The 42,976-nt window shown below is 61.6% G+C and carries 49 protein-coding genes and 1 pseudogene; 37 read left to right on the top strand and 13 right to left on the bottom strand.

What is annotated here, in order from left to right; all coding sequences use genetic code 11:
* Positions 1-169 precede the first annotated feature (169 nt).
* On the bottom strand, positions 170-847 hold the full coding sequence (locus ACK8OU_RS16210; RefSeq protein WP_410304457.1) for a TetR/AcrR family transcriptional regulator: 678 nt from the start codon (positions 845-847) through the stop codon (positions 170-172).
* Positions 848-1,115: 268 nt separating this feature from the next.
* Between ACK8OU_RS16210 and ACK8OU_RS16205 the strand changes: the two genes are divergently transcribed.
* Positions 1,116-2,081, top strand: coding sequence for a Bug family tripartite tricarboxylate transporter substrate binding protein (locus tag ACK8OU_RS16205; RefSeq protein ID WP_410304456.1), 966 nt, complete (start codon positions 1,116-1,118; stop codon positions 2,079-2,081).
* 39 nt (positions 2,082-2,120) lie between these two features.
* Here ACK8OU_RS16205 and ACK8OU_RS16200 read toward each other — a convergent pair whose 3' ends face one another.
* Complete coding sequence (locus tag ACK8OU_RS16200; protein WP_410304455.1) at positions 2,121-2,531, bottom strand: PaaI family thioesterase; 411 nt, start codon at positions 2,529-2,531, stop codon at positions 2,121-2,123.
* Between the two features lie 125 nt (positions 2,532-2,656).
* Between ACK8OU_RS16200 and ACK8OU_RS16195 the strand changes: the two genes are divergently transcribed.
* From ACK8OU_RS16195 to ACK8OU_RS16130, 14 genes are all read left to right on the top strand, one after another.
* Entirely contained in the window at positions 2,657-4,792 is a 2,136-nt protein-coding gene (locus ACK8OU_RS16195; protein ID WP_410304454.1) for an acetate--CoA ligase family protein, read from the top strand.
* Positions 4,785-7,085 carry an acyl-CoA dehydrogenase gene (locus ACK8OU_RS16190; RefSeq protein WP_410304453.1) on the top strand — a complete coding sequence of 767 codons (2,301 nt, stop codon included), beginning with the start codon at positions 4,785-4,787 and terminating at the stop codon, positions 7,083-7,085. Before ACK8OU_RS16195 ends, ACK8OU_RS16190 begins: the two co-directional genes overlap by 8 nt.
* Positions 7,086-7,132: 47 nt before the next feature.
* On the top strand, positions 7,133-7,888 hold the full coding sequence (locus ACK8OU_RS16185) for an enoyl-CoA hydratase/isomerase family protein (RefSeq protein ID WP_410304452.1): 756 nt from the start codon (positions 7,133-7,135) through the stop codon (positions 7,886-7,888).
* A complete protein-coding gene (locus tag ACK8OU_RS16180; protein ID WP_410304451.1) occupies positions 7,885-8,844 on the top strand; it encodes a hydroxymethylglutaryl-CoA lyase in 960 nt (319 codons plus the stop codon). Before ACK8OU_RS16185 ends, ACK8OU_RS16180 begins: the two co-directional genes overlap by 4 nt.
* Complete coding sequence (locus ACK8OU_RS16175) at positions 8,837-9,574, top strand: enoyl-CoA hydratase/isomerase family protein (protein WP_410304450.1); 738 nt, start codon at positions 8,837-8,839, stop codon at positions 9,572-9,574. The genes ACK8OU_RS16180 and ACK8OU_RS16175 overlap by 8 nt, the downstream gene beginning before the upstream one ends.
* Entirely contained in the window at positions 9,571-10,755 is a 1,185-nt protein-coding gene (locus ACK8OU_RS16170) for a CaiB/BaiF CoA transferase family protein (RefSeq protein ID WP_410304449.1), read from the top strand. The genes ACK8OU_RS16175 and ACK8OU_RS16170 overlap by 4 nt, the downstream gene beginning before the upstream one ends.
* On the top strand, positions 10,755-11,519 hold the full coding sequence (locus tag ACK8OU_RS16165) for an enoyl-CoA hydratase/isomerase family protein (RefSeq protein WP_410304448.1): 765 nt from the start codon (positions 10,755-10,757) through the stop codon (positions 11,517-11,519). Before ACK8OU_RS16170 ends, ACK8OU_RS16165 begins: the two co-directional genes overlap by 1 nt.
* 10 nt (positions 11,520-11,529) lie before the next feature.
* A complete protein-coding gene (locus ACK8OU_RS16160; protein WP_410304447.1) occupies positions 11,530-12,705 on the top strand; it encodes a CaiB/BaiF CoA transferase family protein in 1,176 nt (391 codons plus the stop codon).
* Between the two features lie 9 nt (positions 12,706-12,714).
* A complete protein-coding gene (locus tag ACK8OU_RS16155) occupies positions 12,715-13,164 on the top strand; it encodes a tripartite tricarboxylate transporter TctB family protein (protein WP_410304446.1) in 450 nt (149 codons plus the stop codon).
* Positions 13,165-13,176: 12 nt separating this feature from the next.
* Entirely contained in the window at positions 13,177-14,685 is a 1,509-nt protein-coding gene (locus ACK8OU_RS16150; protein WP_410304445.1) for a tripartite tricarboxylate transporter permease, read from the top strand.
* Positions 14,686-14,716: 31 nt separating this feature from the next.
* Positions 14,717-15,994: an MFS transporter gene (locus ACK8OU_RS16145; protein ID WP_410304444.1), complete on the top strand. Its 1,278-nt coding sequence runs from the start codon at positions 14,717-14,719 to the stop codon at positions 15,992-15,994.
* A gap of 424 nt (positions 15,995-16,418) precedes the next feature.
* Positions 16,419-17,255 (top strand): protein NO VEIN domain-containing protein, encoded by an 837-nt coding sequence (locus ACK8OU_RS16140; protein WP_410304443.1) that lies wholly within the window; start codon positions 16,419-16,421, stop codon positions 17,253-17,255.
* 145 nt (positions 17,256-17,400) lie between these two features.
* On the top strand, positions 17,401-18,630 hold the full coding sequence (locus ACK8OU_RS16135) for an HAD hydrolase-like protein (protein ID WP_410304442.1): 1,230 nt from the start codon (positions 17,401-17,403) through the stop codon (positions 18,628-18,630).
* Positions 18,623-19,615, top strand: a complete 993-nt coding sequence (locus tag ACK8OU_RS16130; RefSeq protein WP_410304441.1) for a DNA-processing protein DprA — start codon at positions 18,623-18,625, stop codon at positions 19,613-19,615. Before ACK8OU_RS16135 ends, ACK8OU_RS16130 begins: the two co-directional genes overlap by 8 nt.
* Positions 19,616-19,709: 94 nt before the next feature.
* Here the strand turns inward: ACK8OU_RS16130 and ACK8OU_RS16125 are convergent, their stop codons facing one another.
* The 7 genes from ACK8OU_RS16125 to ACK8OU_RS16095 form a co-directional block, all read right to left on the bottom strand.
* Entirely contained in the window at positions 19,710-20,096 is a 387-nt protein-coding gene (locus ACK8OU_RS16125; protein ID WP_410304440.1) for a hypothetical protein, read from the bottom strand.
* Complete coding sequence (locus tag ACK8OU_RS16120) at positions 20,093-21,421, bottom strand: recombinase family protein (RefSeq protein WP_410304439.1); 1,329 nt, start codon at positions 21,419-21,421, stop codon at positions 20,093-20,095. Before ACK8OU_RS16120 ends, ACK8OU_RS16125 begins: the two co-directional genes overlap by 4 nt.
* A complete protein-coding gene (locus tag ACK8OU_RS16115) occupies positions 21,418-21,918 on the bottom strand; it encodes a DUF2924 domain-containing protein (RefSeq protein WP_410304438.1) in 501 nt (166 codons plus the stop codon). The genes ACK8OU_RS16120 and ACK8OU_RS16115 overlap by 4 nt, the downstream gene beginning before the upstream one ends.
* Positions 21,902-22,150: a hypothetical protein gene (locus ACK8OU_RS16110; protein ID WP_410304437.1), complete on the bottom strand. Its 249-nt coding sequence runs from the start codon at positions 22,148-22,150 to the stop codon at positions 21,902-21,904. Before ACK8OU_RS16110 ends, ACK8OU_RS16115 begins: the two co-directional genes overlap by 17 nt.
* 141 nt (positions 22,151-22,291) lie before the next feature.
* Positions 22,292-24,460, bottom strand: a complete 2,169-nt coding sequence (recD2, locus tag ACK8OU_RS16105) for an SF1B family DNA helicase RecD2 (RefSeq protein WP_410304436.1) — start codon at positions 24,458-24,460, stop codon at positions 22,292-22,294.
* Entirely contained in the window at positions 24,457-24,702 is a 246-nt protein-coding gene (locus ACK8OU_RS16100) for a hypothetical protein (RefSeq protein ID WP_410304435.1), read from the bottom strand. The genes recD2 and ACK8OU_RS16100 overlap by 4 nt, the downstream gene beginning before the upstream one ends.
* A 3-nt stretch (positions 24,703-24,705) precedes the next feature.
* On the bottom strand, positions 24,706-25,383 hold the full coding sequence (locus ACK8OU_RS16095; protein ID WP_410304434.1) for an XRE family transcriptional regulator: 678 nt from the start codon (positions 25,381-25,383) through the stop codon (positions 24,706-24,708).
* Positions 25,384-25,491: 108 nt separating this feature from the next.
* Between ACK8OU_RS16095 and ACK8OU_RS16090 the strand changes: the two genes are divergently transcribed.
* From ACK8OU_RS16090 to ACK8OU_RS16005, 18 genes are all read left to right on the top strand, one after another.
* The gene (locus ACK8OU_RS16090; RefSeq protein ID WP_410304433.1) at positions 25,492-26,172 is read left to right on the top strand and encodes a hypothetical protein; all 681 of its coding nucleotides are present in this window, start codon (positions 25,492-25,494) and stop codon (positions 26,170-26,172) included.
* Between the two features lie 197 nt (positions 26,173-26,369).
* Entirely contained in the window at positions 26,370-26,579 is a 210-nt protein-coding gene (locus tag ACK8OU_RS16085; RefSeq protein ID WP_410304432.1) for a helix-turn-helix transcriptional regulator, read from the top strand.
* Entirely contained in the window at positions 26,579-26,887 is a 309-nt protein-coding gene (locus ACK8OU_RS16080; protein ID WP_410304431.1) for a hypothetical protein, read from the top strand. Before ACK8OU_RS16085 ends, ACK8OU_RS16080 begins: the two co-directional genes overlap by 1 nt.
* A gap of 26 nt (positions 26,888-26,913) precedes the next feature.
* Complete coding sequence (locus tag ACK8OU_RS16075; RefSeq protein WP_410304430.1) at positions 26,914-27,399, top strand: hypothetical protein; 486 nt, start codon at positions 26,914-26,916, stop codon at positions 27,397-27,399.
* Entirely contained in the window at positions 27,399-28,241 is an 843-nt protein-coding gene (locus ACK8OU_RS16070) for a hypothetical protein (protein ID WP_410304429.1), read from the top strand. The genes ACK8OU_RS16075 and ACK8OU_RS16070 overlap by 1 nt, the downstream gene beginning before the upstream one ends.
* Complete coding sequence (locus tag ACK8OU_RS16065; RefSeq protein ID WP_410304428.1) at positions 28,219-28,713, top strand: hypothetical protein; 495 nt, start codon at positions 28,219-28,221, stop codon at positions 28,711-28,713. Before ACK8OU_RS16070 ends, ACK8OU_RS16065 begins: the two co-directional genes overlap by 23 nt.
* A complete protein-coding gene (locus tag ACK8OU_RS16060) occupies positions 28,710-28,913 on the top strand; it encodes a hypothetical protein (protein ID WP_410304427.1) in 204 nt (67 codons plus the stop codon). Before ACK8OU_RS16065 ends, ACK8OU_RS16060 begins: the two co-directional genes overlap by 4 nt.
* The gene (locus tag ACK8OU_RS16055; RefSeq protein WP_410304426.1) at positions 28,913-29,659 is read left to right on the top strand and encodes an ATP-binding protein; all 747 of its coding nucleotides are present in this window, start codon (positions 28,913-28,915) and stop codon (positions 29,657-29,659) included. The genes ACK8OU_RS16060 and ACK8OU_RS16055 overlap by 1 nt, the downstream gene beginning before the upstream one ends.
* Positions 29,660-29,680: 21 nt before the next feature.
* Complete coding sequence (locus ACK8OU_RS16050; RefSeq protein ID WP_410304425.1) at positions 29,681-30,178, top strand: DUF669 domain-containing protein; 498 nt, start codon at positions 29,681-29,683, stop codon at positions 30,176-30,178.
* A 65-nt stretch (positions 30,179-30,243) separates the two neighbouring features.
* Complete coding sequence (locus tag ACK8OU_RS16045; protein WP_410304424.1) at positions 30,244-30,606, top strand: hypothetical protein; 363 nt, start codon at positions 30,244-30,246, stop codon at positions 30,604-30,606.
* Positions 30,606-31,550, top strand: coding sequence for a PDDEXK family nuclease (locus ACK8OU_RS16040; protein WP_410304423.1), 945 nt, complete (start codon positions 30,606-30,608; stop codon positions 31,548-31,550). Before ACK8OU_RS16045 ends, ACK8OU_RS16040 begins: the two co-directional genes overlap by 1 nt.
* Entirely contained in the window at positions 31,544-33,280 is a 1,737-nt protein-coding gene (locus ACK8OU_RS16035) for a DEAD/DEAH box helicase (RefSeq protein ID WP_410304422.1), read from the top strand. The genes ACK8OU_RS16040 and ACK8OU_RS16035 overlap by 7 nt, the downstream gene beginning before the upstream one ends.
* Positions 33,277-33,501 (top strand): DUF6511 domain-containing protein, encoded by a 225-nt coding sequence (locus tag ACK8OU_RS16030; protein ID WP_410304421.1) that lies wholly within the window; start codon positions 33,277-33,279, stop codon positions 33,499-33,501. The genes ACK8OU_RS16035 and ACK8OU_RS16030 overlap by 4 nt, the downstream gene beginning before the upstream one ends.
* Positions 33,501-35,771, top strand: a complete 2,271-nt coding sequence (locus ACK8OU_RS16025; protein ID WP_410304420.1) for a PriCT-2 domain-containing protein — start codon at positions 33,501-33,503, stop codon at positions 35,769-35,771. Before ACK8OU_RS16030 ends, ACK8OU_RS16025 begins: the two co-directional genes overlap by 1 nt.
* Before the next feature lie 393 nt (positions 35,772-36,164).
* A complete protein-coding gene (locus tag ACK8OU_RS16020; RefSeq protein ID WP_410304419.1) occupies positions 36,165-36,653 on the top strand; it encodes a hypothetical protein in 489 nt (162 codons plus the stop codon).
* A complete protein-coding gene (locus tag ACK8OU_RS16015) occupies positions 36,653-36,859 on the top strand; it encodes a hypothetical protein (protein ID WP_410304418.1) in 207 nt (68 codons plus the stop codon). The genes ACK8OU_RS16020 and ACK8OU_RS16015 overlap by 1 nt, the downstream gene beginning before the upstream one ends.
* Positions 36,852-37,232, top strand: a complete 381-nt coding sequence (locus ACK8OU_RS16010) for a DUF6362 family protein (protein ID WP_410304417.1) — start codon at positions 36,852-36,854, stop codon at positions 37,230-37,232. The genes ACK8OU_RS16015 and ACK8OU_RS16010 overlap by 8 nt, the downstream gene beginning before the upstream one ends.
* A gap of 90 nt (positions 37,233-37,322) precedes the next feature.
* Positions 37,323-37,604: an HU family DNA-binding protein gene (locus ACK8OU_RS16005; protein WP_410304416.1), complete on the top strand. Its 282-nt coding sequence runs from the start codon at positions 37,323-37,325 to the stop codon at positions 37,602-37,604.
* Positions 37,605-38,180: 576 nt separating this feature from the next.
* Here ACK8OU_RS16005 and ACK8OU_RS16000 read toward each other — a convergent pair.
* Positions 38,181-38,714 (bottom strand): class I SAM-dependent methyltransferase, encoded by a 534-nt coding sequence (locus ACK8OU_RS16000; RefSeq protein WP_410304459.1) that lies wholly within the window; start codon positions 38,712-38,714, stop codon positions 38,181-38,183.
* A 178-nt stretch (positions 38,715-38,892) separates the two neighbouring features.
* Between ACK8OU_RS16000 and ACK8OU_RS15995 the strand changes: the two genes are divergently transcribed.
* From ACK8OU_RS15995 to ACK8OU_RS15985, 3 genes are read left to right on the top strand one after another with little or no spacing between them, the layout of a single operon-like run.
* A complete protein-coding gene (locus tag ACK8OU_RS15995) occupies positions 38,893-40,227 on the top strand; it encodes a site-specific DNA-methyltransferase (RefSeq protein ID WP_410304458.1) in 1,335 nt (444 codons plus the stop codon).
* A complete protein-coding gene (locus tag ACK8OU_RS15990; protein WP_410304415.1) occupies positions 40,227-41,204 on the top strand; it encodes a DNA cytosine methyltransferase in 978 nt (325 codons plus the stop codon). Before ACK8OU_RS15995 ends, ACK8OU_RS15990 begins: the two co-directional genes overlap by 1 nt.
* On the top strand, positions 41,201-41,416 hold the full coding sequence (locus ACK8OU_RS15985) for a DUF7220 family protein (RefSeq protein ID WP_410304414.1): 216 nt from the start codon (positions 41,201-41,203) through the stop codon (positions 41,414-41,416). Before ACK8OU_RS15990 ends, ACK8OU_RS15985 begins: the two co-directional genes overlap by 4 nt.
* A 31-nt stretch (positions 41,417-41,447) precedes the next feature.
* Here the strand turns inward: ACK8OU_RS15985 and ACK8OU_RS15980 are convergent, their stop codons facing one another.
* The 3 genes from ACK8OU_RS15980 to ACK8OU_RS15970 form a co-directional block, all read right to left on the bottom strand.
* On the bottom strand, positions 41,448-41,879 hold the full coding sequence (locus ACK8OU_RS15980) for a nuclear transport factor 2 family protein (protein ID WP_410304413.1): 432 nt from the start codon (positions 41,877-41,879) through the stop codon (positions 41,448-41,450).
* Between the two features lie 159 nt (positions 41,880-42,038).
* Positions 42,039-42,332, bottom strand: coding sequence for a DUF3489 domain-containing protein (locus ACK8OU_RS15975; protein WP_410304412.1), 294 nt, complete (start codon positions 42,330-42,332; stop codon positions 42,039-42,041).
* A 93-nt stretch (positions 42,333-42,425) separates the two neighbouring features.
* Positions 42,426-42,650, bottom strand: a complete 225-nt coding sequence (locus ACK8OU_RS15970; protein WP_410304411.1) for a hypothetical protein — start codon at positions 42,648-42,650, stop codon at positions 42,426-42,428.
* A 113-nt stretch (positions 42,651-42,763) separates the two neighbouring features.
* Between ACK8OU_RS15970 and ACK8OU_RS15965 the strand changes: the two are divergent.
* Positions 42,764-42,976: pseudogene (locus ACK8OU_RS15965) on the top strand (hypothetical protein); the annotation flags it as partial.

Genomic DNA, 42,976 nt, shown 5'->3' with positions numbered 1-42,976 from the left:
GCTCGGTTGCCGACATCCGGGGGTAAGCGCCAGATGACCTCGCCGCATAGCGTCGGATCCAGCCAAACACCAAAGGTCCGCGCCGCGCGGTCTGCAATGGAGAACCCTGCCTGCGGGTCGATACTTCGTTCAGAGTTTCGGCGTCGTGGAATACGTCGGACCCAAACAATCAGCGGCAGCGAAGACCGTTCAGCATAACTGAAATCGCATTTTCTATATACTCGACCTTGGTCTGCGCGCCGTCTGGTTGATACGCGCGCAGCAGCCAAGTGATTGACGCGCCGAGGATCGTTGCGCTGATTGAGGGGTCTGCTCCCCCGAGCGACCCGTCGGCATTTCCTTCTTCAATTAGCGCGCGCATCCGGTTCCGCAACTCTTGGCGGCGGGTCTCGGCCTCGTCCCGATAGTCACCGTGCAGCGCGCTTTGGTCACGCAGATAGCTGACGACATGAAGCGTGCCCAGACCTTCGGACAGATAAGCGCGCAGGAAGATCTCGATCTTTTCAGCACCCATCTTCCCAACGGATTGCGCTGTATCGAGCGATTTTTCCCAGATGTCGAACGATATGGAGTAGCACTCAAAAAGTAATTCATCTTTACTCTTAAAGTAATAATAGACAGTTCCCTTGCTTATTTCTAAGTTTGAAGCCAGATCATCAAGTGAAATCGAGGCCGCTCCTCGCTCATGTATCATTCGAAGTGCTTCGTTCAACAAGGTCGCGCGCTTTCTGTGCCGTTGGTTTTCCTTGTCGAACGGGTTAACGGATTCTGCGTTACTTGCGGTCTCTCGGAAGCGCCCTGATCGTTTCACCAACACATCACCTCTCCTGTTGTTGCGGTCCGGCATCCAGCATCGATTGCGCCTTGTTGCCGATCGGGCGTCACGGGTCCAGCCAATTGCGATAGAATCGCTGATAGCAAGACCGATTTTGCACATAGTTAGTCAATATATTGACGCAACAGTCGAAAAAATGTCAAATGGGTTCAGCTGCCCGGGGACCACGTGGCGGCCGCCAGACCTTACGAGGCATGTGCATGACGAAGCGACTCTCGCTAAAGGTCTGATTTCAATTGCGTCCGCCCGAAGCGACGGACCATCAAGGGGAGGAATACCAATGATCAAGATCTCGCGTCGGACGTTCAGTGCCTCAGCTCTCGCCGCGCTGACCCTGCCAAGAGTTGCGTTTGCCCAGGGATACCCTGCGCAAGCGGTGCGTGTTGTGGTGCCGTTCGGCCCTGGGGGCAGCACAGACGCCGTGACACTGCCAGTGCTAAGCCGCCTGACCGAGAGTCTGGGTCAACCATTCGTGGTATCCAACTTGGGCGGTGCTGGTTCGGTTATTGGTACGACCGAAGTCGCCGATGCCGCGCCTGATGGCCACACGATCCTGTCCACGACCGCCTCCTTCGTTACGTCTCAGATCGTGCAAAACACGACCTATACGCTGGATGCTTTTGCGCCCGTGGCGATGCTGTGCCAGTCGCCGTTCCTAATCATGGTGCCCAAGGATTCACCTGCGCAGACCATCGAGGATCTCGTCCGTATGGCGCAGGAAAGCGACGGTGACATGTTCTACGCAACCGCAGGCATCGGGAGTTCGACTCATTTTGCCTCGGAGTACTTCAATATGGTTGTCGGAAGCACCGTGCAGCATGTGCCTTATGATGGTATCGGCTCTGCCATGCTGGGAGTTCTCGGCGGTGACGTGCAGATGATTATCACGACGCACCCAAGTGCATCCGCACAGCTTGCCGACGGGTCCGTGCGGCTTCTCGCTTATACGTCAGATGGAAAGCCTGCAGATGCCCCTGATGCGCCGACCATGCGCGAAGCGGGCTTCGATTATGATGTGGCGTCATGGTGGGCAATGTTCGCTCCGGCGGCGACCCCCAGAGAGATTCTGGAGAAGCTCAACACGACGATCAACGAGATCCTGCGGTCACCCGAAATCGCCGAAATCTACGCCACCAGGGGCACAAGCCCATCTCCGATGGGGTTGGACGAGCTTTGGTCCAAGGTTCGAAACGAAACCGAGAGCTTCAAGCGCGTTGCAGAGTTTGCTGGTCTTCTGCGCGGATGAGCCGTATGTGGCGGGGTCTGCAAGGCCCCGCCATACCGTTCAGTCAATGGCGTCTTTTGGCGTATGTCCGGGGCGATACTTGAACGTCCCTTGCGCCAGCGCGATTAACCGACCTTCGGCATCTAGCACTTCACCGGTTGCACTGAAGATGCTCGAACCCGCGCCGCGTCGCAGTGTGCCGACCGCCGTCAGAAGGCCGGCCTGCGTTGCCCGACTGAAGTTGATGGTCAGGCTGATCGTTGACGACCGAATTCGCTTTCCAGTCGGAGACCAGCAGCCGGCGCGGGAGCAGACTGTGTCGAGCAATGTGCAAAGCGCCCCGCCATGCAGCCAGCCGCTGCGATTCATGTGCTGAGGTGTGACGTACATTTCCGCCATGGCATGGCCATCGCTCCATTCGGTGAGGTGAATTCCAAGCAAGTCATTGAAAGGGCTGGTGTCCGGCATCATTGTCTTTTCCATTTTCGATCAAGTCTCGTACGGTAGGATGAAAAAAATACTATACAGTCAGAAAACATTCTACTAGCAATAAGCATGTTGGATCATGCGACAGCGCAGGGGGAGGGCTCATGCCAATGAGCAGTGGCAATCGGGCGCAGGAGGGCGCGGCAGGCCTGGAGGCGCTGTTCTCGCCGCGCAGTGTCGCGGTAATCGGGGCGTCGTCGGACATAACGCGTATTAGGGGCAAGGTTCTGCGCACGCTCGTGGTTGGCGGATTCCGTGGACGGATCTTTCCGGTCAATCCCTCTCATTCCGAGGTTCAGGGCATGCCCGCCTTCGCCTCGATCCGTGATGTCCCCGAACCGGTCGATCTGGCGATGATTGCCGTAGCGGCCGAGTTCGTGCCCGCGATTCTGGAGGATTGCGCTGCGGCTGGGGTTCGGGCTGCGGTGGTTTACAGTTCTGCGTCCGCTTCGGGCGGGGATCAAGCGCCGTTGCACGAGGTCATGGCCGAAATTGCTGGTAGGACCGGCATGCGCATCCTGGGCCCGAATACAGAGGGCATTTACAATGTCGCCGAAGGTATTGCGGCCAATTTCAGTATTGTGGTCGAGCAAGAGGAAGGCGCCGCGACAAAGGCTTTGGGCGACAAGAAGGGGCTCAGCATCGTTTCGCACAGCGGCGGGTTGGGGTTTGGCCTCTATAGCCGCGCGCGACTGATGCACCTGCCGGTTCGCCATGTTGTGGCAACGGGCAACGAATGCGATGTCGATGCCTTGAGCATCGTTGAGTACTTGATCGCCGAGGGAAACAGCACGGCTATCCTCTTGTTCATCGAGGGGTTCAAAAACAGTAGGGAGTTTGCTCGCGTCGCTACCAGTGCCGCGGATGCCGGCGTCCCTCTGATCGTGATGAAGGTTGGACGGTCGGCCGCATCGCAGCGGGCTGCGGTGTCTCATACCGGTCATCTGACCGGAACCGAAACAGCTTATGATGCGGTGTTCTGTCGTTACGGCGTCATTCGCGTGTCAGACCCGGACGAGATGATTTCGATCGCCGCCGGTTTCTGCCAGCCGTTGCATCCCGCGGGCGGACGGGTCTGTGTGCTTACCGGCACTGGGGGCACAGGTGCATGGGTGGCCGACCTTTGCTCGCAGCAGGGGCTGGATCTGCCGCCACTCGACACCGCTCTGCATGACAAGATCACCGCGATCATTCCAGAGTCGGGCGCGGCGGTGAATCCGATTGATGTGACTGCCAGTATTGTCGACGATCGTGGCGTTACGCTTGCCAGTGTGCTCCGGATGCTCGCAACGGCCGAGCAATTCGACTCTGTCGTGCTGATCTTTTCCCTTGCGCCTGTTGGGCGGATCGCTCTGTTTCGCCCCCAGATTGAATCTGCGTTGGCTGAACTCGGCAAGCCGGTGTTCTTTGTGTCGCAGACATTGCCCGACGCAGGAAATATCGAGGTTCTGGCAGAACTTGGCATTCGCAACTACTCGTTCCAGGGCGTGGCTCATGCTATTCGGGCGCTCAACGATTATCGGCGGTTCCGGCAGCGTTGGGCAGAACGGACCTTCGACCAGGATCATGTGAGCGCATCGACGAGACCAGCCGTTGGTGCAGACTCGCTAGTATCCATGGGCTTCCCGTTAGTTCGAGATGCAGTGGTCGCGGATTGTGCTGCGGCGGTCGAGGCGGCCGCCGACATGGGCTATCCGGTCGCCGTCAAGATCGTGTCGCCCGACATCCCGCACAAGACCGAGGCGGGCGGTGTTGCGCTGAACCTGCTTGATGCCGAAATGCTCCGGTCGGCTTGCGAGCGTGTTCTTTCGAATGTCGCTCGTGCCGCGCCCGATGCTCGGATCGAGGGTTTGCAGGTCCAGAAGATGGCTGAACCTGGCGTCGAGATGGTTGTTGGTGCCATTCGGGATGTGGATTTCGGCCCGATTGTCATGTTGGGCGTCGGCGGGATCTTTGTTGAAGTAATGCGCGACACGGTGTTCGAGCCGACCCCGATCGGCCCGCGCGAAGCTTTGGACATGGTATCGCGCCTGAAGGGGCTGAAGCTGTTGCAGGGACCGCGTGGCACCGAGCCTTCGGATGTCGAGGCGCTAGCCGACGTGGTGCTGCGGCTGTCGCGGTTGATGCAGGAAAGTCCAGAGATCACGGAGATCGAGTTCAACCCGGTGATCGTTCACTCAAAGGGGCGCGGTGTGACCATAGCCGACGCTCTGCTGAGCACAGCGGTAGAGGTTACCCATGCTTGATGTGGAAATGCTGGAACTTGTTCGGGACAGCGCGCGCCGCTTTGTCGAGGCGCGGATCAATCACACAAGACTCCGAGAGGGCCGCAACCAATTGCCGTGGACGGATGCGGCACGTCTGCCCGAAATGGCAGAGCTGGGTTGGTTCGCAACCCTGATTCCGACCGAACACGGTGGGCTAGGACTGGATTTGACTGCTGCTTCTGCAATTGCAGAGGAACTTGGTCGCGGCTTGCTCGGTGAGGCGCTGGTTCCGCTTGCCGTCATGGCTCCGCTTGCCGTTCTGGGGGGCGAGAACACGAAGCTGCGCGCGGAGATCCTGAGCGGGATTTCAGGTGGGGAATGTCCGGCTGCCTTGGCCTGGCAAGAGGAAGCGACGTCATTTTGCAGCCCGTTTGAGGGAAGCACGCTACTGAAGCCGGATGACGATGGCCGTTTGCGGTTGTCGGGAGAGAAGAACTTTGTGGCAGGGGCTTGGGCGGCAGGCGTTTTCGTGGTTCTCGCCAATGGTCCGGACGGCGCGACCCTGATCCGGGTGCGACCCGAGTCCGAGGGTGTGACGCTGACCCACGACTGGCGTGCTGATGGCAGCCCGACGGGCAGACTGACGCTTGATCGCGTCGCGATCGACGCAACGGACATTCTTGTCAGCGGCGCCCCGGCGGAGCGGGCAGTACGCCAGGCACTGGATAGCGCGGCAATCGTAGTTTCAGCCGAGTTGGCTGGGGTGATGGCGGCTGCACTCGACATAACCCTGACCTATCTGAAAACCCGAACTGCATTTGGAAAGCCGATCTCGGCGTTTCAGGCACTCCAGCATCGCGCGGGGCGCCTGTATGTCCAACTCGAAATCGCGCGAGGCGTGCTCGAAAATGCGCTTACCGCGGCGCGCTCCGATGCAATGGCGCTGGTCGATTGGTCGAGTAGGACCAAGGCGCGCGCCAACGACGCGGGTCTGGATATAACCCGGCAGGCAATTCAACTGCATGGCGCCATTGGGTTCACTGATGAATGCGATATCGGCCTTTACCTGAAGCGCGCGCTGGTGCTGTCGGCGTGGCTAGGCACCACGGCCGAACATCATCGGCGCATCCGCCCCTATGATGCCGCTCCTCCTGTCGCGACTGGCCGCATCGCCGAACCTGGAGAAGAACCGGAAGACTGGAACAGCATTGGCGACGAAACTTTTCGAACACATGCAGCCGCCTTCTTTTCCGCCCACGTTCCCGAAGCTATCCGGTTCCGCCCGAACCGTCTCGGATGGGCGGAACTGAAGGACTGGACCCTTTTTCTGTCGGCTCGCGGCTGGCTTGCGCCAGGTTGGCCCAGAGCATTTGGCGGTATGGGTCTCGGGCCGTCTAAGCACCTGATATACTATGAGGAAATGGAGCGGGTCGGCGCCCCGAGGTTGCTGGATCACGGGATCAACAACGTCGGATCGATTCTTATCGCGCTCGGCACCGACGAACAGCGTCAGACGTATTTGCCAAAGGTGCTGTCGGGCGAACATATATGGTGTCAAGGCTATTCCGAGCCGAACGCCGGATCCGACCTTGCCAGTCTTCGCACGGAAGCGCGGATCGACGGTGACGAACTGGTGATCAACGGTCAGAAGATCTGGACCACGCTCGCCCACGAGGCGAACCACATGTATGCGCTGGTGCGCACTGACCCATCCCGACCCGGGCGCGATGGCATAAGCTTTGTGCTGATCGACTTGCGCCAGCCGGGCGTGACGATCCGGCCAATCCGCAACATCGCCGGCCACGTGGAGTTCTGCGAGGTATTCTTCGAGAATGTGCGCGCGCCCTTGTCCAACGTAGTCGGCGCATTGAATGACGGATGGGCGGTATCGCGGGCGGTTCTCGGCTTTGAGCGGTTGCGCGTTGGCGCACCGCGAAACTCGCAGATGGCTTTGGGGCGTCTGATCCGGGTGGCGCGCGGGCTCCGTCTGGATGGGGATCCGTTGGTTCGCGATCGCATCATCGGGTTCACACGGGATGTCGAGGACCTGTCTGCGTTGTATCGCAAGGCGGCTGACGCACTTGCCGGCGGGAATGCGCCGGGTCCCGAGGCTTCGGTCCTGAAAATCTGGGCGACAGAGACCGAGCAAGCACTGACCGAGGCGCTGGTGCGGTTGCTCGGCGACCGTGGAACGCTGAGTGGGGCACAAGAGATCGACGGGCAAACGGTCGACGTGCTGACTCCGTTCCTCGCGACACGGGCAACGACGATCTACGGGGGCACGAACGAAATCCAACTCAACATCATCGCCAAACGGGTACTGGGCTTATGAGCGGCGAGACCCCAGGCCTTCACTGCGAACTGGCGGCGACGGGCGTCATGTTCATCACTCTTGCACGGCCGGCAAAGCGCAACGCATTGGATGGGGCGATGATTGCCGGGCTTGCGTCGGCGATCGAAAGGTCCGAAGCCGATCCGGCAGTGAGCATCGTCTGCCTTCGCGCAGAGGGGCCGGTTTTCTGTGCAGGGATCGACCTCAAGGCCGCTTCCGAGGTGCAGGCTCAGGGTGCAGCCGCAGGCCGTGACGACGTGATTGCGCTCACGGACGCGATCCTGCGTTTGGCGCGCTGTTCCAGGCCGACCATTGCAGTCGTCGACGGCCCAGCCTTTGCGGCCGGTGTGGGCTTGTTGGCAGCCTGTGACTTCGTGCTTGCCACTTCCCGCCTTTCAGTTTCGTTGACGCAGGTCAGAAACGGGCTGATCCCAGGCTTCGTTGCTCCTCTCTTGGCACAGGCAATCGGATTGCGTGCGGCGCGGCAAATTGCGCTTTCGGGCGAGCCGCAAGGGGCGGAGCGGTTGCTGCAGTTGGGACTCGTGTCCGAGATCGTGAGGCCAGCGCGCCTGGAAGACAGGCTTGCGAGTTTGCTCGATGCCCTGCGGCGCGGTGCACCAGGGGCGCTTGCGGCCACGAAAGTCATGCTGGACCGATTTGCTCACGGTCCGCTGGATTCATCCCACATGGTCGGAATCAACGAACTGGTCGCCGCGCAGCGATCATCGGCAGAAGCAGCCGAAGGCATGACCGCGTTCCGCGAGAAGCGCTTGCCGGCGTGGTACGCGAGGACAGAGACATGACATCCGAACTTCGAACGGCGTCAGATCCGGTAATCCTGTGCGAGTGTTTCGCGCGCGATGGTTTGCAGCATGAAACCTTGGCCCTGACCACTGCGCAAAAAATTGAAGCGATCAACAGGTTCGCGGATCTGGGCTTTCCCCGTGTCGAGGCAACATCTTATTCGCACCCGAAATATGTTCCACAGTTCGCCGATGCCGACGAGGTTCTGGCCGGTGTCCGTCATCGCTCTGGTGTGCGGTTCAAGGCGACCTGTCCGAACGTCAAAGCCGTAGAACGTGCCATGCGCGCGCAAGACGCTGGAAATGGGCCGGAGGAGATCAGCCTTCTCGTCTCGGCCAGCGAATCCCATAGCCTGACTAACCTGAAACGAAGCAGGGCCGACCAATGGGGCTTGGTCGCCGAGATGGCGCGGCTAGGCCGGGACAGGTTCGTGATGGTGGGAACCGTCTCGGTTGCATGGGGCTGCCCCTTCGAAGGCAGGGTCGCACCCGACGTTGTGATCGATGATGCGCGCCGAATGGCCGACCTTGGCGTTGATCATGTGGCGATCGGCGACACGGTGGGGAGAGGTGATCCGCGCAGTGTCAGCGATCTGTTCGGAATGCTGAGGTCCGAGCTGCCACACGTTACCTTCATCGCACATTTCCATGACACGCGCGGGCGCGGACTTGCCAATTGCGTGGCGGCTTATGACGCCGGGGTCCGCCACTTTGACAGCGCATTTGGTGGTGTCGGCGGTCATCCAACCAGGATCGACTACGGCGAAGGATACACCGGAAATGTCTGCACCGAAGACCTTGTTGCGATGTTCGAGTCGATGGGCATTTCCACAGGGATTGACCTGAAAAACCTCATTCCAACAGCCCAATATTGCGAACGTCTGCTTGGCCGCCCCTTGCGGGGAATGGTTGCGCGGTCCGGGCTGGATACTCTGAAGGAGCTTGATCATGAGTGATACCGTTCTGCGCGCCGACAATGATGGTGTTCGGCTATTGACCATGAACCGGCCGGAAAAGCTCAACGCGTTGAATACCGAACTGACGCGCACTCTCTTGTCCGAGATCAAGGCCGCCGACGCTGACCCGGCCGTTCGCGTGATCGTGCTGACGGGCGCTGGACGGGGTTTCTGCGCTGGCGCGGACGTAACTGAATTCCAGCACCTGTCGGCCGACAACCCGCGCGAAATCAAGATGCGGGGCGACCTGACGATGCGTCTGCACGCAAGCTTCGTCACGACCGACAAGCCCGTTATCTGCGCAGTCAACGGCGTAGCAATGGGTGGCGGCTGCGGCTTGGCCGTGGCGGGGGACATGTCGTTGATCGCCGAGAGCGCGAAGCTTGGTTACCCGGAGGTCAAGCGAGGCGCGGTTCCCGCCATCGTCCTAGCGAACCTCGTGCGACTTGTCGGGCGCAAGGCGGCATTCGAACTTGTAATGATGGGTGAGCATATCCCGGCCGCCCGCGCACTTGAGCTTGGGCTTGTAAACCGTGTGCTGCCCGATGACGCCCTGTTGGATGGAGCTATGCAGATCGCGGCCATGCTTGCCGCTGCTAGCCCCGATGCCGTGATGGCGACAAAGCGTCTGTTCCACCGTGTCGCCGGGATGCCGCTTCTTCCGGCGCTGGAAGTTGCGCGGGACGCCAACATCATCATGCGGGGCTACAATATAAGGAAGACGGTATGAAGCCGCTCGAAGGCATTACCATTCTGGATCTGTCCCGGGTTCTCGCAGCACCTTTCGCGACCATGATCCTCGCCGAACTTGGCGCGCGGGTAATCAAGGTGGAACAGCCGGGCGTCGGGGACGAGATCCGATACTATGAGCCTATCTACAAGGGGCGCAGCGCGTATTTCTTCTCCGCCAATCGTTCGAAGGAATCGGTGACGATGAACCTTCGCAATCCAAAAGCGGCGGACATCGTTCAGCTACTCGCTGCAAAGGCCGACGTCGTGGTCGAGAACTTTACCGTAGGCACGTTGGCCCGATACGGGCTGGACTATGACAGTCTGAGCAAGGTGAATCCTGGATTGGTCTATGTATCGGTCACCGGTTTCGGGCAGACCGGGCCCTACGCCAAGCGGCGCGGATACGATACCGTTTTTCAGGCAATGACCGGCATGGTCAGTTTGACTGGCGAACAAGGCGGAGCCCCCTGTAAGGCGGGGCTCCCGGTCGCGGATCTGTCGTCAGGTCTGTGGGCAGCCATCGCCATCCTCTCAGGCGTCTTGGGCCGCAAGTCCAGCGGCAAGGGCGCCTATATCGACTTCTCCATGTTCGATGGCCAGGTCAGCCTGCTGACCATTGCCGCCGCGCGGTATTTCGCACTGGGCGAAGTGCCACAACGCATGGGCACCGAGCATCTGGGTCGGGTTCCGTCAGCCGCGTTCGAATGCGGGGATGGCGGCTGGGTGCAGATCACCTGCAATGATCAGCACTGGGCGCCACTCTGCCGGCTGCTTGGCATTACCGAATGGGGTCTCGACGCGCGGATCGCCGAAAATGCCGGCCGACTGGAGCACCGCGATGAGGTGATGGATCGCCTGCGCGCGGAAATCCGGAAATGGGAACGTGATGCCCTTGTGGATGCCTGCATCGCGGAAAAGGTTCCCTGCGGTCCGGTTCTGGATGTGGAGGAGGTGATCCATGACCGCCACGTCAGCGAACGAGGCCTGGTGACCGAATTCGATCACCCGGAGGTCGGAAAATTCCCCGGCCTGAGTCTTCCGTTCAAATTCAGCGGTTTTGACCCGGCAGGTTTCGAGCGACCGCCGCTTCTGGGCGAGCACACCGACAGCGTTCTGCACGAGATGCTCGGCCTGTCAGAAGAAGAAATTGGAAAATTGCGCGAAGAAGGAGCGATCTGATGACGATGGAACTTGAAACAGTCTTGGTTGAGATTGCTGGCGGTGTCGGGACGATCACGCTCAACCGGCCGGAACAGCGCAACGCGGTCAACATGCAGCTTGCGCTGGATCTTTATGCTGCGGTCAATGCTGTCGAAGAAGACGAAAGTGTGCGAGTGGTGCTTATACGCGGTGCGGGCAGTGTGTTTTGCGCCGGTGCCGACCTCAAGGAAAGGGCCGGCGTGAGCGAAGCTTGGCTGCGCAAGCGACGCCTGATTTCGTTCGCAGCATACGACGCCATCCAGTACTGTCCCAAGCCCTGCATCGCAGTGGGCCAAGGCCCCATCGTCGGATCCGGATGCGAGATTTCGACCGCGTGCGATTTCATCATCGGCTCCGAACGCGTGTCGTTCCGGTATCCCGAGTCGGTATGGGGCTCGGTCGGCGCCAGCCAGCGGCTGCCGCGCATTGCAGGCAAGGCGATTGCCAAGGATCTGCTCTTCACCGGCCGCACGATGGGCGCAGAGGAAGCGCTGCGTGTCGGCTTGATCAATCGACTTGTGCCGCACGACCAGCTTGAGGATGCCGTACAGGAATACGTCACCATGATCCTCAAGGCATTCCCGCTGTCAGTGCAGCTTGCCAAACGTTGCATCGACGTGGGCATGGAAAGCGATTTGCGCACAGGTCAGGCATACGAATTGCTCGCAATCGACCGCTGCCTTGCTGACAATGAATGGCGAGCCGGTATCAGCGCGTTCCAGACCGGTCACAAGCAGAAGTGAGGGCCAGCGCGTGCAGCCGCTGAACGATCTGAGGGTACTCGACTTCACAACGTTGCTGCCGGGACCGTTGGCCACGCTCTACATGGCCGAAGCAGGGGCGCGTGTGGTCAAGGTTGAACGTCCGACGGGTGATCCCAGCCGTGCGAACCGGCCTCAGCGAGCAGGGCAAAGCCTGCAATTCTCTCTGCTAAATAAGGGGAAAACCGGCCTTGTGGCCGATCTCAAGGATCCCGCTGAGCTCGAGATGGTAAGGGCGTTAGCCGTCGAGGCCGATGTGCTTGTCGAGCAGTTCCGGCCGGGCGTCATGTCGCGGCTGGGGCTGGGATATGACGCGTTGAAGGCTGACAATCCCGGCCTTGTATATTGCTCGATCACTGGGTTTGGACAGCGCGGACCATTGGCGCAACGAGCGGGCCATGACCTGACCTATCTGGCACGGGCTGGAATGCTGCGGCTCACTGCCGATGGCGACGGTCTGCCAACGCTTCCTCCAGGGCAGATCGCCGATATCGGTGGTGGATCGCTTTCGGCGGTCATTGCCATTCTGACTGCGTTGCTTCGACGCCAACGCTCGGGTCTGGGTGCGCAGCTGGACATTTCCATGACCGAAAATCTCTTTCCCTGGATGGCGCGCGCCTTGGCTCCCGTTTTGGACGGTGGCGACCCTCCGCCACCAGGTCGCGGCCGGCATACCGGCGGATCTGCGCGTTATGGCGTCTATATGTCGTCCGATAGCGTTGCCTTTGCCGTTGCGCCCCTTGAGGAAAAGTTCTGGCAGACGTTCTGTCGTCTGATCGGGTTGCCCCATGAACTTTGCGATGAGAATGTGGACCCTGTGGCTGCAAGAATGGGTGTTGCCCGGTGCTTGGCCAGCCATACCGCAGCCGAGCTGGAAGCGATGTTCGATGGTCACGACGTCTGTGTCGAGAGGGTGCGCAACGTCGCCGAGGCATTGACCGATCCGCATTTCGTGGAGCGGGGCACCTTCTCGCGCGGCGTAATCATGCCAGACGGCGCGGTGGTTCCGGCGCTTCCGATGCCTTTCCCCGACAATTTCCTTGAGTCAGATACTCAAGTCGCGCCCATGTTGGAAAAAACCGGTCCATGCGGCAGCGAAATTTGGGGAAACGCGGCAGGCTGGAGCCGATGGTCCTTGGGCGACATCAGCATCGTCCAGCATAACTAGGAGTGCACAATGCGCGTCAATGCAAGACAGGATCTGATCGGCGGCATTTGTGTTGCTGCCGTTGGGCTGGCAGCCTCTGTCCATGCGGCAACAAGCTACAATATCGGTACGCCTGGTAACATGGGGCCGGGGTTTTTTCCGCTGTCCCTCGGGCTTTGCCTTCTTGGCCTGGGTTCGGCGATAGCGATCTTCGGATCGAGGTCCGAGCGGGTAAGCATCAGTATCGACCTTGGCGCATTTGCCGCAATTCTGGCCTCGATGGCGGGCTTCGCGCTGGTTCTCCCGCTATTTGGCCTGCTGCCGGCTTCGGTGCTGCTGGTCTTTGTAGCACTCACCGCAAGCAGGCCAAACACGCTTCTTGCCGGCGTCCTGACTGCCGCAGGTGTTAGTACCATCGCGATCGCCGTCTTCATTGTCGGACTTGGCGTTCAATTGCCGATCCTACGCTGGCCATTGTGAGGAAGTGACTCCATGGAGCAACTGAGTTCTATCGCAAGCAGCGCCCTGCTTGGTCTCGACACGGCGATGACATGGGCGAACCTGTGGTATTGCTTTGTTGGCTGCCTCTTGGGCATGGTCGTGGGGGTGATCCCTGGGATAGGGGCCTTGGCGGCGATTTCGCTGCTGTTTCCCTACACATTCTACATGGAGCCGACGAGCGCTCTAATCATGCTGGCGGGCATATTCTACGGCACCGCATACGGGGGGTCGATTGCGTCGATCCTGTTGAACCTGCCGGGTACACCGTCGTCCGCGGTCGTTTGCCTCGACGGTTACCCGATGTCACAGCAAGGCCGCGCTGGCGTGGCATTGTTGATGACTGCTGTCGCGTCGTTCACTGCGGCCAGCATTTCGATTGTCCTGATGATGATCAGTTCGCCGGTCATCGCGGATTTCGCGATAAAATTTCGTTCGCCAGAGTTTTTCGCGCTCATGGTGCTTGGCCTTGTTGCTGCCTCCACGATCACCGACGGCTCGCCTCTCAAGGGGCTCGCGATGGTTGTGTTCGGGATCCTTTTGGGCGTCGTCGGCATGGATATGTATACCGGCGAGGCCCGAATGACCTTTGGATCACTACACCTTCAAGACGGGATCGGGCTGGTGCCCTTGGCAATGGGGCTTTTTGGAGTGGCCGAGGTCATTGCCACTGCCCGCTATTCCAGCCGACGAGAGGTCTTGTCGGTTTCGCTTCGTTCCATGGTTCCGAGTCGTGATGACTTTCGTCGTTCCTGGAAGCCGATCCTTCGTGGTACCGGAATTGGGGCATTTTTCGGTGTCCTGCCCGGAGCAGGACCGACGGCTGCATCGTTCATGTCCTACGCTCTGGAAAAGAACATGGCAGATGAACCAGGCCGGTTCGGGAAAGGAGCGATCGAGGGCATTTGCGGCCCTGAGGCCGCCAACAACGCCGCAGATCAGACAGCGTTCATTCCCACTTTAACCCTTGGCATTCCCGGCAGCGCGACAATGGCGCTGCTGCTGGGCGTGTTGATCATCCACGGGATTACGCCCGGCCCAGCAATGCTTGACCGGCATCCCGAGATGTTTTGGGGGCTCGTCATGAGCTTCTGGACAGGCAATCTCATTCTTTTGATCCTCTCTGTCCCGCTGATCGGATTGTGGGTTTCTCTGCTCCGCATACCCTACAATTACATGTACCCGGCGATAGTAATGTTCGTGTGCCTCGGGGTCTACAGTGTGAACAACTCGATATTCGAAATCTGGCTGGTCCTGAGCATTGGCGCGCTCGGTTATTTGCTGCGTGTTCTGGGATTCCCGGTTACGCCTTTACTGTTGGGATTTGTTCTGGGTCCGATGATGGAAGAACATTTCCGGCGCGCGATGATAATATCACGCGGCGATGCGACAGTGTTCTTCACACGTCCCACCAGCGGAACAATTATGGCGATCACGATCCTTCTGTTGCTTTGGGTCGTCTGGAGCACGTATCGGCGCAAACGCCAAAGGCGGCACCCATGAGTACGGGCGTGGCGCGGCGGACCATCGGGCAATGAGCTTTTCGTCCAGCGCCATGCGCCTGCGGCACATTCTCATCGGTACGCCCTACGGCCGGTATACAGTCGGCAATCTGGCCGTGTCATCCGGCATGTGGATGATCCGGTTGTCGACTGGCTGGCTGGCCTGGGAATTGACGCAGTCGGCCATTTGGCTTGGTATCCTTGCGTTCGCTGATCTGATCCCGGCAATCATCTGCGCGCCGGTTGCCGGGGTAATGGCCGATCGAATGGATCGGATTGTCCTGCTGCGGCGCATGATGGTTGCAGCCATATTCGTCAGCGCGCTTACAGCGCTGACTTTCTATGCCGGGCTGCTCAGCATCTGGCCGCTGGCGGCGCTGACCCTAGCCCAGGGTATCGTCACATCGCTCACACAGCCGGTACGTCTAACCATAGTACCGGAACTGGTGGAAAGGGAGGACGTTGCGCCAGCGGTGGCGATCAACGCCATCTCGTTCAACATCGCACGATTCATAGGGCCAATGCTAGGCGGAGGGATAATAGTTGCTGGTGGGGTCGGCCCCACCTTTGTCCTGAATATCGTGCTTGCTGCGGTCTTCTTTCAGCAGTTGCGGGGACTGACCGGGCGGCGTGAGGTCGAGCGGGCGAGCGCGCGCATGGTGGCCGACGCGCTCGTAGGGTTGCGTTATCTGGTCGGGCGGGGCGGCGTGTTGCCACTGTTCTTGCAGGCGGCTTGCGTGGGTATCACAATTCGCCCGGTGGCAGAATTGCTACCAGCCATCGCCGAGCAGATGTACTTGGGCGGTCCGGGGACATTGACGCTCCTCACCTCGGCGATGGGGATCGGTGCCATGCTGGGTGGTATTTGGTTCGCCGGTTTGAGTGGGCTGAGCCATGTGATCCCCATGATTGGGATCAACGGCATTCTCGCAGCCGCAGGGACGCTGGCGCTGGTGCTGGTCCCCCCGCTAAATGTGCCAGACGCAACCTTGTTACCGATTGGAATGACAGCAATGCTGTTTACAGGATTTGCTGTCACGTCCGCAGGTATCGGGACGCAGACCACTATCCAACTGGTGGTTGAAGAATCCCTGCGTGGCCGAATCATGAGCAGCTACGCGATGGTGATCCGTATTGCGCCTGCTGTCGGCGCACTGTTTCTTGGTGTTCTGGCAGAGTGGATCGGCGTGGGGATGGCTGTTGCATTCCTGGTGCCAGTTTGCGCGACCTTTTCTGTTTGGTTACTGATGCGCCGTAAGGATATCCAAAGAAGTTTGGACGCCGCTCTCTCCGAAGAGCAAGTGCGCTGAAGGTCGGGCGCCTTCGTGATAAGCGTAACAAATGTTGCCAGAGAACGTTCGACACCGGTCCCGGCCCCTCCGCCACTTACACATCGCAAACCCGAGATGAGGTCCCTGATGGGGCCTTTTTTCTTTTTGTTTCAAAGGGGTTTAGCGAGGCCATCCGACTTTCGGAGACTGGCGTTTTGACCGAAATCGGTCTCTGAACGCCCCGCGTCTCTTTCCATCCGCCCTTCACCAAAATCGAGACGGGTTCAAAAGATCACGTGATTTCAGTATGTTGGCGAAATCGAAATGCGCCGCAGTTAAAGCGGGTTCGTGTGCTCTCGGTACGAACAGAGACACCCGAAGGCGGCGTTTCACAGCGCAAAACCTCGTAAGGTTGCGCGAAGCAATTGGTGACAAATAGTGTCGAGGCACCTAGCCTGGCGCCATGTCGAACGGAGCCTGGGCGGATAAAGAAAACGATCTGATCGTCGCGGATTACTTCGCGATGTTGGCAGACGACATCGCGGGGCGTCCTTACAACAAGGCTGAGCACCGTCGCGCGCTGCTGCTGCAGCTGAATGACCGGTCCGAGGGCTCCATTGAGTTCAAGCACCAGAATATAAGCGCGGTTCTTAAAGGTCTCGGCGAGGACTGGATCCCCGGTTACAAGCCTGCGTTCAACTTCCAGATGACGTTGGTGGATGCCGTGGCGCGGTGGCTGGCGCTGAACCCGGCCTGGCTCGGGCGTCAACCTGGACTGCCACGCTTCACTGGCCTAATCGAGGCAGCGCAGATCTATCTCGGGCCGCCGCCCACGCTTTCGAACCAGCCGCCGCCGCAGGAACTGGAGCACATGCTGCACATCGCCCGCAAATTCGACGTGGCGGGGCGCGACGAGCGCAACCGGGCCCTCGGTCGTGCGGGCGAGGAGCGGGTCCTCGTGCACGAGCGGACCGCTCTGCGATCCGCCGGCCGGGATGACCTGGCGCGTAAGGTCCGCTGGGTGTCTGAAGAGGACGGAGATGGCGCGGGCTATGACATCGCCAGCTTCGCACCAGACGGTCGCACGCGCCTGATCGAGGTGAAAACGACGAACGGTTGGGAGCGCACGCCCTTTCATATCACCCGAAACGAGCTGGCCGTGGCCGAGGAGCGCCGGTCGGAATGGTGCCTCTTCCGACTGTGGAATTTCTCACGCGAGCCGAAGGCGTTCGAACTTCACCCTCCGCTTGATGCCCACGTGTCGTTAACCCCCGCTGCGTATTTGGCACACCTGCAGTGAGCAGAAAGGCGGCTGCGGGAAGTTAAACTGCACCAAGGGGCCTGCGTGTCGCGCTCTGGCTAGACAGTCATCTATGGGTTGTGGCAGGCTCACCCTACATAGCAGCCAATGGATGTACTCAGTGTTTAATCTATGCCTTTTTGACTTGGACGACACACTCGTGCGGACTGAAGACCTTAAAGAGGTTCGCGAATCTGGGAAAAATATTGATACCGCCGCGTATCGGAAAAAGGTCTCCTTGGCTTTTGAATCGCGAAACGGTAGGGAAGTGTACACGATCAGTCTTCTCAAGAAGATACGCAAAGACTTTCCAGATTTAAAGCTTGGTATCTTTACAAGGTCGCCACGTTCTTATGCTGAAACAGTTCTTGAGAAAGCCTACCCGGGTTTCAACTGGGATGTAATTTTAGCATTTGAGGATGTGAAGAAAACCAAACCCTACGGCATTGGAATTCATCAAGCGATGGATGCCTTCGAACTTGAGAGACTAGATCATGTTCTGATGGTTGGAGATCAGGACAGCGATGTCCGGGCCGCGTATAACGCTGGCGTTGCGGTCGTGCTCGATGCGACCACCTGGGCCCGCAAACGCACAAACGACAACTGGAATTCTCTCGCGCGCGTCCCCGATGCGATCATCAATAGCCCAGATCAAATATTGAGTGTTTTAAGTAATTTGCCAGAATTTCAGCCTGATTTGGAGCGCTTGCTTTCTGGAGCAAAGATCGTTGGGCGCTCGCGTAGGTATGACCGAGTAGGAAAATTCATACCAAAAGCAATTTCTCAAGATACAACTTCCTATCCGGTGTATTGCTGTGGTCGCTCCTTTGCTGGATACGATTCAATTTCCGAGCGAGAGAAGTGGCATGCACTGTCGAAAAGCATTCATGAAAACAAAGAATCTGAAACATTCCCCGAAGAATGGCTGCAGAGCATCTGTGGTTTCATTCAGACGAAGTACCCGGCACTGGCTGTTTTCGGAAATTTGGTGGTCTCCGTCGTGCCTCATAGACCTGGACGGACTCCGCGACTGGAAAATTTACTCCGCCAATTGAATGCCTATGTGCTCAAGAACGCTTTTCCGGGTTCTGGGCGGATTTCATTTGAGCCCGAGCTTCTGGCATACAAAGATGGGGTGCGATCCAACCACAAGCTTCACTTGAGTGCGAATGATCGTTTTGAGAACGTTAGGGATCACCTTTACGTTCTTAAACCCGCGACAGTTAGGCCGCGGAGAATGGTTCTGGTGATAGATGACGTGTGTACGACAGGTGCCAGTTTGATATATGCTGGTAAGCTCCTGACCGACGCAGGATCCGGTGAAGTGACACGGCTTGCGGTCTCCATGAACATTGGCAATGTGCTCTATGACTGAAGTCTCTCACAAAACGCGTGCCCTGTTGGCTCTGTCTATGCTGAAGGGCGTTGGCCCTGCGGCGCTTCGTCGAATCGCGGCACTGCATGGTTTTGAGAAACTGCCCAAAGACGAGCTCAGCTCTCATCTCCCCCGCAACATTGCGGCTGGTACCAGCTCTGATGCTTGGCTGGAGGCAAGCAGTGCAGCGGACAGGCAAATCCAACTCGCTCATGCCGCTGGAGCACGTGTCATATCGTCGGCCGACACGGACTACCCGAGGCTGCTTGCAGAGACGCGAGATGATCCGCGGATACTTTTTGTTAAGGGGCGACTAGCAAGCTCACCCGAGAAGTCTGTAGCAATTATTGGAACGCGCGAACCTACCGATCATGGAAGGATTATCGCCCAACGCCTCACTGGTTTTTTTGTTGGTGAGGGTTGGAGTGTGGTTAGTGGGCTTGCGATCGGGTGCGATGCGATTGCTCACGAGGCTGCACTTGATGCAGGTGGGCACACGGTTGCTGTAATGGCTCACGGACTTCAAACGGTAGCTCCCTCGCGGCATAAGAAGCTTGCGCAACGAATTATTGAATCTGGAGGAGCGCTAGTAACAGAGTACCGCTTTGGCCAAGAGCCTTTGCCAACCAACTTTGTGAAACGTGATCGTATTCAGGCAGGGTTGGCACAGGGCGTCGTAATGGTTCAATCAGACGTGACTGGCGGCAGTTTGCATGCTTCTCGTGCATCCATTGACTATGGCCGTTGGCTGGCTATCCCCTATCCAACAGATCAAGACGTTGCACGCCTCGAGCCAAAGGTGCAGGGCAATCTGCTACTTGCTGATGGAACGCCACAAGAGAAAACCTCGCTGCTCAAATGTGATCAAAGTGGCCTTAGTAGGTTGATCGTCTTGAGAAGTCGGGATGATTATGGACGAATGACTCGTTTGCGCGACAGTATAGTCCCACAGCAACTTCCGCCGGTACAGGGACAGTTGTTTTAGTGGCTGTCAATTCCTGGAGCGGTATCTGCTCAGTGTTTGGGGATATGGGAGCAAATCTCCGGTTCTCTCGAAAGGTGAGCTAACTTGATGGCTTCTATGCCTGGCTGATTGTCGTTTTCTGCTCCTCCCAAGCCTGCCCTGCCAGAAAACACAGATCGTACAGGCTGACCGCTGAGCCCTCGCGGCCGCAGGTCAGCCGCTTGAGCACCTCCGGCGCGAGATAGGCCAACCGCAGTTGGCGGCTGACATGGCGTTCCGCAAGCCCAACAGCCTCGGCCAGTTCCTGAATGGTGGCGAACTCACCGGCCTCAATGCGCCGCCGCCAGCTCCATGCCCGGCCGATTGCGCGCAGGATGTGCGGATCTTGGGTCTGATCCTCGCTGGGGCGGTAGTCGGCGGGCGGCAGGATCTTCGGCCGCCCGTTCTTCTTGCGCATCGTCAGGGGAATCAGCACGCGGATCGTATCGTCTGGCTTGATCATTCCGCAGCCTCCATTCTGCGCGGCGCGACCATCTCGCGGATGACGCCCGCGATGCCTTCGCGGCGAATGTCGACCTCCAGCCCGGCGGTCGTGACCATGATGCGGCGCACCAGCAACTGGATGATCCGCGCCTGTTCAGCCGGGAAGAGTTGCGACCATAGGGCGTTGAACTCGTGCAGGGCAGCGATGGCATCCGCCACAGATGCTCCGCCTCCATCGCGTTTCAGTGCGGCCAAGACCTGCGTGACGACCTCCGGCGTTTGCAGGATGCGCCGAACTTCGGTCACGACCGCGTCCTCGACCATTCCGGCGGCGAGGCGCATCGGCGCGGTCTCCTCGCCGGTCTCGCGGTTCCGGATCACGTCCATGGACACATAGTAGCGGTAGAGCTTGGCCCCTTTCTTCGTACTGGTCGGCGTCATGGCCGCGCCATTTTCGCCGAAGATCAGCCCCTTCAGCAGCGCTGGCGTTTGTGCGCGGCTGTTGTTGGCCCGCTTGCGGGGGCTTTCCTGAAGGATGGCGTGCACACGGTCCCAAAGGTCCTCATCGACGATGGCATCATGCTCGCCGGGGTAAGCTTTGCCCTTGTGCAAGGCCTCGCCCCGATACACGCGGTTGTTCAGCAGCCGGTACAGGTAGCCCTTGTCGATCAGCGTGCCCTGCTTGTTGCGGAAGCCTTCGCCGCGCAGTTCGCGCGCCAGCACGGTGGCGGAGCCCAGATCGATGAACCGCTGGAAAATCCGCCGCACGGAAGCTGCCTCGGCCTCGTTCACCACCAGCTTGCGATCTTGGACATCGTAGCCGAGGGGCACGTAGCCGCCCATCCAGATGCCGCGCTTGCGCGAGGCTGCCACCTTGTCGCGGATGCGTTCCCCGATGACCTCGCGCTCGAACTGAGCGAAGGACAGCAGGATGTTCAGTGTCAGCCGCCCCATCGAGGTGGTGGTGTTGAAGGATTGCGTAACCGAGACGAAGGTCACGCCGTTGCGGTCGAACACCTCGACCAGCTTGGAAAAGTCCATCAGAGCGCGCGAGAGACGGTCTATCTTGTAGACGACGACCACATCCACCAGCCCGTCTTCAATGTCGGCCAGCAACTGCTTCAGCCCTGGGCGCTCCAACGTGCCACCTGAGATGCCGCCATCGTCATATTGATCGCGAACCAGTGCCCAGCCCTCAGACTTCTGGCTGGCGATATAGGCCTCGCAGGCCTCCCGCTGCGCGTCGAGGCTGTTGAATTCCATGTCGAGCCCTTCCTCGCTCGACTTGCGGGTGTAGATGGCGCAGCGCAGGCGGCGGTTCGGGCGTGCGTCCATTTGCATCATGCTTCCTCCCGCTTGCGCTCGCGCAGGCCAAAAAAGCGGTACCCGTTCCAGCGGGTGCCGGTGATTTCGCGGGCGACGGCGGAGAGCGACTTGAACTTGCGCCCCTGCCAGTCGAACCCGTCTTTCAGCACGGTGACGGTGTGCTCCTTGCCGTCCCACTCGCGAATGAGCCGAGTGCCGATGACCGGATTGCGAGGGTCGATGATCTGGTGCTTGCGCTTGCTGTGCCCCTCCACCTCGTCGGCCAGAAGGTCCAGCATCCGCCGCGTGTCACGATCGGGCCCGCCATATGCCAATTCCTGGATCCGGTAGGCAATGCGGAATTCGAGGAAGGCTCGGCTGTTGTTCGGAGCGGATGTCCCGATAAGTTTTTCCCATTCGGCTTTCAGCTCTTTGACTGACATGACCTTCAGGGCGGCAAGGCTAGAGAGGACGGTCTGGTCTCGTGCCTGATCCGGGGCCTTGCGACCATCGGGTAGCTTATTGGTTTTGCGCATGAATTCCTCCGATGCGGATACGTTTCACACGATGACCACCGCTCTTGCGGGGCGGGAAGTCCACGAAACTGTCTCCGTCGGCGGCAGATAAAGAACTGGACTTCGCCGCGTTCAGGCGAACGACGCCAGCGGCGAGAATGCGACCAAGTTCCTCCAACCTTGCGCGGGCAGACATCTTGTCAGGGCATAAAGGATTGGGCCCCGAAACCGGGGTGGACAGCATGTCGAGCATGGGAGCGCCTTTCGAGTTGGTGGCCCATCTGGGCTCCAAGCGGCGCTGATATTCAAGTTAAAACAGAGGCTTGATGGGTGTCTGCGGGGCGCAGCGTAGATGGGCGTGTTTGCCGGCTTACGCTCAGTGATAGGTGGCCCCTCAGGCCAACCATTCATTGAGCTTCGACCAACGCCGTCGTCCCGATACATTCCTGACCGCGATTGCCACGGCTTTCTTTTGCCCGACAAGCACGACGAGCTTCTTGCCCCGCGTGACCCCTGTGTAGATCAGGTTTCGCTGCAGCATGGCGTAATGCTGCGTCATTACGGGGATTACCACGGCGGGGTATTCGGAGCCTTGGCTCTTGTGGATGGTGGCCGCATAGGCGGGGACCAGCGTGTCGAGTTCGCCAAAGAGGAAGGTCACCGTCCGGCCGTCAAAATCCACGGCAACTTCGCCCTCGTCGAGATCGACATCCTCGATCATGCCGATGTCGCCGTTGTAGACGTCCTTGTCGTAGTCATTCTCGATCTGCATGACCTTGTCGCCGGGGGCAAAGGTCCAGCCGAAGCGCTCCACCTTTTTCCCCCCGGCGGGGTTCAATGCCGCCTGCAACTCGATGTTGAGGGAGCGGGCGCCAACTCCGCCCCGGTTCATCGGGCAAAGCACCTGGATGTCCTTGATCGGATCAAGGCCGAAGCGGCGCGGGATGCGCCTGGCAACCAATTCGACAATCCGTGGCACCGCCTGTTCCGGGTCGGCTGCTGGCACGAAGTAGAAATCCGCCTCGGCATCCGGTGGCGCCAGATCCGGCATGCGCCCTGCGTTGATCGCATGCGCCGTCGTGATGATCTTGCTCTGTGCTGCCTGCCGGAAGACCTCGGTGAGCCGTACCACCGGCAAAGCGTCAGAGCTGATGATGTCCGCGAGGACCTGCCCGGGGCCGACCGATGGCAGCTGGTCGATGTCGCCGACGATCAGAAGGGCGGCATTGTTGGGGACAGCCTTCAGCAGCGACTGCATCAGCAATACATCGACCATCGAGCTTTCGTCGATCACCAGCAGATCGCAGTCGAGTGGGTTTTCCTCATTGCGCTTGAAGCCGAAGGCCTTCGGGTCGAATTCCAGCAGCCGATGGATGGTCTTGGCCTCCATGCCGGTGGCTTCGGTCATCCGCTTGGATGCCCGCCCGGTAGGCGCACAGAGCAGGAGCCTGACGCCTTTCGCGGCCAGAATGCGAAGGATCGAATTCACGATGGTTGTCTTGCCGACGCCCGGACCGCCGGTGATCACCATGGTCTTGGATCGAAGTGCCAGGCGGATTGCCTCGGCCTGGCTGGCAGCGAGCGTCATGCCGGTCTTCTGCTCGATCCAGGGAAGGGCCTTGTCGGCGTCGATCTCTTGCCATGGCAAGCGACCAGCGCGGATGCGTTTCAGTTGCTCGGCGATTCCGCGTTCGGCGACGTACAGTCCGGTCAGGAAGATGCAGTCCGCATCCCCCACGCGATCCGCCGTGACGGTTTCATCAGCGAGTTCCTCGATGAGGGCGCTCTCGATCAGCGGAGGCGCGACCTCGAGAAGCTTTCCCGCCAGGCCGATCAGTTCCGCCCGGGGCAGGCCGCATTGCCCGTTCCCCATGGCCTCGGTCAGCGCGAAGGAAATCCCCGCACGCACGCGGATCATGGCGGTTTTCTCGATGCCGACCTTTTCCGCGATCGTATCCGCTGTGCGGAAGCCGATGCCGCGGATGTCCTTGGCCAGCCGGTAGGGGTTTTCGCTCATGACCTGCACGGCATCGGTGCCATAGGTCTTGAAGATCCGAACGGCCCGGGCGGTTCCCACGCCATTCTGATGCAGGAACACCATGATTTCGCGGATCACCTTTTGATCGGCCCATCCTGCGGTAATCTTCGCGGCGCGCATCGGTCCGATGCCGGCGACCTCGCGCAGCCGCTCGGGTGCCGCCTCGATGATGTCGAAGACGTCCTTGCCAAACATCTTCACCAGCCGCTTCGCGTAGACCGGGCCAATTCCGCGGATCATGCCGGATCCGAGATATTTCTCGATGCCGTCAACCGTGGAGGGCGCAGATGTTCTCAGGAAATGCGCCTTGAACTGCAGGCCGTGGTTGCGATCATTGATCCACAGACCCGAGGCGGTGATCCATTCTCCGGCAGAAATTATCGCCGCATGCCCGACGGTGGTCACCAGATCTCGGTGACCGCGCGCTTTCACGCGGAGCACGCAAAAGCCATTCTCGGGGTTGTGAAACGTCACGCGCTCCACAAGGCCCGCGAGAACCTCGGTCACCGGAGCGGGCTGGGTCACTCGACCGCTTTGAGCGACGCGCTGCGCGAGCGCGCCTGCTCCGCCATGGCCTTGTCAAAGGCAGATCTGGGCAGATTGAGCAACGCGAACCGCTTCTTCTGCCACGGTTGATCTTCGTCCACTGCCTCGATCATCAGCTCTACGGCTGTGTCGTTGGCATGCACCTCGACGGTGATTTCAGCATCCTCAAAGTCCACCTCGTGGCGACGGCCATTGCTGCCGCGAATGATGACGTGGGTCACTGTTCAAACCTCCCGTGCAAACCAGCGAATCCGCCCGATGATATTAATCTCTTCGGCGGTCCGTTCATACGCGGGGTAGTGCTTGTTGTCGGATATGACCCGCACGGCGGGCGGGTCGCTGTTCGGCACATGCTGCAGGCGTTTGGCGACCAGCCCCATGCCGTCGTCGAGTACGAAGATGCCCGGCGGATTGGGCGCGCGCTTCGTCATGTCGACGAGGACCGTATCGCCATTGAGCAGGGTCGGTTCCATGCTGTCGCCTTCGACGGTCATGATCCGCAATTGTGACGGCGACGCCTGGAGGCGGTGTTTGATCCAGGATCGCCGGAAGTGATAGGCGCGACCGGAGGCTTCCTGCTCGTCCAGGACGACGGCGCCACCGCCCATCGAAGGGCGCACGCCCGCATGGGTGATCGCGACGAAGCTGTCGTCAGGGTTTTCGATGAAGGGCGAGTCCCCTTCGACCCCGCCAATTCCGTGGATCAGCCAATCCAGATCGACCTTCAGGACGCGTGCGACCTCGGCCAGGCGGTCGAGCCCCGGCCGCGTCGAGCGACCGCGCAGGATGTCATAGACGAAGGACCGGTTCACACCGGCCATTTCGGCGACATGCGCGGGGTTGAGCCCGAGCTGGTTGGCGCGGGCCTGCAGGCGGTCTGCAAGCGTGTGGTGATCGGTCATCTTATCCCCAGATGGATGTGGATATGATTGGATAAGATTGGATTGATCCGGGAACGTCAAGAGGCTAGAACGAAGTCAGAACATTTTCGCGGGGGGAATCGGACGAAAATGCAGATCGAGAAGGCGTATTTCACGATCCCGGAGATCCTCAGCCGGTGGCACATTACCGAGGACGATCTGGTTTACCTTGCGGAGAATGATGAGCTGCGGCTTTCGATTCGCGTGTTCGGCCTTCCTCTGGAGTTCGGCGATTACGAAGAGGACGGGCAGGGGCGGCCGTTCCGGATCCCGTTCGATCGGCAGTATTTCAGCGGGGTGGTCGATCTGCATGCCTGTGATGTCTTTCATCTGTTTCGGTCCGGCGAGGCTCGTCTGAGCGACTTCCGCGCGCCCGATGCGGGATATGTGACGCTCTGGGGCGAGGTGGAGCCGCACTATGTGGTGATCGGGGATCTTCTGATGCGGCGTGCCGAGCGCGACCGTTATGAAATCAAGTCAGGGTTCTCTGCGGGCAGACAGATCGAAGACCGGACCTTCATCGCTTCGCGTGACTATTCGGAAGTGCGTTGCAACGGCCATCGGTTTCAACTGGGCCCGATTCAGGCCGCGGTCGTGCAGGCTCTGCATCGTGGTGCGCAGGCGGGCCAGCCCTGGCAGAACGGGAAATCCATCCTGTCGGAGGCGCGCTCGAAAAGCCTGCGGATGTCGGATGTGTTCAAGTCCAAGGACAACTGGCGCGATCTGATCCGGTCCGATCGGCGCGGGAACTATCGGCTCAACATCGACTGACCGCGCGGCGCCCCCTGCAAAAGGGGGACGGAAAGGGGATCGGCTGGGGGATGGAGGGGGATGGTGATCCCCCTCTCTGCATTTTCGGCCATGTTTCCCGCGCAATGGTGATCCCCCTCCGCATCCCCCGACGGTCCTGACGACATCCCAGAGCCGAGTTTCGCATTCTGGCTTCAGGCACAGACCTGGAGACGACGATGCAAGAGAAGATCTGCTTCACCCAAAAAGAGCTGGCGCGGCGCTGGACCTTGTCCCATCGCACGTTGGAGCGCTGGCGGTGGTCAGGCCAGGGGCCGGCCTACATGAAAATCGGCGGCCGGATCGTCTACCGGCTCGATGACATCCTGGCCTTCGAGAAAGAGCGGCTGCATCGGGCTGGAGGCCACGGCCATGCGAGGGTCGCGTGATGGCCGTCCCCGTATCCGAAATCACGCTGATAGCGTGGGTCGATGTCGCCGAGCCCGGCGCGCGGCTTGCCTATCACACGGGATGTCTGGTGGTCGACACGACGGCCAATGTCTCGAAACTCGCCCGATCCGAACTCGAGGGGCTGCGGGCCACCGCTGATGCGGCCTACCGGCTTTTCGAACTGGGCCGCGTCCATCTTGTCCAGGAACGCCTCGGTCCTGATCGGTTCGCCTATCTCGCCATCGCCCGCCCGCAAGAGGGCGCTGCCCGATGCGCCGCAGTGAAGCAACTCGCTGCGGCTGCCTGATCCATTCGTCGAAAAAGGGAAATCCCATGACTTACCCCGACAATGCCCCGCGCGTTGAGGACATGCTCAACATGCCCACAGGCGATCTGGCGCAGTTGCCCGTGGAGCTGCTGGCCTGCCTGCAGGCTGAACTGGATCATGCGGCCAAGCAGCTGAAGGCCGCGACCGCCCGCTTCAGCGCCGCGCTCGAGGTGCGCTACGCCACGCGCGCAGCCGAGGCCCGAAAAGCCTGTGGCAAGGACACCGGCACGGTCCGCCTTATAGATGGCGATTTCACCGTGGTCGCCGATCTGCCCAAGCGCGTCGATTGGGATCAGGAAAAGCTCGCACAGATTGCCGCCAACATCGCCAACAGCGGCGAGGACCCGGCGGAGTTCATCGACACCAAGCTGTCGGTCTCCGAGCGCAAATATGGCGCGCTGCCCGAGGCCTGGCGCAAGGGCTTCGAGCCCGCACGCACGGTCAAGACGGGCATGCTGAAGATCACGCTCGAGCCGAATGAGGCCACGTGATGACCGAGCTTGTTCCCATTTCACCCACCGCCTCCGATCTGCCAAGCCTGATCGACCGTGCGGCCAGCATGCTGGCCGGGGCCAAGACGGCGGCCGAGGTGCTCGAGGCGCGCGAATACGCTGGGCTCGCCTACGACACGGCCAAACGCGCCGCTCGCCTGAGCCGGGCCAAAGCCGCGCATGATGATCTGATCGCGGCGGCCCATCGCGCCCAGGCCGATGCGCTGGAAATCGAGGCCGCTGCCAAGCGCCGCCTTGCTGATGAATATGATGCGGCACAGGCGCGTGGCGAGGTGGCATCTGATGGGCGTCCCAAAACCGTTGTGGACGGCAACGGTATTCCCGCGACGGCCGCTGACCTTGGCCTGCGCCGGGATCAGATCCACGACGCGCGCCTGCTGCGCGACGCGGAAGCCGCTGACCCCGGCATCGTGCGCCGCACCCTCGATGAGAAACTCGAGCGCGGTGAAGAACCCACGCGCTCCGCGGTCCGCCGTGCGGCAGAGGATCGGCTCCAACGCTCGCTCGACCGGCTGCAGCGCATTCAGGAAAGCATCCGCCGTCTCGAGGGCAACCGCCCGCCGCCGCTGACGCCGGAAATGCGGGCCCGCCAGATCGCGGTGTTCGGGACCCAAGAGGATCGCGCGATCTGCGGCCGGATCGAAGAGATCATCGAGCGCATCGACGAACAGCCAAGCCCCGCAGAGGCGGTGCGCCGCGTTCCACCCGCGTCTCGCCATGCCGTCGATACCGCGCCGATCCGGCGCGCGGCGGCCTGGCTCACAGACTTCAGCACCCTTTACGAACAGGAGGTCCAAAATGGGACATATGCGACTGAATGATGTCGTCGCCGAGATCGTCGGCGAGGTGATCGCGGGGCGCGCGATCAACAAACGGCAAGCGGCGGTCAATCGCTGGGACGATATCGACGCGGACGGCCAATATCTGGCCGGTATTGACGGCGTTGTCGCTCGCATCGACACCCGTGCCCGCCGCCTGAAGCTCAGGGCAGAACAGGCAGCCACACCCGTGCAGGCCGAGCTGCCGTTTTCACTGCCGGTGGCTGTTGCCATGGATCTCGAAGGCACGACGCTGGTGTCCACACGCCAGCTGACGCGCGCCGAATTCGTGCGAGCCATCGAGATCCGCCACCTGCAAATTGCCCATGATAGTGCGGCTTTGCGCGAATGGCGCGAGGCTCTGCGGCAAGCCAGTCAGTTCTGGGAGGGAAACCCGGACTGGAGCTTCGGCGAGTGTCTGGATGCGATCCTAGCAAAGGGCGGCACCGCGCCCGGTGGGGAGGCTGTGCAATGACCACGCTTTCTCAGAACCCTGGCAATCCGGCGGCCGATCTCACTCGGATCGATGAAAAGCGCCGCGCGCTGCGGCTTCAGGCCCTCGCGTATCTCGATGAAGCCGACCGTCTGGATGCGCTCTACGCGGCTGTCACCGGCGAAAGGACGACCGTCCTTGCGGCAATTTCCAACGACAAACCTGACACGGGAGAGTTCTGATGGCGATTTCCCTCGCATCCCTGCGCACGACCTCTGCGCTGACGCCGCCGCGCATCCTGATCCATGGTGTGGCCGGGGTCGGCAAATCCACCTTCGCGGCCGATGCCGACCGGCCGGTGTTCATCATGACCGAGGACGGGCTCGGCAAACTCCAGGTGCCGCATTTTCCGCTGGCGACGAGTTACGCAGAAGTGGCCGGGGCCCTGGATGCGCTCCTGACCGAGGACCACGACTTCGGCACGGTGGTCATCGACAGCATCGACTGGCTGGAGCCGCTGATCTGGGCCGAGGCCTGCAACCGCAACGGCTGGGCCTCCATCGAGACGCCGGGCTTCGGCAAGGGCTATGGCGAAGCGCTGAATATCTGGCGCGAATATCTCGACAAGCTGAATGCGCTCCGGGACCAGAAGGGTATGGCGGTCATCCAGATTGCCCATACCGACATCAAGCGCTTCGACAGCCCCGAGCACGAGCCCTACGACCGCTATGTGATCAAGCTGCAGACCCGCGCCTCGGCGCTGCTGCAGGAGCATTCGGACGTCGTGCTCTTCGCCAACTATCAGATTTCCGTCGCGAAATCCGATGTCGGCTTCAACAAGAAGGTGACCCGGGCGCTCGGGTCCGGTGCGCGCGTCATGCACACCGAGGAGCGCCCCGCCTTCCTCGCCAAGAACCGTTACGGCTTGCCGGACACGCTGCCCCTCAGCTGGGCCGAGTTCATGGCGGCCATGCCCCAATCCGAATGATCCGCCTGAAAGGACAAGACCATGGCACGTTTCGACACGTCCTTTGACGCAACCAGCGTCGAGCCCACCACCGCCTACGAGCTGCTGCCCGCCGGCAAATATCGCGCCCAGATCGTCGAAAGCGAGATGCGCGTCACCCGCAACGGCATGGGCCAGTTCCTCTGGATGATGCTCGACATCCTCGAGGGCGAGCACAAGGGTCGCAAGATCTTCGATCAGCTGAACCTCGTGAACCCGAACCCGACCACCGTGGAGATCGCGCAGCGCACGCTGTCGGCCATCTGCCACGCGACCGGCAAGATGCATGTCAGCGACAGCGAGGAGCTGCACCTGATCCCGATGACGATCCAGGTGAAGATCAAGCCGCCGAAGAATGGCTACGGCGAGAGCAATGCCATCGCCTACCTGCCGCCCGAACGCGGCGCGGTGGCCCGCGCTGCCACGCCGGCCCCCGCTGCGCCCGCCACATCCGCGGCCCCGCCCAAGATGGCGTCTGCTCCCTGGAACAAGAAGGGCTGAGATCCCGCGCCGCCCTGAGCTGGTGACGGCTGGGGCGGTGCCTCCCGCAATCTGAGGATAATTCCATGACCGACATGACCAACGCGGCCCCTGTGGCCGTGATCAGTCCCGGCTTGCCTGATGATCAGCGCCGGTTGATCGAACTCGACGACGCCATTGCCAAGATCCGCACCCAGATCGCGACGGCCGATCTGGCCCGGCAGCGGGGCCATAAACCCATCGATCCGGACTGGTTTCACCGGGCACGCACGGCGCTGCGGCATCTGAGCCGCGAACGCGCGGAACTGCTGGCCAAAAGCACCGGCCGCCGCCGCCGCGAGAAGCTGAAGGACGCGCTGATCGGCGTCCTGCGCGAGCGCCATGATCCGGAAACCTGGGATGGCATCCTGGCCGAAGCGCAGGCCCGCAGCGAACGGGAGGGCCTGTGATGGCCGAGCTTCCCGATGCCCCCACGCCGACGCTGACGGCGATCTATGCCGATTACGAGGCCCGCCAGGCCGATGGTTTCCGCGACCATCTCGGCGCCTCGATCATCGGCAAGTCCTGCGCCCGCGCGCTCTGGTATGATTTCCGCTGGGTCACACCTGCGCGCCATTCTGGCCGCTTGTTGCGCCTCTTTGAAACCGGCCAGCTGGAAGAGGACCGTCTCGTGCGTAATCTGCGCGCGACTGGCGCGACGGTGCTCGAGGTGGATCCCGAAACCGGCCGCCAGTTCCGCGTCGAAGCGCATGGCGGGCATTTCGGCGGGTCGCTCGATGGTGTTGCCCTCGGCCTCCTCGAGGCGCCGAAAACCTGGCATGTGCTCGAGTTCAAGACCCATGGCGTCAAGAGCTTCAGCGAGCTGACCGCCAAGGGCGTGGTGCTGGCCAAGCCCCAGCACGCCGCGCAGATGCAGATCTACATGCATCTGACGGGGATCACCCGCGCGCTTTATGTGGCGGTCTGCAAGGACACCGACGCGCTGCATATCGAGCGCATCGAGGCTGATAGCGCCATGGCAGAACGCCTGCTGGACAAGGCCGGGCGCGTCATCTTCGCCCAGCATCCGCCCGCACGGATCAGCGAGGACCCGGCCTGGTTCGAATGCCGGTTCTGCGATCACCATGCCGCCTGTCATGAGGGCGGTGGGGCGGCCGTGACCTGCCGGTCCTGCCTGCATGCGACGCCGGTGGATGGTGGTTGGCACTGCGCCCGCCACGACCGGATGCTGGCCCCTGCGGAGCAGCGTGCGGCCTGCACCCGCCATCTCTTCATCCCCGATCTCGTCCCGGGCGCGGTCATCGATGCGGGCGACGATATCGTCACCTACCGCATGGCCGATGGCTCCACCTGGGCAAACGACGCCCGCACGACGGAGGCCGCGCCATGCTGACCCTGCGCCCCTATCAACAGGCCGCGATCACCTCGATCTACGGCTATTTCCACAACAACAAAGGCAATCCGCTGGTGGTGATCCCGACCGCCGGGGGCAAGAGCCTCGTCATGGCCGCATTCATTGAGGGCGTGCTGAAAGCCTGGCCCGACCAGCGCATCCTGATCGTGACCCATGTGCGCGAATTGATCGCCCAGAACCATGCCGAGATGATCGGCCTCTGGCCCGAGGCCCCGGCAGGCATCTATTCGACGGGATTGGGCAAGCGCGAGGCACAGGCCCGCATCCTCTTTGCGGGCATCCAGTCGATCCACCGCCGCGCGCAGGAGGTCGGCCACACCGATCTGGTCCTGATCGATGAGGCCCATCTCATCCCCGGCAATTCCAGCACCATGTATCGTCGGTTTCTGGACGGGCTGGCCCGGATCAACCCCGCTCTCAAGGTGATCGGGCTGACCGCCACGCCCTTCCGTCTCGACAGCGGCATGCTGCATGAGGGCAAGAACGCGCTCTTCACCGACATCGCCTACGAGGCCCCGGTGCGCGATCTGATCGACGCGGGCTATCTGAGCCCGCTCGTGTCGAAGCAGCCCGCCACGCGCCTCGATGTTTCGAAGGTCGGCACCCGTGCGGGCGATTTCATCCAGCGCGATCTGGCGGCAGCGGTCGACAAGGAGGCCATCACGCGCGCGGCGGTCACCGAGATCATCGAACATGGGCGGGAGCGCAATTCCTGGCTGGCCTTCTGCTCCGGCGTCGAGCACGCCCGCCATGTCGCCGAGGAATTTGGTCGACAGGGGATCAACTGCCGCACCATCTTTGGCGACACGCCGAAGGAGGAGCGCGATGCCATCATCGCCGCATTCAAGCGCGGCGAAATCCGTGCGCTGGCTTCGATGGGCGTGCTGACAACCGGCTTCAACGCCCCCGCCGTCGATCTGATCGCGCTCCTGCGCCCCACCAAGTCGGCAGGGCTCTATGTGCAGATGGTGGGCCGCGGCACCCGCCTCGCGCCGGGAAAGGAGAACTGCCTGGTCCTCGACTTCGCTGGCAATGTCCGCCGCCACGGGCCGATCGATCTGGTGCGGCCCAAACGGCCGGGTGACGGCGGCGGTGGTGAAGCCCCGACCAAGGTCTGCCCGATGTGCGAGAGCATCATCGCGCTCTCAGCGACGGAATGCCCGGATTGCGGCCATGTGTTCCCGGCCCGCGAGGTGAAAATCGCCCCCACGGCGGCCACGCTGCCGGTCCTGTCGCCGAAGGCGCAATGGCTGCCGGTTCATGGCGTGTCCTACAGCCGTCACGACAAGCTGGGCGGGCTCCCCTCGCTCAAGGTGACCTACAACTGCGGGCTCAAGTCCTACAGCGAATGGGTCTGCGTCGAGCATCAGGGCTATGCTCGCCAGAAGGCGGCTGAATGGTGGCGCAAGCGCGCCCCGGGCTGCTCGGTGCCGCTCAACGTCGATGAGGCGATCGCTCAGGCCACGCGTCTTGCACGTCCCAGTGCAATCTCGGTGCGTCCCTCGGGCCGCTATGTCGAAATCTCCGGCCACAGGTTTGACCCATGCGCGCACTCCAGCCCGGCCTCTGCGCCGTCTGCCACCGGCAACCTCGTGGGTTTGGCTGGTTCGACCGGGATTTCCACGTCTCCGACCCGCGGCGCGATGCCAGCCGCAAGCACCTCTGTAGCCGGAGCTGCCAGGACATCTGCCATGGGAGGAACGGCATGATCGATCCCACCCCAAACGAAGCCGAGGCGATGACCGTCGGCGGTCAGATGGGCGGCGAGTATCTCGAGAGTATCGGCAAGTCCGATCTCGCCACCCTGACCGGGACCGAATGGGACCGCTTCATCGATGCGGTCGTCACCGGATATTGCGACCACCTGCGCGAGCTTGCGGCCAAGGACCGCAAACGCCTCGACGCCATGACCCCCGAGGTGCCCTTCTAATGGCTGACACATCCTTCATGGCGCGCTTTGGCGCGCGGCTCGTCACCAATGGTTATGCCATCCTGCCCATCGGCCCGGGCACGAAAAAGCCCGGCCGCTTTCAGCGGGGGGCATGGGCGGACTATCCGGAATGGAACCGCCATGCGGAACGCGGCACCACCGAGGTCGAGGTGGCCACATGGGCAAGCTGGCCGGATTGCGGCATCGGGATTGTCGGTGGCGCCGTGGCGGCGGTGGATATCGACATTACCGAGGACGCGGAACTGGCTCTGCGGATCGAGCGGCTCGCCCGGGAACGTCTCGGCGATACGCCCGCCTTGCGCATTGGCCGGGCACCTAAGCGCATGCTGGTCTATCGCACTGCCGAGCCCTTCCGTGGCATCAAGCGCCATCCGCTGGAGGTGCTCTGCCTCGGGCAGCAGTTCCTGGCCTATGCCATCCACCCCGACACCGGCGCGCCCTACACTTGGCCCGAGGAGGGGTTGGCGGATATCGACATCACAGACCTGCCGGAAATCTCGGCCGAAGCAGCGGTGGCGTTTCTCGACGAGGCCTATGCATTGCTGCCAGAAAACCTGCGTCAGCGCGGGCTAGCCGCTATTTCGCCAGCGGCGGAGGCTCCACGCAGCCACGGCCAGATTGGCACTCTCCCGGCAATCGAGGCGGCGCTTGCCTGGCTGCCCAATGCAGAACTCGACTACGATAGCTGGATGCGCGTCGGCATGGCCCTGAAAGGGGCGCTCGGCGAGGCCGGGGCCGATCTCTTTGCTGACTGGTCAGCGCAGGCGACCAAGGATGTGCCCGCGACCACGATGAAGGCCTGGGCCAGCTTCAAGCCTGACCGGATTGGGGCTGGCACGATCTACCATCTCGCAATGGAACGCGGCTGGCAGCCTGAACCCGAGCTCCGCCTGGATGGCAGCCTGCCGGAGAATGGGGATCATCCTGCGGCGGGTCTGCTTGCACGGTTGGATGTGACAACATCTGCGGCGTCTCCGGCCCCAGCCGCACCGCCGTTCTCGCTGGCCATCCCTGACGGGTTGGTGGGCGATCTGACGGATTACATGCTGACCACAGCCCGGCGCCCACAGCCGCTCTTGTCGCTGGGGGCCAGCCTCTGTGCCATCGGTGCGCTTATGGGGCGGAATTACCGGACGGAGGGCAATCTGCGCTCGAACCTGTATGTCGTGGGCATCGCGGACAGCGGATCGGGCAAGAACCACGCGCGCGAGATCATCAACGAGACCTTCTTCGAGGCGGGGCTCGCCCATCATCTCGGCGGCAACAAGATCGCATCCGGCGCGGGGCTGCTGACCGCGCTGCACCGCCAGCCCGCGATTCTGTTCCAGATCGACGAATTCGGCATGTTCCTGTCGGCAGCGGCAGATCGCAAGCGCAGCCCGCGCCACATCACCGAGATCCTCGACAACATGACCGAGCTTTACACCTCGGCCGGCGGGATCTTCCTTGGCGCGGAATACGCAAACCGGGACGGCACCAACGAGCGGCGCGATATCAACCAGCCCTGCCTTTGCGTCTATGGCACCACGACGCCCTTGCACTTCTGGGGCGCGCTGCAGGGGGCGAACGTGGTGGACGGCTCGCTGGCCCGTTTCCTGATCCTGCCCAGCGACGAGGACTATCCCGACGAGAACATCGCCGTAGGCATCCGGCAGGCACCCCCAGCGCTCATCCATGGGCTGCAGTTGATCGCGGCGGGTGGGGGCGGCGCTAAGGGTAACCTGACCGGCAAGACCGCCGATCAGAACACCGCCGTAAACCCAATGATCGTGCCCATGACCGAGGAAGCCCGGGCCCGGTTTCGCCAACTCAGCATCGAGCTGACGGAGGAATTGCGCGCGGCGGCGGGCACGGCTTTCACGGCGATCCTCGCCCGTATCGGAGAAAATGCCCTGAAGCTTGCGCTGATCGTGGCGGTGGGGCGTGATCCGACCCGGCCCGAGATCGAGATTACGGCGGCGGAATGGGCCATCACCTTCGTGCGGCACTATGCACAGCGCACCATGGAAGCGGTCGAGCGGCATGTCGCGGACACCGAGACCGAGGCGCACCTGAAGCGTCTGAAGGAGATCATCCGGGCGTCAGGGGCCAAGGGCATCACCAAATCCGAGATCACCCGGGCCTCGCAGTGGCTGAAATCTCGCGATCGGGATGAAATCCTGCTCACCCTGATCGAGAGTGGGGATATCACCACCGGCATGCTGGATACCGGCGGTCGCAGGGCCATGGTCTACCGGTTGCTGACGTGATCCAGGGGCTTCCTTCAAAAACGGGGTTTCTTCAATTGAAAGAAGTCTGGGGTCAAGTAACTGTAAAGAAACGGCATTTTGACTTCCTTCACTTCTTTCAATCTTTCAAGAGGATCCCTGTATGTGTGTATCCTCGCGCGCGCGGTTAAAATTAAGGATGAGGTACCTCATGAAATAATTGAAATATTGAAAGAAGTTATATTATATATAGGGATCAACACCTTAGGGGCCAACTTCTTTCAAGAGACCCCGTTGAAGGAATTGAAAGAAGTCCCGGGCGGCCCGCTCGCCCCGCGCCTGACATGACCAGACCACCCTTCGGGGCCTGGCGAGACCGCAGCCTTCACCGGCCAGCCCTCCCGCCACGCTCGTCCAAGCGAAGAGGAGGTCGGCATGACCCAACCCGAAAACACCCCGCGCTGTGTGCTGGCGCTCGATCTCGGCACGACCACAGGCTGGGCGCTGCGCTGCCATGACGGGCTGATTACCAGCGGCACGGTCAGCTTCAAGCCCGGACGCTATGACGGCGGCGGCATGCGCTACCTGCGCTTCACCAACTGGCTGACCGAGATCGACCGGCTGTCCGGCCCGATCGGGGCGATCTGGTTCGAGGAAGTCCGCCGCCACGCAGGCACGGACGCGGCGCACGTTTATGGGGGGCTGTTGGCCACGCTGACAGCTTGGGCGGAGTTGCGTGGCGTGCCCTATCAGGGTGTTCCCGTCGGCACCATCAAACGCCACGCCACCGGCAAGGGCAACGCGAACAAGGACGCCATGATGGCGGCCGCCCGGGCACGCGGCTTCAGCCCCGCAGATGACAACGAGGCCGACGCCATCGCGCTCCTGCTCTGGGCGATCGAGACGAAAGGAGGGCTGGCGTGATGGGCATGCGCTTCACCCCCAGGGGCTATGGCGGCAAGCGCCGCGACCCCGAGCAGGTCAAGCGGGACGGCTGGCACGAGCAGGGCGTTCTGGCAGTCAACGTGGAGGACCAGCGGCTGACTTGGCCTGAGCGGGAATTGGTCGAGCAGTTGGGCGCCAAGCTTTACGGGCCGCGGGAAAAGGGCAGGGAGGTGCGCCATGGCTGACCGCATCTGGACCGCCGATGACGTGGCGGATCATTTCGAGGAAGCGTTCCGCACGCTGCGCAAGCTGCCGCCGGTGAAGGCACGCGGGTATTTCAGCGCCTGGCCGGCGGTCATGCGCACGCCCCGCGAAATCGCTGCGATGGAGCCCGAGCCGATGCGGGTCTGGCCCTCGGCCGCCGCAATCACCAGGCTTGAGCAGACCTTCGACTGGGTGCTCTGGATCGGGGAGGCTGAACGCAAGCTGGTCTGGGCCCGCGCGGCCCGCGTGCCGTGGAAGCAGATCTGCGTCGAGCATGCCTGCGATCGCACGACGGCGTGGCGGCGCTGGCAGCTGGCGCTGACCAAGATCGCGGCAAGACTGAACGCTGGTTGACACAAACGGGCTTGGCGGTCTTGATGGCCGCCAAGCCGTTGTAGGCCGTAAAAAAGTGTCAGAGACTTCTGGAAATCGGGAGGGGATCGAATGCTCAAACGCGAATTGGCCGCCAAGGTCGCAGCCGAAGCGCCGGGGTTGTCACGCGCTGATGCGGAAAAGGTTATCGACAGCGTGTTCGATGCGATCACGGAAGCTCTTTCGAGTGGCGGTCGGGTGGAGCTTCGTGGGTTTGGCGCCTTCTCGGTGCGCAGACGTAAAGCGCGCCTGGGGCGCAACCCACGCACGCAGGAAAGCGTCCAGGTTGACGAGAAGTGCGTGGCTGCCTTCAGGGCCGGAAAAGCGTTGCGGGATCGCCTGAACTCCAAGTGAGTCCAAAGTATTGCAACACTTTTCTTTTCGACACGTGCAACATATCCGTGCTATGCAGAAGGCATGATGGGGAGAGTGCGTCGGAAGACGCCTCTCCCCGTTCTCATTGGGGTGGATGCCCCACTGGACCCCAGGGTCCAGTCGGGAATCCAGTTGGGGTCCAGCGGTGGTGGGGAGAGGTTCGAACGGGTGGTTTTGCGGGGGTCAAATGCCCGCCGCTTGCCCTGCTGAAAACGCTCTCCGAAGGGTGAAAGAGGACGGTTTTTCGGGTGCAAATGGTGACCGGATGGCCGGAAAAACGCTCTCCGCCTTCCGCTAAGGCATTGATTTTACGGTTCCTTTCTGTTCACTTCCTATGCTGGGGGGCGCAGCGCGCAACTTCGCTAGCGTCAGGCTCGATTTTTTGGGAGTCCAGCGGAATCCAGAGTCGACCTCGTAGCGCCTGAAAGAGACGTAAAATCAAACAGATGCGAGTCCTCTGGGGGTGGATTTCAAAGTGGATTTTCTGGCCCCCGGAATCCAGTTGAAAGCCAAGGGAATCCACGGGGAGGGCACCTTGCCTCTGGCGAAGGTGTATCAACCCGGAAGCGGGTCTTTTGGTGTGTGCCTTTCGTCTCGTCTGATCGCCAGGAGCACCGAATGGCCTCCACAGCCCACGTCATTGGGAACGAAGCTTTCGACGTCCATTCCGACAGCATCGAGGCGCGCAGCGTATTCCGCCGGTGACAGGGATGCATGAAAGACGGCTCCACTGCCGACCCGTCCGACAACTTCCGCTTCATCAGGCCCCACAGTCACGAGGAGGGCGCCACCCGGTGCAATGTGGTGGGCGAGGCGCGGGATCACGGCGCGCTGCTCGTCTTTGGTCAGGTGGAAGAAACTGTCCCAGGCGACGATGCCTGCGAACTTCGTGGGGAGTTCGATCTCGCGCATGTCGGCGTCGATCCAACGCTTGTCCGGAAAGCGACGTCGTGCAATCGCCAACATGTTGCGCGAGAAATCGACGCCGGTCACGATACGACCCTGTTCGATCAGGTAGCGCGCGATAGGCTCTCCGGCGCCGCAACCGAGGTCTAGAACGCCGCTGCCCTTCGGGACATGGGCAAGCAGCCGATCAAGCCAGTATTTTTCGAACAGGACGCGGGACCGCGTTGTGTCCCAGTGCCCTGCATTGGCCTCATAAACGGCCCGGTGCGAGTGTCTGATCTCCTCCATGCCGGTTTTCTACAGCACCGGCGCGATGTGGGTCCACCCCGCTGCGCCCAACATCTCCAACAGGATCAATCACATGACCCTCGCCTTCGCCCCCGAGCGGATCGAGTCCTGGCCGCTTGCGCGGCTGCAGCCCTATGCGAAGAACGCGAAACTGCACGGCGCGGATCAGGTGGCGAAGATCGCCGCCAGCATGGCCGAGTTTGGCTGGACCGTGCCCTGCCTCGTTGGCGAGGACGGCGAGCTAATCGCCGGCCACGGCCGGGTGCTGGCCGCCACGCAGCTGGGGCTGACCGAGGCACCGGTGATCGTGCTGGGGCACCTGACCGAGGCGCAGCGCCGGGCCTATCGCATCGCGGATAACCGGCTGACAGAACTTGGGACCTGGAATGAGGCGCTGCTGTCGGCGGAATTGAATGACCTCCTAGCCGAGGATTTCGACCTGTCTCTGGTCGGCTTCTCTGACGGCGAGTTGGACAAGCTGCTGGCCTTCGTGCCGGAGGGGAGCGGGGAAGAAGAAGGTGGCGCCGGTGGCTCCGTGCCACCGGTGGTGATCCCGGAACCGCCGCGCAACCCGGCGTCGCGCACGGGCGATCTCTGGATCCTCGGGGATCACCGCTTGCTCTGCGGGGACAGCACGAACCACGCCGACGTGCGCCGGCTGATGAATGGCGAGCGGGCGATCCTGTTCGCGACCGACCCGCCTTATCTGGTGGATTACGACGGCTCGAACCACCCGACGCGCAACAAGGATTGGAGCCAGTCCTATGGCGTGACCTGGGACGACAGCAGCCAGGGGGCCGAACTCTACGACGGCTTCATCGCCGCCGCCGTGGCGGAAGCCATCACCGAAGATGCCGCTTGGTACTGCTGGCACGCCTCGCGCCGTCAGGCGATGCTGGAAGCCTGCTGGGAAAAGGCGGGCGCCTTCGTCCATCAGCAGATCATCTGGGTGAAGGACCGAGGGGTTCTGACCCGGTCGCATTATCTCTGGAAGCACGAGCCCTGTTTCATGGGCTGGCGCCGCCCGAACCGCCCGCCGAAGGTCGCCGAGCAGACGCTGCCCTCGACCTGGGAGATGCCCAGCTTTGCGAAGGACGAGCGTCCCGACCATCCGACTCCGAAACCGCTCGACGCCTTCGGGATCCCGATGCGCCAGCACGTCGCCCGTGGCGGCCTCTGCTATGAACCTTTCTCGGGTTCCGGGTCGCAGATCATGGCGGGCGAGGCCAACGGCCGTCGCGTCTTCGCGATGGAAATCAGTCCGGCTTACGTCGATGTCGCGGTGGAACGCTGGCAGGCGGAGACCGGCAAGGAGGCGATCCTCGACGGTGACGGTCGGACGTTTGCGCAGGTGATGGCCGAGCGGCTGGGCGAACCCACTGCCACGTCCGATGACGCTGCCGCCTGATGACGGCCTATTACAACGATGCCGACCCCGCGGCCTGCGCATGGCTGCGGGAACTGATCGCGGCCGGGCTGCTGCCGGATGGCGATGTCGACGGGCGGTCCATCCTGGATGTGGAGCCCGCCGACCTGCGCGGCTTCGCGCAATGTCATTTCTTCGCCGGGATCGGCGGCTGGCCCTACGCGCTGCGCCTTGCCGGCGTGGCGGAGGATCTGTCCGTCTGGACCGGCTCACCGCCCTGCCAGCCCTTCAGCCAGGCCGGACAGCGCAAGGGACAGGACGATGACCGCCATCTCGCGCCCGCCCTCCTGCGGCTCGTCGCAGCCTGCCGCCCGGAGTTCGTCTTCGGCGAGCAGGTCGCCAGCGCGGCAGTGCTCGGACCGGTTGGCGGTGCTGCTCGAACGGCAACTCGGGACGCGACTGGCTGGGCTTGGTTCGACGCTCTGGCGGATGCGCTGGAGGCGGCATCTTACGCCGTCGCAGCGGCCGATCTGCCGGCTGCGGGCATCGGCGCCCCGCACATCCGCCAGCGGTTGTTCTTCGGCGCCGTCGCACTGGACACTGGTGGGTTGGGCCACTGCCTCGGCGCGGGATCACAAGGACGGATCGGAATGCCTTGCGGTGCCGATCAACGCGCTGCTCGGTCGGCAGGTCTGGCTGGCGGGTTGGCCGACGGCGATGGCGGGCTCGCCGGCAACGGCGCGATACAACGCGGCAGGCAACACGGATGCGAGCCGCAGGACGGTGGCTCTGGTGGACTGGTCGACGCCCCCGCCTGGACCAGCGCGACGCACGGCGTCTGGCGAGACCCGGACTGGCTCCTCTGCCGCGATGGCCGCTGGCGGCCCATTGAGCCCGGAACATTCCCGCTGGCTGATGGGGTACCCGGCCGCATGGGGCTCCTGCGGGGCTACGGCAATGCAATCGTGCCGCCGCTCGCGGCGGAATTCGTGACGGCGTTTATGGAGAGCCTGCAATGAAGCAGAGCCGGATCATGTCGATGGTCGAGGCCGCGGCAAATGTTGCCGTCGGCTACCTTTTGGCCATCGCCACGCAGATCGTCGTGTTCCCGTGGTTCGGGATCGAGACCGGGCTCGCCGAGCATCTGACTATCGGCCTCGCCTTCACGGTCGTGAGCCTCGCACGTTCGTTTGCTTTGCGGCGAGTGTTTGAGGCGATCCGGATGCGGTAGTCGTCGTCCGATATGCGGGTCAAGGTGGATGTCAGATGATGCCGTGTTGCTTCAGAAGCGCCTGCTCATCGCCGGACACCCAACCAAATACCTTCGCGTGACCATCCAGAACCTGAACGAGATAGTGGACATCGAAATCAATCGCCGTTTCGGGGAGATCGTCCCTGGCATATGTCGCTGTCCAGGAAACGTGGGCAACGCAATGAAGTTCATCTATTCGAGACAGTCGGATGCCACGAATCCGCATTCGTTGAGTGCCGATTTCCTTATAATGATCATAGCCTTGGACCATTGACCGCACGAGCGTTTGGTCATTCTTTCCCGCCATGACACCGGCAGGGGTAGCCGCGATAAATTCGGATGCATACAGGTCCGCAACTTCGTGCTCGTTGAAGTCACCAGTGAGAGAACGCTGGAACAAGGCCTCGTATCGCTCGAACAGCTTCTGCACTTCTTCGTCCATCGGCTCCCTCCACAAGGCAAAAGATTGCAGGGAGCATCGCACTCATCGCACTGTCAAACAATGTTGCCACAGGTTGTTTGCGTGATGTGCACGATGGACCCGCGCGAGAGACCGCCGCCCGGGGAAACGGCGGCCATCACCTTGTCGGGGTCGCTTGCGTTAGGCGGCAGGGAGTTTGTACACCCGCCCTCTGGCCTCGTCCTTCACGGACGTCACCGCGAGCCCGAGGCGTTTTTTCAGGACGCCGGCCATGGCTCCACGTACGGTGTTCGTGTTCCATTCCGTAGCCGCGCTGAGTTCCTCGATGGTCGCGCCCTCGGGCCGGCGCAGCATGGTGATCAGGGTGGCTTGCTTGGTGCCCTCGCGCGGCTTGCGTGCCGTCGCCGCTTTGCTGGCGTCGTTCGTCGCGTCTGCGGCCGGGGTCACGTCCTTGGGTTCGGTGCGCTTGCTCATCGGGTCGTCTCCTGTGATGGGGCCGCGCCCATCGCAGCCTCCTACGGCCCTGAGCCCGCCATTCGGCGGGCTGATCTTGGCGATCGCGCTGGGTCAACCGGTGTGCTCGCCTTCCCCGAACGCGGCGTCGGTGATTTCGCGCAGCCTGGTGCGGTACTGCTCCAGCGAGCCGACATGGCCCCAGGTGATTTCCTCGGGCTGGGCGTTGAAATGCTCGGCGCTGAGCGCGGCGAGTCGTGCCAGCATCGTGTCGATGTCGCGCTTTGCGGCGATGAAGGCATCGAGGGCGTCTGCGGATCGGGTGGCACGGCGGGTCATCGGGCGGGCTCCGGGGCTGAGTTGCGTGGTCCTTGTGACAGAAAGCTTCGCTCTGTGGCGGGAGCTTATCAACGCAATAAGTACATGATCTGGAACGATAATCGGAGTACGCCATGCAAGGCCTGAGCGAGCGCCAGTATGCCGCCCGGGTGGGCCTGTCGCGCGGCGCGATCCAGAAGGCGAAGGAGGCGGGGCGGCTTGTGCTCTTCGCCGATGGCAGCATCGATGCCGCCGCCTCCGACCAGCGCCGCGCCGAGATGACAGACCCCGCCAAATCCCGTGCGGCGGCAAAACCGGCTGCCCCGGCCGCGCCGACGCTGAAACCC

Source organism: Pontitalea aquivivens (assembly GCF_046507575.1).
GTDB lineage: Bacteria > Pseudomonadota > Alphaproteobacteria > Rhodobacterales > Rhodobacteraceae > Pontitalea > Pontitalea aquivivens.
This window is presented reverse-complemented; position numbering and strand designations above follow the sequence as displayed.

Coding starts and splice junctions, on each gene's coding strand:
- ACK8OU_RS16210 (WP_410304457.1), bottom strand. CDS start 847: ATGCCGGACCGCAACAACAGGAGAGGTGATGTGTTGGTGAAACGATCA.
- ACK8OU_RS16205 (WP_410304456.1), top strand. CDS start 1,116: ATGATCAAGATCTCGCGTCGGACGTTCAGTGCCTCAGCTCTCGCCGCG.
- ACK8OU_RS16200 (WP_410304455.1), bottom strand. CDS start 2,531: ATGATGCCGGACACCAGCCCTTTCAATGACTTGCTTGGAATTCACCTC.
- ACK8OU_RS16195 (WP_410304454.1), top strand. CDS start 2,657: ATGAGCAGTGGCAATCGGGCGCAGGAGGGCGCGGCAGGCCTGGAGGCG.
- ACK8OU_RS16190 (WP_410304453.1), top strand. CDS start 4,785: ATGCTTGATGTGGAAATGCTGGAACTTGTTCGGGACAGCGCGCGCCGC.
- ACK8OU_RS16185 (WP_410304452.1), top strand. CDS start 7,133: ATGTTCATCACTCTTGCACGGCCGGCAAAGCGCAACGCATTGGATGGG.
- ACK8OU_RS16180 (WP_410304451.1), top strand. CDS start 7,885: ATGACATCCGAACTTCGAACGGCGTCAGATCCGGTAATCCTGTGCGAG.
- ACK8OU_RS16175 (WP_410304450.1), top strand. CDS start 8,837: ATGAGTGATACCGTTCTGCGCGCCGACAATGATGGTGTTCGGCTATTG.
- ACK8OU_RS16170 (WP_410304449.1), top strand. CDS start 9,571: ATGAAGCCGCTCGAAGGCATTACCATTCTGGATCTGTCCCGGGTTCTC.
- ACK8OU_RS16165 (WP_410304448.1), top strand. CDS start 10,755: ATGACGATGGAACTTGAAACAGTCTTGGTTGAGATTGCTGGCGGTGTC.
- ACK8OU_RS16155 (WP_410304446.1), top strand. CDS start 12,715: ATGCGCGTCAATGCAAGACAGGATCTGATCGGCGGCATTTGTGTTGCT.
- ACK8OU_RS16150 (WP_410304445.1), top strand. CDS start 13,177: ATGGAGCAACTGAGTTCTATCGCAAGCAGCGCCCTGCTTGGTCTCGAC.
- ACK8OU_RS16145 (WP_410304444.1), top strand. CDS start 14,717: ATGAGCTTTTCGTCCAGCGCCATGCGCCTGCGGCACATTCTCATCGGT.
- ACK8OU_RS16140 (WP_410304443.1), top strand. CDS start 16,419: ATGTCGAACGGAGCCTGGGCGGATAAAGAAAACGATCTGATCGTCGCG.
- ACK8OU_RS16130 (WP_410304441.1), top strand. CDS start 18,623: ATGACTGAAGTCTCTCACAAAACGCGTGCCCTGTTGGCTCTGTCTATG.
- ACK8OU_RS16125 (WP_410304440.1), bottom strand. CDS start 20,096: ATGATCAAGCCAGACGATACGATCCGCGTGCTGATTCCCCTGACGATG.
- ACK8OU_RS16120 (WP_410304439.1), bottom strand. CDS start 21,421: ATGATGCAAATGGACGCACGCCCGAACCGCCGCCTGCGCTGCGCCATC.
- ACK8OU_RS16115 (WP_410304438.1), bottom strand. CDS start 21,918: ATGCGCAAAACCAATAAGCTACCCGATGGTCGCAAGGCCCCGGATCAG.
- ACK8OU_RS16110 (WP_410304437.1), bottom strand. CDS start 22,150: ATGCTCGACATGCTGTCCACCCCGGTTTCGGGGCCCAATCCTTTATGC.
- ACK8OU_RS16095 (WP_410304434.1), bottom strand. CDS start 25,383: ATGACCGATCACCACACGCTTGCAGACCGCCTGCAGGCCCGCGCCAAC.
- ACK8OU_RS16090 (WP_410304433.1), top strand. CDS start 25,492: ATGCAGATCGAGAAGGCGTATTTCACGATCCCGGAGATCCTCAGCCGG.
- ACK8OU_RS16085 (WP_410304432.1), top strand. CDS start 26,370: ATGCAAGAGAAGATCTGCTTCACCCAAAAAGAGCTGGCGCGGCGCTGG.
- ACK8OU_RS16080 (WP_410304431.1), top strand. CDS start 26,579: ATGGCCGTCCCCGTATCCGAAATCACGCTGATAGCGTGGGTCGATGTC.
- ACK8OU_RS16075 (WP_410304430.1), top strand. CDS start 26,914: ATGACTTACCCCGACAATGCCCCGCGCGTTGAGGACATGCTCAACATG.
- ACK8OU_RS16070 (WP_410304429.1), top strand. CDS start 27,399: ATGACCGAGCTTGTTCCCATTTCACCCACCGCCTCCGATCTGCCAAGC.
- ACK8OU_RS16065 (WP_410304428.1), top strand. CDS start 28,219: ATGGGACATATGCGACTGAATGATGTCGTCGCCGAGATCGTCGGCGAG.
- ACK8OU_RS16060 (WP_410304427.1), top strand. CDS start 28,710: ATGACCACGCTTTCTCAGAACCCTGGCAATCCGGCGGCCGATCTCACT.
- ACK8OU_RS16055 (WP_410304426.1), top strand. CDS start 28,913: ATGGCGATTTCCCTCGCATCCCTGCGCACGACCTCTGCGCTGACGCCG.
- ACK8OU_RS16050 (WP_410304425.1), top strand. CDS start 29,681: ATGGCACGTTTCGACACGTCCTTTGACGCAACCAGCGTCGAGCCCACC.
- ACK8OU_RS16045 (WP_410304424.1), top strand. CDS start 30,244: ATGACCGACATGACCAACGCGGCCCCTGTGGCCGTGATCAGTCCCGGC.
- ACK8OU_RS16040 (WP_410304423.1), top strand. CDS start 30,606: ATGGCCGAGCTTCCCGATGCCCCCACGCCGACGCTGACGGCGATCTAT.
- ACK8OU_RS16035 (WP_410304422.1), top strand. CDS start 31,544: ATGCTGACCCTGCGCCCCTATCAACAGGCCGCGATCACCTCGATCTAC.
- ACK8OU_RS16030 (WP_410304421.1), top strand. CDS start 33,277: ATGATCGATCCCACCCCAAACGAAGCCGAGGCGATGACCGTCGGCGGT.
- ACK8OU_RS16025 (WP_410304420.1), top strand. CDS start 33,501: ATGGCTGACACATCCTTCATGGCGCGCTTTGGCGCGCGGCTCGTCACC.
- ACK8OU_RS16020 (WP_410304419.1), top strand. CDS start 36,165: ATGACCCAACCCGAAAACACCCCGCGCTGTGTGCTGGCGCTCGATCTC.
- ACK8OU_RS16015 (WP_410304418.1), top strand. CDS start 36,653: ATGGGCATGCGCTTCACCCCCAGGGGCTATGGCGGCAAGCGCCGCGAC.
- ACK8OU_RS16010 (WP_410304417.1), top strand. CDS start 36,852: ATGGCTGACCGCATCTGGACCGCCGATGACGTGGCGGATCATTTCGAG.
- ACK8OU_RS16005 (WP_410304416.1), top strand. CDS start 37,323: ATGCTCAAACGCGAATTGGCCGCCAAGGTCGCAGCCGAAGCGCCGGGG.
- ACK8OU_RS15995 (WP_410304458.1), top strand. CDS start 38,893: ATGACCCTCGCCTTCGCCCCCGAGCGGATCGAGTCCTGGCCGCTTGCG.
- ACK8OU_RS15990 (WP_410304415.1), top strand. CDS start 40,227: ATGACGGCCTATTACAACGATGCCGACCCCGCGGCCTGCGCATGGCTG.
- ACK8OU_RS15985 (WP_410304414.1), top strand. CDS start 41,201: ATGAAGCAGAGCCGGATCATGTCGATGGTCGAGGCCGCGGCAAATGTT.
- ACK8OU_RS15980 (WP_410304413.1), bottom strand. CDS start 41,879: ATGGACGAAGAAGTGCAGAAGCTGTTCGAGCGATACGAGGCCTTGTTC.
- ACK8OU_RS15975 (WP_410304412.1), bottom strand. CDS start 42,332: ATGAGCAAGCGCACCGAACCCAAGGACGTGACCCCGGCCGCAGACGCG.
- ACK8OU_RS15970 (WP_410304411.1), bottom strand. CDS start 42,650: ATGACCCGCCGTGCCACCCGATCCGCAGACGCCCTCGATGCCTTCATC.